At 72.0% G+C, this 55,989-nt stretch carries 52 protein-coding genes and 2 riboswitches; of the genes, 23 read left to right on the forward strand and 29 right to left on the reverse strand.

What is annotated here, in order from left to right:
- The 7 genes from AOK22_RS07580 to AOK22_RS07610 all read right to left on the reverse strand — a co-directional run.
- Positions 1-548, reverse strand: a 548-nt coding sequence (locus AOK22_RS07580) for an amidase (protein ID WP_244164713.1), incomplete at its 3' end; no start/stop codon positions are given.
- On the reverse strand, positions 548-844 hold the full coding sequence (gatC, locus tag AOK22_RS07585) for an Asp-tRNA(Asn)/Glu-tRNA(Gln) amidotransferase subunit GatC (RefSeq protein WP_010984178.1): 297 nt from the start codon (positions 842-844) through the stop codon (positions 548-550). The genes AOK22_RS07580 and gatC, both read right to left, overlap by 1 nt.
- Positions 845-1,021: 177 nt before the next feature.
- Complete coding sequence (locus AOK22_RS07590) at positions 1,022-3,352, reverse strand: putative bifunctional diguanylate cyclase/phosphodiesterase (protein WP_055697810.1); 2,331 nt, start codon at positions 3,350-3,352, stop codon at positions 1,022-1,024.
- A 314-nt stretch (positions 3,353-3,666) separates the two neighbouring features.
- On the reverse strand, positions 3,667-5,850 hold the full coding sequence (gene ligA, locus AOK22_RS07595) for an NAD-dependent DNA ligase LigA (RefSeq protein ID WP_055697811.1): 2,184 nt from the start codon (positions 5,848-5,850) through the stop codon (positions 3,667-3,669).
- Between the two features lie 30 nt (positions 5,851-5,880).
- Positions 5,881-6,891, reverse strand: coding sequence for a methionine synthase (locus AOK22_RS07600; RefSeq protein ID WP_055697812.1), 1,011 nt, complete (start codon positions 6,889-6,891; stop codon positions 5,881-5,883).
- Complete coding sequence (locus tag AOK22_RS07605; RefSeq protein WP_055697813.1) at positions 6,888-7,586, reverse strand: SDR family oxidoreductase; 699 nt, start codon at positions 7,584-7,586, stop codon at positions 6,888-6,890. Before AOK22_RS07605 ends, AOK22_RS07600 begins: the two co-directional genes overlap by 4 nt.
- 7 nt (positions 7,587-7,593) lie before the next feature.
- Complete coding sequence (locus AOK22_RS07610; RefSeq protein ID WP_055697814.1) at positions 7,594-8,139, reverse strand: LOG family protein; 546 nt, start codon at positions 8,137-8,139, stop codon at positions 7,594-7,596.
- A gap of 50 nt (positions 8,140-8,189) precedes the next feature.
- On the opposite strand from AOK22_RS07610, the gene AOK22_RS07615 reads away from it, so the two are divergent.
- Positions 8,190-8,519 carry a DUF427 domain-containing protein gene (locus tag AOK22_RS07615; RefSeq protein WP_055697815.1) on the forward strand — a complete coding sequence of 110 codons (330 nt, stop codon included), beginning with the start codon at positions 8,190-8,192 and terminating at the stop codon, positions 8,517-8,519.
- 66 nt (positions 8,520-8,585) lie between these two features.
- Here AOK22_RS07615 and AOK22_RS07620 read toward each other — a convergent pair whose 3' ends face one another.
- On the reverse strand, positions 8,586-9,566 hold the full coding sequence (locus AOK22_RS07620; RefSeq protein WP_055697816.1) for a GlxA family transcriptional regulator: 981 nt from the start codon (positions 9,564-9,566) through the stop codon (positions 8,586-8,588).
- A 121-nt stretch (positions 9,567-9,687) separates the two neighbouring features.
- Between AOK22_RS07620 and AOK22_RS07625 the strand changes: the two genes are divergently transcribed.
- Positions 9,688-10,629: an NADP-dependent oxidoreductase gene (locus tag AOK22_RS07625; protein ID WP_055697859.1), complete on the forward strand. Its 942-nt coding sequence runs from the start codon at positions 9,688-9,690 to the stop codon at positions 10,627-10,629.
- Positions 10,630-10,716: 87 nt separating this feature from the next.
- On the opposite strand, the gene mnmA is transcribed toward AOK22_RS07625, so the two are convergent.
- The gene (gene mnmA, locus AOK22_RS07630; RefSeq protein ID WP_055697817.1) at positions 10,717-11,847 is read right to left on the reverse strand and encodes a tRNA 2-thiouridine(34) synthase MnmA; all 1,131 of its coding nucleotides are present in this window, start codon (positions 11,845-11,847) and stop codon (positions 10,717-10,719) included.
- Positions 11,848-11,914: 67 nt separating this feature from the next.
- On the opposite strand from mnmA, the gene AOK22_RS07635 reads away from it, so the two are divergent.
- Positions 11,915-12,640, forward strand: a complete 726-nt coding sequence (locus tag AOK22_RS07635) for an N-acetylmuramoyl-L-alanine amidase (RefSeq protein WP_055697818.1) — start codon at positions 11,915-11,917, stop codon at positions 12,638-12,640.
- Positions 12,641-12,673: 33 nt separating this feature from the next.
- On the opposite strand, the gene AOK22_RS07640 is transcribed toward AOK22_RS07635, so the two are convergent.
- The 3 genes from AOK22_RS07640 to AOK22_RS41835 all read right to left on the reverse strand — a co-directional run bounded on the left by AOK22_RS07640 (position 12,674) and on the right by AOK22_RS41835 (position 14,455).
- Complete coding sequence (locus tag AOK22_RS07640; protein ID WP_055697819.1) at positions 12,674-13,843, reverse strand: cysteine desulfurase family protein; 1,170 nt, start codon at positions 13,841-13,843, stop codon at positions 12,674-12,676.
- A 48-nt stretch (positions 13,844-13,891) separates the two neighbouring features.
- Positions 13,892-14,158 (reverse strand): hypothetical protein, encoded by a 267-nt coding sequence (locus tag AOK22_RS07645; protein ID WP_055697820.1) that lies wholly within the window; start codon positions 14,156-14,158, stop codon positions 13,892-13,894.
- 144 nt (positions 14,159-14,302) lie between these two features.
- Positions 14,303-14,455, reverse strand: coding sequence for a hypothetical protein (locus AOK22_RS41835; RefSeq protein WP_167357837.1), 153 nt, complete (start codon positions 14,453-14,455; stop codon positions 14,303-14,305).
- A gap of 128 nt (positions 14,456-14,583) precedes the next feature.
- On the opposite strand from AOK22_RS41835, the gene AOK22_RS07650 reads away from it, so the two are divergent.
- Both AOK22_RS07650 and AOK22_RS07655 read left to right on the forward strand, forming a co-directional pair.
- Positions 14,584-15,294: a TetR family transcriptional regulator gene (locus tag AOK22_RS07650; protein WP_079036412.1), complete on the forward strand. Its 711-nt coding sequence runs from the start codon at positions 14,584-14,586 to the stop codon at positions 15,292-15,294.
- 22 nt (positions 15,295-15,316) lie between these two features.
- Positions 15,317-16,195 (forward strand): alpha/beta fold hydrolase, encoded by an 879-nt coding sequence (locus AOK22_RS07655; protein WP_055697821.1) that lies wholly within the window; start codon positions 15,317-15,319, stop codon positions 16,193-16,195.
- Here the strand turns inward: AOK22_RS07655 and AOK22_RS07660 are convergent.
- From AOK22_RS07660 to AOK22_RS07670, 3 genes are all read right to left on the reverse strand, one after another.
- Positions 16,152-17,153: a helix-turn-helix transcriptional regulator gene (locus AOK22_RS07660; RefSeq protein ID WP_055697822.1), complete on the reverse strand. Its 1,002-nt coding sequence runs from the start codon at positions 17,151-17,153 to the stop codon at positions 16,152-16,154. The genes AOK22_RS07655 and AOK22_RS07660 overlap by 44 nt on opposite strands.
- 112 nt (positions 17,154-17,265) lie before the next feature.
- Positions 17,266-18,144 carry a thioesterase family protein gene (locus AOK22_RS07665; protein WP_055697823.1) on the reverse strand — a complete coding sequence of 293 codons (879 nt, stop codon included), beginning with the start codon at positions 18,142-18,144 and terminating at the stop codon, positions 17,266-17,268.
- A gap of 67 nt (positions 18,145-18,211) precedes the next feature.
- A complete protein-coding gene (locus AOK22_RS07670; RefSeq protein ID WP_055697824.1) occupies positions 18,212-18,886 on the reverse strand; it encodes a trimeric intracellular cation channel family protein in 675 nt (224 codons plus the stop codon).
- A gap of 174 nt (positions 18,887-19,060) precedes the next feature.
- Here AOK22_RS07670 and AOK22_RS07675 point away from each other — a divergent pair, with 174 nt between their 5' ends.
- Positions 19,061-19,285 (forward strand): hypothetical protein, encoded by a 225-nt coding sequence (locus tag AOK22_RS07675; protein WP_055697825.1) that lies wholly within the window; start codon positions 19,061-19,063, stop codon positions 19,283-19,285.
- On the opposite strand, the gene AOK22_RS07680 is transcribed toward AOK22_RS07675, so the two are convergent.
- The 9 genes from AOK22_RS07680 to AOK22_RS07720 form a co-directional block, all read right to left on the reverse strand.
- Positions 19,236-20,648, reverse strand: coding sequence for a M1 family metallopeptidase (locus AOK22_RS07680; RefSeq protein ID WP_055697826.1), 1,413 nt, complete (start codon positions 20,646-20,648; stop codon positions 19,236-19,238). The two genes, AOK22_RS07675 and AOK22_RS07680, sit on opposite strands and share 50 nt — an antisense overlap.
- Before the next feature lie 123 nt (positions 20,649-20,771).
- Complete coding sequence (locus AOK22_RS07685) at positions 20,772-21,980, reverse strand: ABC transporter ATP-binding protein (RefSeq protein WP_055697860.1); 1,209 nt, start codon at positions 21,978-21,980, stop codon at positions 20,772-20,774.
- 23 nt (positions 21,981-22,003) lie between these two features.
- Positions 22,004-23,101 (reverse strand): ABC transporter ATP-binding protein, encoded by a 1,098-nt coding sequence (locus tag AOK22_RS07690; protein WP_055697827.1) that lies wholly within the window; start codon positions 23,099-23,101, stop codon positions 22,004-22,006.
- The gene (locus tag AOK22_RS07695) at positions 23,098-24,099 is read right to left on the reverse strand and encodes an ABC transporter permease (RefSeq protein WP_055697861.1); all 1,002 of its coding nucleotides are present in this window, start codon (positions 24,097-24,099) and stop codon (positions 23,098-23,100) included. Before AOK22_RS07695 ends, AOK22_RS07690 begins: the two co-directional genes overlap by 4 nt.
- Positions 24,100-24,232: 133 nt before the next feature.
- On the reverse strand, positions 24,233-25,987 hold the full coding sequence (locus AOK22_RS07700; protein WP_055697828.1) for an ABC transporter substrate-binding protein: 1,755 nt from the start codon (positions 25,985-25,987) through the stop codon (positions 24,233-24,235).
- Positions 25,988-26,087: 100 nt separating this feature from the next.
- Positions 26,088-27,092 carry an ABC transporter permease gene (locus AOK22_RS07705; RefSeq protein WP_055697829.1) on the reverse strand — a complete coding sequence of 335 codons (1,005 nt, stop codon included), beginning with the start codon at positions 27,090-27,092 and terminating at the stop codon, positions 26,088-26,090.
- Between the two features lie 422 nt (positions 27,093-27,514).
- Positions 27,515-28,288, reverse strand: coding sequence for an enhanced serine sensitivity protein SseB C-terminal domain-containing protein (locus AOK22_RS07710; RefSeq protein WP_055697830.1), 774 nt, complete (start codon positions 28,286-28,288; stop codon positions 27,515-27,517).
- Between the two features lie 173 nt (positions 28,289-28,461).
- Positions 28,462-29,241 carry an enhanced serine sensitivity protein SseB gene (locus tag AOK22_RS07715; protein ID WP_055697831.1) on the reverse strand — a complete coding sequence of 260 codons (780 nt, stop codon included), beginning with the start codon at positions 29,239-29,241 and terminating at the stop codon, positions 28,462-28,464.
- Between the two features lie 118 nt (positions 29,242-29,359).
- The gene (locus AOK22_RS07720) at positions 29,360-30,049 is read right to left on the reverse strand and encodes an AAA family ATPase (RefSeq protein ID WP_208606378.1); all 690 of its coding nucleotides are present in this window, start codon (positions 30,047-30,049) and stop codon (positions 29,360-29,362) included.
- Between the two features lie 149 nt (positions 30,050-30,198).
- Positions 30,199-30,307: riboswitch (glycine riboswitch) on the forward strand.
- Positions 30,308-30,423: riboswitch (glycine riboswitch) on the forward strand. It begins immediately after the preceding riboswitch.
- Positions 30,424-30,458: 35 nt separating this feature from the next.
- Between AOK22_RS07720 and gcvT the strand changes: the two genes are divergently transcribed.
- From gcvT to AOK22_RS07740, 4 genes are all read left to right on the forward strand, one after another.
- Positions 30,459-31,583: a glycine cleavage system aminomethyltransferase GcvT gene (gcvT, locus tag AOK22_RS07725; protein ID WP_055697832.1), complete on the forward strand. Its 1,125-nt coding sequence runs from the start codon at positions 30,459-30,461 to the stop codon at positions 31,581-31,583.
- A gap of 122 nt (positions 31,584-31,705) precedes the next feature.
- Positions 31,706-32,083: a glycine cleavage system protein GcvH gene (gene gcvH / locus AOK22_RS07730; RefSeq protein ID WP_055697833.1), complete on the forward strand. Its 378-nt coding sequence runs from the start codon at positions 31,706-31,708 to the stop codon at positions 32,081-32,083.
- Between the two features lie 23 nt (positions 32,084-32,106).
- Positions 32,107-33,369 (forward strand): serine hydroxymethyltransferase, encoded by a 1,263-nt coding sequence (gene glyA / locus AOK22_RS07735; RefSeq protein WP_055697834.1) that lies wholly within the window; start codon positions 32,107-32,109, stop codon positions 33,367-33,369.
- Between the two features lie 181 nt (positions 33,370-33,550).
- Positions 33,551-34,921: an L-serine ammonia-lyase gene (locus AOK22_RS07740; RefSeq protein WP_055697835.1), complete on the forward strand. Its 1,371-nt coding sequence runs from the start codon at positions 33,551-33,553 to the stop codon at positions 34,919-34,921.
- Positions 34,922-34,944: 23 nt separating this feature from the next.
- Here AOK22_RS07740 and AOK22_RS07745 read toward each other — a convergent pair whose 3' ends face one another.
- A complete protein-coding gene (locus AOK22_RS07745; protein ID WP_079036414.1) occupies positions 34,945-35,868 on the reverse strand; it encodes a macrolide 2'-phosphotransferase in 924 nt (307 codons plus the stop codon).
- A gap of 137 nt (positions 35,869-36,005) precedes the next feature.
- Between AOK22_RS07745 and vioD the strand changes: the two genes are divergently transcribed.
- From vioD to AOK22_RS07795, 10 genes are all read left to right on the forward strand, one after another.
- Positions 36,006-37,193, forward strand: a complete 1,188-nt coding sequence (gene vioD / locus AOK22_RS07750; RefSeq protein ID WP_244164711.1) for a capreomycidine synthase — start codon at positions 36,006-36,008, stop codon at positions 37,191-37,193.
- Positions 37,190-39,037 carry a non-ribosomal peptide synthetase gene (locus tag AOK22_RS07755; RefSeq protein WP_055697837.1) on the forward strand — a complete coding sequence of 616 codons (1,848 nt, stop codon included), beginning with the start codon at positions 37,190-37,192 and terminating at the stop codon, positions 39,035-39,037. Before vioD ends, AOK22_RS07755 begins: the two co-directional genes overlap by 4 nt.
- A 58-nt stretch (positions 39,038-39,095) precedes the next feature.
- Positions 39,096-40,124: an arginine beta-hydroxylase, Fe(II)/alpha-ketoglutarate-dependent gene (gene vioC, locus AOK22_RS07760; protein WP_079036415.1), complete on the forward strand. Its 1,029-nt coding sequence runs from the start codon at positions 39,096-39,098 to the stop codon at positions 40,122-40,124.
- Between the two features lie 40 nt (positions 40,125-40,164).
- On the forward strand, positions 40,165-40,887 hold the full coding sequence (locus tag AOK22_RS07765; protein WP_107101883.1) for a hypothetical protein: 723 nt from the start codon (positions 40,165-40,167) through the stop codon (positions 40,885-40,887).
- 69 nt (positions 40,888-40,956) lie between these two features.
- Complete coding sequence (locus AOK22_RS07770; protein WP_055697839.1) at positions 40,957-42,009, forward strand: Gfo/Idh/MocA family protein; 1,053 nt, start codon at positions 40,957-40,959, stop codon at positions 42,007-42,009.
- Positions 42,010-42,014: 5 nt separating this feature from the next.
- Positions 42,015-43,013 (forward strand): NAD-dependent epimerase/dehydratase family protein, encoded by a 999-nt coding sequence (locus tag AOK22_RS07775; RefSeq protein ID WP_055697840.1) that lies wholly within the window; start codon positions 42,015-42,017, stop codon positions 43,011-43,013.
- Positions 43,010-43,681 carry a PIG-L deacetylase family protein gene (locus AOK22_RS07780; protein ID WP_055697841.1) on the forward strand — a complete coding sequence of 224 codons (672 nt, stop codon included), beginning with the start codon at positions 43,010-43,012 and terminating at the stop codon, positions 43,679-43,681. Before AOK22_RS07775 ends, AOK22_RS07780 begins: the two co-directional genes overlap by 4 nt.
- A 19-nt stretch (positions 43,682-43,700) precedes the next feature.
- Positions 43,701-44,942 carry an ATP-grasp domain-containing protein gene (locus AOK22_RS07785; RefSeq protein WP_055697842.1) on the forward strand — a complete coding sequence of 414 codons (1,242 nt, stop codon included), beginning with the start codon at positions 43,701-43,703 and terminating at the stop codon, positions 44,940-44,942.
- 67 nt (positions 44,943-45,009) lie between these two features.
- Complete coding sequence (locus AOK22_RS07790) at positions 45,010-45,729, forward strand: class I SAM-dependent methyltransferase (RefSeq protein WP_055697843.1); 720 nt, start codon at positions 45,010-45,012, stop codon at positions 45,727-45,729.
- 46 nt (positions 45,730-45,775) lie between these two features.
- Positions 45,776-46,846, forward strand: coding sequence for a glycosyltransferase family 2 protein (locus AOK22_RS07795; RefSeq protein WP_079036417.1), 1,071 nt, complete (start codon positions 45,776-45,778; stop codon positions 46,844-46,846).
- Here AOK22_RS07795 and AOK22_RS07800 read toward each other — a convergent pair.
- Entirely contained in the window at positions 46,821-47,744 is a 924-nt protein-coding gene (locus AOK22_RS07800; RefSeq protein WP_055697844.1) for a GNAT family N-acetyltransferase, read from the reverse strand. The genes AOK22_RS07795 and AOK22_RS07800 overlap by 26 nt on opposite strands.
- Before the next feature lie 216 nt (positions 47,745-47,960).
- Between AOK22_RS07800 and AOK22_RS07805 the strand changes: the two genes are divergently transcribed.
- Positions 47,961-49,664, forward strand: coding sequence for a carbamoyltransferase family protein (locus tag AOK22_RS07805; protein ID WP_055697845.1), 1,704 nt, complete (start codon positions 47,961-47,963; stop codon positions 49,662-49,664).
- 92 nt (positions 49,665-49,756) lie between these two features.
- On the opposite strand, the gene AOK22_RS07810 is transcribed toward AOK22_RS07805, so the two are convergent.
- Positions 49,757-50,668: an MmyB family transcriptional regulator gene (locus AOK22_RS07810; protein WP_279617076.1), complete on the reverse strand. Its 912-nt coding sequence runs from the start codon at positions 50,666-50,668 to the stop codon at positions 49,757-49,759.
- Positions 50,669-50,980: 312 nt separating this feature from the next.
- Here AOK22_RS07810 and AOK22_RS41840 point away from each other — a divergent pair, with 312 nt between their 5' ends.
- The gene (locus AOK22_RS41840) at positions 50,981-51,781 is read left to right on the forward strand and encodes a helix-turn-helix domain-containing protein (protein WP_079036419.1); all 801 of its coding nucleotides are present in this window, start codon (positions 50,981-50,983) and stop codon (positions 51,779-51,781) included.
- A complete protein-coding gene (locus AOK22_RS07820) occupies positions 51,771-52,490 on the forward strand; it encodes a nucleoside 2-deoxyribosyltransferase domain-containing protein (protein ID WP_055697848.1) in 720 nt (239 codons plus the stop codon). Before AOK22_RS41840 ends, AOK22_RS07820 begins: the two co-directional genes overlap by 11 nt.
- 70 nt (positions 52,491-52,560) lie before the next feature.
- Here the strand turns inward: AOK22_RS07820 and AOK22_RS07825 are convergent, their stop codons facing one another.
- A complete protein-coding gene (locus tag AOK22_RS07825) occupies positions 52,561-53,877 on the reverse strand; it encodes a methyltransferase (protein ID WP_055697849.1) in 1,317 nt (438 codons plus the stop codon).
- 58 nt (positions 53,878-53,935) lie between these two features.
- Entirely contained in the window at positions 53,936-55,666 is a 1,731-nt protein-coding gene (locus AOK22_RS07830; RefSeq protein ID WP_244164712.1) for a CocE/NonD family hydrolase, read from the reverse strand.
- Between the last annotated feature and the right edge of the window lie 323 nt (positions 55,667-55,989).

The following is a 55,989-nucleotide window of genomic DNA, read 5'->3' on the forward strand; positions in this document are numbered from 1 at the left end:
GAGCCGCCGGTGTCGGTGCCGATGGCGAGGGGGGCCTCGTAGGAGGCGAGGGCGGCGCTGGAGCCGCCGCCGGAGCCACCGGGGATGCGGGTGAGGTCCCAGGGGTTGCCCGTGGGGCCGTACGCGCTGTTCTCGGTGGAGGACCCCATGGCGAACTCGTCCATGTTGGTCTTGCCGAGGATGACGACGTCGGCGGCCTTGAGGCGCTTGGTGACCGTGGCGTCGTACGGCGGGATCCAGCCCTCGAGAATCTTCGAGCCGACCGTGGTCGGCACGCCCTCGGTGGTGAAGATGTCCTTCAGCGCGAGCGGCACGCCGGCCAGCGGGCCGAGCTGCTCTCCCCGGGCGCGCTTCTCGTCGACGGCGCGGGCCTGCGCGAGGGCGCCCTCGCGGTCGACGTGCAGGAAGGCGTGCACCTTCTCGTCGACGGCGTCGATGCGGGCGAGGTGGGCCTCGGTGACCTCGACGGCCGTGAGCTCGCCGGACGCGACCTTCGACGCGATCTCGGCGGCGGTGAGCTTGATGATGTTGCTGTCCGTCATGGTGATTAGTCCTCCCCCAGGATCTGCGGCACCTTGAAACGCTGCTGCTCCTGGGCCGGGGCGCCGGAGAGCGCCTGCTCGGGGGTGAGCGACGGACGGACCTCGTCCGCGCGCATGACGTTCGTCAGCGGCAGCGGGTGCGAGGTCGGCGGTACGTCTTGGTCGGCGACCTCCGAGACGCGGGCGACCGCGCCGATGATGTCGTCGAGCTGTCCGGCGAAGTGGTCGAGCTCCTCGGCCTTCAGCTCCAGACGTGCAAGGCGGGCGAGGTGGGCGACCTCCTCGCGCGTGATGCCAGGCATGCGGCGATCCTCAGGGGTGAGTGTGTGGGTTGTGACCCCAATCCTATGGGTCGAGCCACCGTGCCCGTTAAACGGTTTCGTCCCCGGGGCCCCTCGGGCCCTCCGCGCGGGGCTCCGGGCCGCTCCGCGCGGGCTCCGTCACCACTTCCGTCCGGGGCCCGGACGGAAGCCCCGCCGCTACTGGACCACGTGTCCTGACGACTGCCCCACGTCCGAGCCCTCGGCGGCGGACTTCGCCTCGGCCGCCACGTCCGCCGGGCGGCGCCAGCCGCGCGAGCCGCGGGCCCGCAGCCACGCCGTCGTCTCCTCGGCCGGCATCGCCGCGGCGACGAGCCAGCCCTGCACCGCGTCGCAGCCGAGGTCCCGCAGCCGCTCCCAGGTCTCGTCGTCCTCGACGCCCTCGGCGACGACGAGCAGGCCGAGCGAGTGCGCGAGGTCCACGGTGCAGCGGACGATCTCCGCGTCCTCGTTGTCGACGGCGAGGCGGGCGACGAAGGAGCGGTCGATCTTCAGCTCGCTCACCGGGAGCCGGCGCAGGTGGACCAGCGAGGAGTACCCCGTGCCGAAGTCGTCGAGCGACATCTTGACGCCGTGGCCGGTGAGTCCGGCCAGCGTGTCCGCGGCGCGCTGCGGGTCCTCCAGGAGGACGTGCTCGGTTATCTCCAGCTGGAGGGCGCCGGCGGGGACTCCGTGCCGGGCCAGACGCGCCGCGACGGCGCCGGCGAAGCCGGGCGTGTGGACGTCGCGCGGCGACACGTTGACCGCGACGGGGACCTTCAGGCCCTGTGCCTGCCACTTGGCGACCTGGCCGAGGGCGGTCTCCAGGACGTACTCCGTCAGGTGCGGCATGAGACCGGACGACTCGGCGATGGCGATGAACTCGTCCGGCGGCACCTTCCCGCGCTCGGGGTGCACCCACCGCACCAGCGCCTCCAGGCCCGCGACCTTGCCGTCGAAGCGGACCTTGGGCTGGTAGTGCAGCTCGACGTCACCGGCGTCCAGGGCCCGGCGCAGATCGCCCAACAGGCCCAGCCGGTCGGGGGTGTTGGAGTCGCGCTTGGACTCGTACACCTCGACGCCCGTGCGGTCCCGCTTGGCCTGGTACATCGCGACGTCCGCCCGCCGCAGCAGCCCCTCCGCGTCGAGCGCGTGGTCGGGGAAGACGGCGAGGCCCGCGCTGGCCTCCAGGACGAGGGTCAGCCCGTCGAGGTCGAGCGGGGAGCCGAGCGCGGCGACCAGCTGGCGGGCCACGCGCGTGGCCGAGGTCGTGGAGTCGGCGACGGGGAGCAGCACGGCGAACTCGTCGCCGCCGAGCCGTGCCGCCTCCGCGCCGCGCGGCAGCGCGATCCGCAGCCGGTCCGCTATCTGGAGCAGTAACCGGTCACCGGCGAGGTGACCGAGGGTGTCGTTCACCGACCGGAAGCGGTCCATGTCGATCAGCATCAGGGCGGACCGCGCCCCGATCCGCTCGGCGTCGTCCAGGGCCGTCCAGGTCCGCTCCAGGAGCCACTGCCGGTTGGGCAGTCCGGTGAGCGGGTCCCGCAGCTGCTCCTCCGCCCTGGCGCGGGCGATCCACAGGGTGGAGTCCAGCGCGACCAGCGGGATCGCGAAGAGCGGCAGCAGGATCGGCAGGGAGATGGCCACGACGCAGATCAGCGGGGCGATGCCGAGCAGCGCGACGCCGAGGAGACCCTGCCTGACCAGGGCCGTGCGGGTGACCGTCGGCAGGGCGCCGGTGTGCGGCGAGTGGACGTACCAGAGCAGGACGCGGGTGACGGCGAGGTAGGCGACGGCGACCAGGGCGACCTCGGGCGCGGTGTAGAGGTCCCAGGTCTCGGGCAGCCAGGGCGATTCGGCGCTGGGCGCCGTGCCGAAGGCCGCGAGGGTGAGGGCTCCCGCGCCGATGCCGAGGATGTCGACCGCGCCGTGCAGCACGCCCTGGCGCCAGCGGTGCCGGCGCGCGACGCCGACCAGGACGACGGTGGTGAGGCTGACCATGCCGGCGGGCACCCAGCCGTAGAGCAGCAGGACGGCGACGGTCAGCGCGCCGCCGGAGCCGGTGCCGCCCCACCAGCGGTCGCGGCCGAGCGCGACCAGATGGCCGACGATGAGGCCGGTGAGGACGGCGAGGGACCAGCCGGCCGTGCCGGCGGGGAACAGTGCGTGCCGGCCGGTGAAGGCCTGGTGGAAGCCCGTGCCGAGCAGGACGGCGGCCGCGGCGACGACCACGAACGGCAGCAGCTGCCAGGGCGTGCGGCCGTCCTGCGGGGCGGCGCCGCCCGCGCCCGGCAGGGCCGCTGGTCCGTCCGGTCCTGACGGAGTGCTCCAGGCCCGCTCGCGGGGTTCGACGGCGGTGCTCAGCGTGCCCGCGCCCGGGGCCGCGCTGAGGGGGCAGCTGCCCGGTTCGGTGGACGTCGCTGTCCGGCGGCCGCGCAGCCAGGCGCTCGGCGCGCGCCACAGGCGGCCGCGCAGCCGTGAGTCCGGGGCGGCGCTCTCGGTCGGTTCCATTCCCGTCCCTCTCACAGCCGGCGGTGCCCACGCCACGCGGACTCGACCCGGAGTCGGCCGCGTCCCACAATCCGTCCCCGTGCTCTCCACGAGCAAGGGGACGTCGTACTCCCGAACTCGTGCCGAACAGGGATGCTCCCTTTCCAGGCTCTTGATGAGCAGGAGATACCCCGTTCGCAGCGGGGCACGGCAGGCGCACACCTCAACAGTAGGCCGCAGAAGGCTTCCACGGGCAGCGGTCGACTACGGTTGCCCGAATGCGACCCGGCCACCCGTATGCATCTGGTATGCGCTGAACGGGTGGCCTTCAACCGCTACTCCTCGGTCGGAAGCGCGACTTCCTTCGCCGCGTCCGGTCCTTGTTCGAGCAGGACAGCGAAGCCTTCCTCGTTGAGAACCGGAACCTTCAACTGCATGGCCTTGTCGTACTTGGATCCGGGGTTGTCCCCCACAACCACGAACGCGGTCTTCTTCGAAACGGAACCGGTCACCTTCGCGCCCCGGCTCTGCAGTGCCTCTTTCGCGCCATCCCGGGTGTGGTGCTCCAGCGTCCCGGTGACGACGACCGTGAGGCCTTCGAGCGGACGGGGGCCTTCGTCCTCGCCGCTCGCCTCTTCCTCCATGCGTACCCCGGCAGCCCGCCACTTGCGCAGGATCTCCCGGTGCCACTCCTCGGCGAACCACTGTTTGAGGGAGGCCGCGATGGTCGGGCCGACGCCCTCCACCACGGCCAGCTCCTCCTCGGTGGCCTGCTCGATGCGGTCGATGGAGCGGAACTCGCGGGCCAGGGCCTCGGCCGCGACCGGGCCGACGTGGCGGATGGAGAGGCCGTTGATGACGCGGGCCAGGGGGCGGTCCTTGGCCGCCGCGATGTTCTCCAGCATGGCGAGGGCGTTCTTCTTCGGCTCGCCCTTCTGGTTGGCGAAGACCGTGACGACCTTGTCCTCACCGGTCTTGGGGTCCCGCTTGGGCAGTCCGCTGTCCTGGTCGAGGACGTACGCCTTGATGGGCAGGAGCGTCTCGATGTCGAGGTCGAAGAAGTCGCCCTCGTCGGTCAGCGCGGGCTTCGCCGGCTCCAGCGGCTTGACCAGGGCCGCGGCGGCGACCTCGCCGAAGTTCTCGATGTCCAGGCACTGGCGCCCGCCGAGGTAGAACAGGCGCTCGCGCAACTGGGCGGGGCACGTGCGGGCGTTGGGGCAGCGGAGGTCGATGTCGCCCTCCTTCATGGCGCGCAGCTCCGTGCCGCACTCGGGGCACTCGGCGGGCATCACGAACTCCCGCTCGCTGCCGTCCCGCAGGTCCACGACCGGGCCGAGGATCTCCGGGATCACGTCGCCCGCCTTGCGGATGACGACGGTGTCGCCGATGAAGACACCCTTCTTCTTCACGATGTCCTGGTTGTGCAGGGTCGCGAACTCGACCTCGGAGCCGGCGACCGTGACGGGCTCCACCTGGGCGTACGGCGTGACGCGGCCCGTGCGTCCCACGCCCACGCGGATGTTGACCAGCTTGGTGTTGACCTCTTCGGGCGGGAACTTCCACGCGATGGCCCAGCGCGGCGCGCGCGCCGTGGAGCCGAGGCGGCCCTGCAACGGGATCTCGTCGAGCTTGACGACGACGCCGTCGATCTCGTGTTCCACGGAGTGACGGTTCTCCCCGAAGTACGCGATGAAGTCGCGCACTCCCTGGAGGTCGTCGACCACCTTGTTGTGCTGCGCGGTGGGCAGGCCCCATTCGTGCAGCAGTTCGTAGGCGTGGCTGAGGCAGTCGATGTCGAAGCCCTCACGGGCGCCGATGCCGTGCACGACCATGTGCAGCGGGCGGGTGGCGGTGACGCGCGGGTCCTTCTGGCGCAGCGAACCCGCCGCCGCGTTGCGCGGGTTGGCGAAGGGCTTGTCGCCCGCCTCCACCAGGCGGGCGTTCAGCTCCTCGAACTTCTCCATCGGGAAGAAGACCTCGCCGCGGACCTCGACGAGGGCGGGGACGCGGTCGCCCTTGAGGCGCTCGGGGATGTCGGTGATCGTGCGCACGTTCGGCGTGATGTCCTCGCCGGTGCGGCCGTCGCCGCGGGTGGCCGCGCGGGTGAGCTTGCCGTCCTCGTACGTGAGGTTGACCGCGAGGCCGTCGACCTTCAGCTCGCACAGGAAGTGGAAGTCCGGCGAGCCGACGTCCTTGGCGACGCGGTCGGCCCAGGCGGCCAGCTCCTCGTCGTCGAACGCGTTGTCCAGGGAGAGCATGCGCTCGCGGTGCTCGACGGCCGTGAACTCCGTCTCGTACGACCCCGCGACCTTCTGGGTCGGCGAGTCCGGCGTCCTGAGCTCGGAGTACTGCTCCTCCAGCGCTTCCAGGGAACGCAGGAGCTTGTCGAACTCGGCGTCGCTGACGACCGGTTGGTCCTTCACGTAGTACCGGAAGCGGTGCTCCTCGATCTGCTCGGCCAGCTGGGCGTGCTGATCCCGTGCCTCGGCGGGCACAGAGCCTTGCTGTTCGACAGCCACCGTTTCGTCCTCCCGTTACGTCATACCCAATTACTCAGGGTTGTCTGCGAGCGATCTCGCCGCCCGGACGCAGTGGGCGAGCACCTCGCGCGCATACGCGGGAGACGCTCCCGCGAGTCCGCACGACGGAGTGACCACGACCGACTCCGCGAGTGATCCCGGATTCAGCCCCAGCCTGCGCCACAGCGACCTGACACCCATGACGCTACCGGCAGGGTCTGACAATCGGCCGTCCACGCCGGGCACGACACCGGCGAAGAGCTTCGTGCCGCCCTCGACGGCCTCACCGATCACCTCGTCGTCACGCTCGGTGAGCAGGGCGAAGTCGAACGAGACCGCGTCGGCGCCGGCGCGGCGCAGCAGCGCGAACGGCACGTCGGGCGCGCACGAATGGACGACGCAGGGCCCGTCCCCGCGCACGGCCAGGACGTCCCGCAGCGTGCTCTCCACGACCTGGCGGTCCACGGCGCGGTGCGTGCGGTACTCGCTGGCCGTCTTGACCTGCCCGCGCAGCACGGCGATGAGCGAGGGCTCGTCGAGCTGCAGGACCACCTGGGCCCCGGGCACCCTGCGGCGCACGTCCGCGAGGTGCGCGCGCAGCCCTTCGGCGAGGGATCCCGCCAGGTCGCGGCAGGCGCCGGGGTCGGAGAGCGCCGCCTCGCCGTTCCTGAGCTCCAGGGCGGCGGCGAGGGTCCAGGGGCCGACGGCCTGGACCTTGAGCGGGCCCTCGTACCCCTGGGTGAACTCCTCCAGGGCGTCGAGGTCCTCGCCGAGCCAGGCCTTCGCGCGCCGGGTGTCGCGGCCCGGACGGTCGCCGACGCGCCAGCCGCTGGGCTCCACGCGCGCGTACAGGTCGACGAGGAGCCCCGCGGTGCGGCCGATCATGTCGGCGCCGGGGCCGCGGGCGGGCAGCTCCGCGAGGTACGGGATGCCCTGCTCCGGCCCCTCGAAGCTGCCCGTGACGGTCTTGGCGGCCTCGCGGGCGTCACCGCCGGGCATGGACCCGACGCCGGTCGCCGGGCCCCAACGGAAGTCGCTCATCGCCCCGGCCGCACCGTCAGGTCGTTGACCTCCGCGTCGCGCGGCAGGTCCAGGGCCATGACGATCGTCGTGGCGACCGACTCGGGGTCGATCCAGCGGGCGGGGTCGTACTCCTTGCCCTCCTGCTGGTGGACCTTGACCTGCATGGCGCTGGCCGTGCGGCCCGGGTAGACGGAGGTGACGCGGACGCCGTTGCCGTGCTCCTCGTGGCGCAGCGCGTCGGCGAGCGCCTTCAGGCCGTGCTTGGAGGCGGCGTACGCGGACCACTCGGGGCTCGCCTTGAGGCCGGCGCCGGAGTTGACGAAGACCACGTGCCCCTGGGCGAGCCGCAGTTGGGGCAGGAAGTGGCGGGTCAGCTCGGCGGGGGCGATCAGGTTGACGTTGAGCTGGTGACGCCAGGTCTTGGGGGTGAGCTCGCCGACCGGGCCGAGGTCGACGACGCCCGCGATGTGCAGGAGGGAGTCCACGCGCGCGGGCAGCGACTGGTGCCCGAAGGCCCAGGACAGCTTGTCGGGGTCGGAGAGGTCGCCGACGAGGGTGCTCGCGCCGGGGAACTCGGCGGCGAGCTCCTTGGCGCGGCCCGCGTCGCGCGCGTGCAGGACGAGCTCGTCGCCGCGTGCGTGGAGGCGGCGGGCGACGGCCGCGCCGATGCCGGAGCCCGCCCCGGTGATCACATGTGTTGCCATACCCGCCATGCTCGCATCACTGGGTGCCCTGCGATTCCTCCAGGTACGCCAGGGCGCCCACCGGCTCCTCGGCGAAGAAGACGAGGTCGGTCAGGGGGACGGGCAGGAAGCCCTCGTCCTCCATGCGGCGGAACTGCTCCTTGAGGCCGTCGTAGAACCCCTCGGAGTTCAGCAGGACGACCGGCTTGGTGTGCTTGCCGTGCTTCTTCAGCTCCAGGATCTCGGTGGCCTCGTCGAGCGTGCCGGTGCCGCCCACCATGATCACGACGGCGTCGGACTTCTCCAGGAGCAGCGCCTTGCGCTCGGCGAGGTCGCGGGCGATCACCATCTCGTCGGGCGCGGTGACCTGCCTGGCCCTGTCCGCGAGGAAGTCGACGGAGACGCCGACGAGCCGGCCGCCCGCCTCCTGCACGCCGTCGGCCACGACCTTCATCAGACCGCTCTCGGAGCCGCCCCACACCAGGGTGTGGCCGCCCTTGCCGAGCAGTTCGGCGAATTCCCGGGCGGGGCGGGTGTAGCGGTCGTCGAGGTCGGCGGCGGAGAGGAAGACGCAGATGTTCATGCGCCCACGGTACGTTCCGCCTCTGACAGCACTCATCGAGGAGGGCAGCCGTGAGCCAAGGACATCGGATCACCATCGAGCAGGGCACGGACCACGTGCGCGTGGTGCGCGACGGGCAGGTCGTGGCGGAGAGCCGCCGCCCCCTGCTGCTGCGCGAGACGGGCTACCCCGTCCGGCACTACCTGCCTCCGGAGGACGTGCGCACCGATCTGCTGACGCCGTCGGCCACGACGACGTACTGCCCGTTCAAGGGAACGGCCTCCTACTGGTCGCTGCCGGGCGCGGACGACCTGGTGTGGGCGTACCCGGAGCCGAAGCCCGGCGTGGCCGGGATCAAGGACCACTTCTGCTTCTTCGAGGCGGAGGTCCTTGAGGACTAGGTCCTCAGGGCCCAGGTCACCGCACGGCGCACGTCACCGCGGGCACACGTCACCGCGCGGCACACCTCACCGGGACGCCGCGAACGTCTTGCGGTAGGCGTTCGGCGAGACCCCGAGGATCGAACGCACGTGCTGGCGCAGGGAGTTGCCGGTGCCGAACCCCGCCCGGTGGGCCACGACGTCCACCGGCAGGTCGCTCGACTCCAGGAGCTGGCGGGCCAGTTCGATGCGCTGGGCGGTGAGCCAGCGCCCGGGAGGCATGCCGACCTCCTCCTGGAAGCGGCGCGTGAAGGTCCGCAGGCTCATGCGCGCGTGGGCGGCCAACTCGCCCAGCGGAAGCGGCTCCTGGAGCCGTTCCAGCGCCCACGCGCGCGTGGCTGCCGTCGTCGCGAGCGTGGGCTCCGGGACGGGCCGTTCGATGTACTGGGCCTGCCCGCCCTCGCGCCAGGGCGGCACCACGCAGAAGCGGGCGACGTGGTGGGCGACGGCGCTGCCGTGGTCGCGGCGCAGCAGATGCAGACACAGGTCGACGCCCGCGCCGACGCCGGCCGCGGTCAGGATGTCGCCGTCGTCCACGAAGAGGACGTCCTCGTCGACCGCGACCCGGGGGAAGGTCCGCCGGAAGTGGTCGGCCTCCTTCCAGTGCGTGGTCGCCGGGCGCCCGTCCAGCAGCCCCGCGGCGGCCAGGACGTACGAGCCGGTGCACAGGGACACCCAGCGCGTGCCCGGCCGCACCCGGGCGAGGGCGGCGGCGAGGCCGTCGGGCAGGACGCCGTCCAGCGTGCCGCCGCACAGGCGGCTCGTGGGCGGGATCACCACGGTGTCCGCCCGTGCGAGCGCCTCGGGGCCGTGCTCCACCGCCATCTCGAAGCCGGCGTCGGTCCGCACCGGCCGCCCGTCCACCGTGCAGACGACGACGTCGTAGAGCGGACGCCCTTCGGCGTCCTCGGCCGCGCCGAAGACCCGCGGCGCGATGCCCGTCTCGAACACGTACGCGCCGTCCAGCGCGAGGACCGCCACACGGTGCCGGCTGTCTGAGGAGGTCATGGCCGAATCCTGTCACATCATGGCCAAACTGCCAGCACCGTGATCGATCGTCGCGACGCACGCTGGTGCGACCGGCCGCCGGGCGGCGGCCGGTCCGTCCCGAAAGAGGAAGACCATGAAGATGCGTGCCGTCAGCCCCCGTACCTGGGGCGCCCCCGAGGTCCTCGTCCCGGTGGAGGTGGACCGCCCCGAGCCCGGCCTCACCGAGATCCTGGTCCGCGTGCACGCCGCGGGCGTCAACCCGGTCGACTGGAAGACCCGCGCCGAGGGCGCCTTCGGCAGCTGGGGCGACACCCCGATCCTGGGCTACGACGTCTCGGGCGTCGTCGAGGAGGTCGGCCCCGGGGTGACCCTGTTCCGGCCGGGCGACGAGGTGTTCGGCATGCCCCGCTTCCCCGAGCAGGCGGGCGGCTACGCCGAGTTCGTCGCGGCGCCCGCCCGGCGCTTCGTCCACAAGCCGGCCGGCATCGGCCACGTCCAGGCCGCCGCGCTGCCGCTGGCGGCGCTCACGGCCTGGCAGGGGCTGGTCGAGACGGCCGGGCTGCGCGCCGGACAGCGGGTGCTGATCCACGCGGCGGCCGGCGGTGTGGGCCACCTCGCCGTGCAGATCGCCAAGGCGCGGGGCGCGTACGTGATCGGGACCGCACGCCAGGAGAAGCACGCTTTCCTGCGCGGGCTCGGCGCGGACGAAGTCGTCGACTACGCGCGCGTGGACTTCGCCGAGGCGGTGCGCGACGTGGACGTCGTCCTCGACGGGGTCGGCGGCGAGTACGGCGACCGCTCCCTGCCCGTCCTGCGCCGCGGCGGCCACCTGGTGACCCTCCCGGACCCGGGCGGCCTGCCGGACCCCGCGCGGGCCGCGGAGCTCGGCGTGCACGCCGGGTGGACCGTCGTCGAGCCGGACCGCCTCGGCCTGCTGGAGATCGCGCGCCTGGTCGACGAGGGCAGGCTCCGCGCCGAGATCGACACGGTGCTGCCCCTCGCGGACGCCGCGAAGGCCCACGCGTACGGCGAACAGGGCCGCACCCAGGGCAAGATCGTCCTCCGCGTCACGGAGGACTGACCGGACGGTCGACGGAGGCGGCGCGGAAGACCGCGCACCGAACGGACGAAGGCCCGCGCGCCGAACGGGCGAGCGTCCGCGCGGAGCCTAGGCCGCCGCCGTCGCCCGCCGCGTCGTCGCGATCGTCGCCGAGCCGACCACGCGCGTGTCGTCGTAGAGCACGATCGCCTGGCCGGGCGCGACGCCGCGCACCGGCTCGGTGAAGGAGACGTTCAGGGTGCCGTCGACCAGCTCGGCGGTCACCTCCGTCTCACCGCCGTGGGCGCGCAGCTGCGCGGTGTACGTGCCGGGCCCGGTGGGGGCCGCGCCGCACCAGCGGGGCCTGATGGCGGTCAGGCCGGTCACGTCCAGGGCGTCGGCCGGGCCGACCGTCACGGTGTTGTTCACCGGGGAGATGTCCAGGACGTACCGCGGCTTGCCGTCGGGCGCCGGGGTGCCGATCCGCAGCCCCTTGCGCTGGCCGATGGTGTAGCCGTACGCCCCTTCGTGCGTGCCGAGCTTGTTGCCCTCGGCGTCCACGATGTCGCCCTCCGCCTTGCCGAGGCGGGCGGCGAGGAAGCCCTGGGTGTCGCCGTCGGCGATGAAGCAGATGTCGTGGCTGTCGGGCTTCTTGGCGACGGCGAGCCCGCGGCGCTCGGCCTCGGCGCGGATCTCCTCCTTGGTGGTGACCGTGTCGCCCAGGGGGAACATCGCGTGGGCGAGCTGGCGCTCGTCCAGGACCCCGAGGACGTAGCTCTGGTCCTTGGCCATGTCGGAGGCGCGGTGCAGCTCGCGCGAGCCGTCCTCGTGGACGATCACCTTGGCGTAGTGGCCGGTGACGACCGCGTCGAAGCCGAGGGCGAGGGCCTTGTCGAGGAGCGCGGCGAACTTGATCTTCTCGTTGCAGCGCAGGCACGGGTTGGGCGTGCGGCCCGCCTCGTACTCGGCGACGAAGTCCTCGACCACGTCCTCGCGGAAGCGCTCGGCGAGGTCCCACACGTAGAACGGGATGCCGATGACGTCCGCGGCGCGGCGGGCGTCGCGCGAGTCCTCGATGGTGCAACAGCCCCGCGCGCCCGTGCGGAACGACTGCGGGTTCGCCGAGAGCGCGAGGTGCACTCCCGTCACGTCGTGCCCCGCCTCGGCGGCACGGGCGGCGGCGACGGCGGAGTCCACGCCTCCGGACATCGCGGCCAGGACACGGAGGGGGCGCTGGGGGCGCTGCGGGGTCTCGGTCAAAGTCATAGCCCTCACAGGGTACGGGGCGACGGGAACCGTACGCCCGTGAGTAAGCGTTGACGATCACATGGGGGAAGAGACCACCGGGCCCGGCGGTGCGGGCGAGCAGGGCGCGGAGCCGAAGCGCCGTCGTGGCATCGACCGGCGCACGCTGCTGATCGGCGGTACCGCCGCGGCCTTCGGCACCGCCGTGCTGGCCAGGGACGAGCTGGGCCGGCTGTGGTGGCGGATGCCGGGGGTGGTGAAGAAGCGCAAGGAGGGCGAGGTCGACACCCCGGGCGCGCAGTGGATCGCCGCGTCCGACTACAACTGGCGGCGCGCGGACCGCCCCGACGACTACGACATCGACCGCGTGGTCATCCACGTCGTCCAGGGCGGGTACCAGACGGCACTGCGGGTCTTCAAGGACCCCGGGCACGGCGCCGCCGCGCACTACGTGGTCCGCAAGGACGGCCACATCGCGCAGATGATCCGCGAGCTGGACGTGGCGTTCCACGCGGGCAACAAGAGGTACAACGAACGCAGCATCGGCATCGAGCACGAGGGCTTCGTCGACAAGAAGGCGTCGTTCACCGACGCGATGTACGCGGCGTCGGCGCGGCTCACCGCCGGGATCTGCCGCAGGTACGACATCCCGGTGGACCGCGAGCACATCGTCGGGCACGTCGAGGTGCCGGGCACGGACCACACGGACCCGGGCCCGTACTGGGACTGGGACCGCTACCTGCGCCTGGTGCGGGCCGCCCGGGACGCGCCGGAGAAGCCCGCGAAGTCCTCGGAGCCCAAGAAGTAGTCCGCCTGGCCCGGGCCCGTGAGCCCCGCCCGGCTAGCTCAGGCCCGCCGACCGCGCCCGCTCGACCGCGGGGCCGATCGCCGCGGCCACCGCGTCGACGTCCGCCTTCGTCGAGGTGTGGCCGAGGGAGAAGCGCAGGGTGCCGCGGGCCAGGTCGGGGTCGGTGCCGGTGGCGAGCAGGACGTGGCTGGGCTGGGCGACGCCCGCGGTGCAGGCCGAGCCGGTGGAGCACTCGATGCCCTGGGCGTCGAGCAGCAGCAGGAGGGAGTCGCCCTCGCAGCCCGGGAAGGTGAAGTGCGCGTTGGCGGGCAGCCGGCCCTCCGGGGCCGGGTCGCCGCCGAGGATCGCCTCGGGGACCGCGGCGCGGACGGCGGCCACCAGCTCGTCGCGGAGCGCGCCGACCTCGGCGGCGAACCGCTCGCGGTGCGCGGCGGCGTGCTCCCCGGCGACGGCGAACGCCGCGATGGCGGGCACGTCGAGCGTCCCGGAGCGCACATGCCGCTCCTGGCCGCCGCCGTGCAGCACGGGCACGGGGCTGTACTCGCGGCCGAGCAGCAGCGCGCCGATGCCGTAGGGCCCGCCGATCTTGTGGCCGGAGACGGTCATCGCGGCGAGCCCGGAGGCGCCGAAGTCGACGGGGACCTGGCCGTAGGCCTGCACCGCGTCGGCGTGCAGCGGGACGCCGAACTCCTGGGCGACGTCGGCGAGTTCGCGGACCGGCTGGATCGTGCCGATCTCGTTGTTGGCCCACATGACGGTGGCGAGGGCGACGTCGTCGGGGTTCCGCTCCATGGCCTCGCGCAGCGCGTCGGGGTGCACGCGGCCGTACGCGTCGACCGGGAGGTACTCGACGGTGGCGCCCTCGTGCTCGCCGAGCCAGTCGACGGCGTCGAGGACGGCGTGGTGTTCGACGGGGCTGGCGAGGACCCGGGTGCGGGCCGGGTCGGCGTCGCGCCGCGCCCAGTAGAGCCCCTTGACGGCGAGGTTGTCCGCCTCGGTGCCGCCGGAGGTGAAGACGGTCTCGCTGGGGCGCGCGCCGAGCGACTCGGCGAGGTTCTCGCGGGCCTCCTCGACGGTGCGTCGCGCACGGCGTCCCGCCGCGTGCAGCGAGGAGGCGTTGCCGGTGACGGCGATCTGCGCGGTCATCGCCGCGATCGCCTCCGGGAGCATCGGAGTGGTCGCTGCGTGGTCGAGGTAGGCCATGGTGGGCACGATTCTACGAGCCGTGCGGTGCCGGACGCCCCGGCGGTATCAGCCTGCGAGACCCCAGGACACGGTGTTGTCCGCCGAGACGAGCACGGCGAGCACGACGAGGTCGGCCACGCCGAGCCCGAGGCCGAGCAGCGCGCGGCCCTTGCGGGCGGTGCCGCGCCACAGGGCGAGGCCCGCGAGGACGATCGCGACGGGCCCGAGGAAGAGGTTGAGGACGAGCAGTCCGAGCAGGCCGAGGACGAACGAGGCGACGGCCATGCCGTCGGCGTCCCGCCGCGCTGCGGGCCTGGTGGCGGTGAGTTCCATGGTGCGACTCCTGGCAGGTGGAGGTGTCGTACGGGTGGATCGGGGCGGCGCCGGATCGGATCGGCGCCGGGGCGTACCGGCGGGTCCGCGCCGGGGCGTACCGGCGGGTCCGCGCCGGGGCGTGCCGCGGGTCGCGCCGGAGGGTCAGCGCTGGTGCGCGCGGCGCTCGCGGACGGCGAAGACCACGAGCCAGACGCCGATGACGGCGGCGGCGACGGCGGTGACGGGCAGCGGGGCGTGGGCCACGGTGCCCATCGCGACGCCGAGCAGGAGGAGGGCGGCGACGAGGAAAAGCATGGGACCCCTCTCGGTTGCGGTGACCTCTCGGTTCGGTGAACGCTTGTGGTAACAACTGTTCACTGACTGGAGAGTCTACTCCCCTTCCCCGCTTCCCAATCCCAGAGAACAGTTGTTAACTGCATGGCATGAGTCACACGCTCGGCGTCCGGCAGGCCCAGAAGCAGAAGACCCGGCAGGCCCTCCTCGACGCGGCCCTCGGGCTGCTGGAGGAGCAGAGCCTCAGCAGCCTGGGCCTGCGCGAGGTCACCCGTGCCGTGGGCGTCGCCCCCACCGCCTTCTACCGGCACTTCCGCGACACCGCCGACCTGGGCGTGACGCTGGTCGAGGAGGCGCTCGGCAGCCTGCACACGACGCTCGCCGCCCTGCTCACGACGGTCGGCGACGGCGAGGAACGCGTCGCGGCCGCCGTCGGGCTGATCGCCGCCTACGTCCGCGAGCACCCCGCGCACGTCCGCTTCATCGCCCGCGAGCGGCACGGCGGCGTCAAGGCGGTGCGCGCCGCGATCGGCGACCAGCTCGCCCTGTTCGCCGAGGAGGTGCGGGACCAGTTCGCCAGGGAGCCCGAGGCGAAGGGCTGGAGCGACGACGACCTGCTGATGCTCGCCGGGATGTACGTCGACCACATGGTGATGACGGCCTCGACGCTCCTGGAGGCGGAGACGCCCGAGGCCCAGCGGGCCGTGGCCGACACCGCGCGCCGGCAGCTGCGCCTGGTGAGCCTCGGGCGCCTGCACTGGCTCGACGGACAGGAGAGCGAGGACAGCCAGGGCCGCCCACGAGGCGCCCAGAGCCCCGAGGGGCCTCCGGCCCCCGTTGAGTCCTCGACTCTCCCGTAAGGGGCAACTAGCATCTACGGTCATGACGACCACCCGTGACACGACGAACGCCCGGGACGCCTGGACCCTCGACCGGACCTTCACCGGTTCGGCCGGGGCGATCCGCTGGGCCGCGCTCGGCCCCGACGACGCCCCGCCCGTCGTCCTGGTCCACGGCACGCCCTTCTCGTCGTACGTATGGCGGGGCGTCGCCCGCGCCCTCGCGCGCGAACACCGCGTGTACGTCTGGGACCTGGCCGGTTACGGCGCATCCGAGATGCGGGCGGGACAGGACGTGTCGCTGGCCGCGCAGGGCCGCGTGCTCACCGAACTGCTCGACCACTGGGGCCTGGACCGGCCCGCCGTCGTCGCCCACGACTTCGGGGGCTGCGTCGCGCTGCGCGCCCGTCTGCTGCACGGCGCGGCCTACGAACGCCTCGCGCTCGTCGACCCGGTGGCCCTCGCCCCTTGGGGCTCCCCCACCTACCGGCTGCTCGGCGCCCACGCCGAGGTGTTCGGACAGCTGCCGCCCGAGCTGCACCGGGCCCTCGTGCGGGAGTACGTCTCCTCGGCCAGCCACCGGGGCCTGCACCCCGCCGTCCTCGACCGGCTCGTGGCGCCCTGGTGCACCGACGAGGGCAGGCCCGCCTTCTACCGGCAGATCGGGCAGAACGACCAGCGCTTCACCGACGAGATCCAGGACCGGTACGGGGAGCTGGACCTGCCCGTCCTGGTCTGCTGGGGCACCGACGACACCTGGATCCCGGTGGCGCGCGGCCAGGAGCTGGCCAAGGCGATCCCCGGTGCCGAGCTGCGCCTGATCGAGGGCGCCGGACACCTCGTACAGGAGGACGCGCCCGCCGAACTCACCGGCGAGCTCAGCCGTTTCCTGCGCCGGGACCCGCTCCGTACAGCTCGGTGACCGCGGCGGCGGCGCGCGCCAGCTCCGCGCGGACCTCGGGCGGCGAGAGCACCTCCAGGTCGCCGCCGAAGGGAAGCAGCGAGCGGGCCTCGCCGATGACCCCGAAGCCCAGGCTCACGGTGAGCCACTCGCTCGCGCCGTCGTCCTCGGGCGGCCCGCCGAGCCGGTGCCCGTGGAGCCGCAGGAACAGCTCGTAGCGGCGGCGCGCCACGCGCGCCGTCACCTCGACGCCGACCGGCCGCTCCTCGACCTGGCGCTTCAGCACGCCCCAGACGTCGGCGAGTTCGACTCCTTCTCGCCGCCTGACGGGCGCCTCCGTCACGGTCGCCGACCGCACCCGGTCGGCGCGGAAGAGCCGTGGGGCGCCGCGCCGGTCCGCGACCAGGTACCAGACGCCGGCCTTGGCGACGAGGCCATAGGGGTCCACGGTGCAGGTGCTCGGCCCGGCGTCCCCGCTGTGCCGGTAGCGCAGGCGCAGGCGGCGGTCGGCGAAGACGGCGTCCCGCAGGACGTCGAAGTCGACGATGGCCGCGGCGGCCGGGTCCGGCCCGCGGGCCCCCGGCATCCAGCGCGCCGAGTCGACGAGGACGCGGCGGCTCATCAACTCGGCGGCGGGGCGGTGGGGTTCGGGCAGCGCCGCCATGACCTTGCGCAGCGCGGAGCCGAGCGCGTCGTCCAGGCCGAGCGCGGCGTGCGCGCCCTGCGCGGCGAGGATGAACAGGGCCCGCGACTCGTCCGCGGTCAGCCCGGTCACATCGGTGCGGAACCCGGCGAGCAGTTCGATGCCGCCGTGCCGGCCGCGCTCGGCGTAGACCGGGACGCCGGAGGCGGACAGGGCCTCGATGTCCCGGTAGATCGTGCGGACCGAGACCTCGAGGCGCTCGGCGAGCTCGTGCGCGGGGACCCGCCCGCGGGTCTGGAGCAGCAGCAGGATCGAGAGCAGCCGGTCGGATTTCACCCGCTCAGGATTCCACCCGCCCGGCACCGCCCACGGAATGCCCTACGGAACATCCGCCACCGACTGCCCTGCGGAACGCCCCGCGGACCCGCGCCGCACGGCGCTTGGAGCGTCAGCTCAGCCGCGCCCGCGCCAGCTGCCGCGACTGCGCCACCAGCCGGTCCTCGCTGTCCCAGACCTCCGCGTCCTCCTCCAGGAAGCCGCCCGCGAGGTTGCGCGTGGTGATCGAGACGCGGAGCGGGCCCGGGGCCGGGCGGTGGCGGACGTGGACCGTCAGCTCCACGGTCGGGACCCAGCCGCTCAGGCCCATCTCGAAGGCGGTCGGCGGCAGCGCGTCGACGGCGAGGAGCAGCGAGAGCGGGTCCGCGTCGCGGCCGTCCGCGAGGCCGAACCAGGCCCGCATCTCCCCCTTGCCGGACGGCTGCCCGAGCGCCCAGCCGAGGGTGGCGGGGTCGAGCTTGAGGAAGAGGCGGTCGGCGATGGCCGAACTGCCGGGCACGGGCCGGTGGTCGGGGGCGTCCTGCGCGCCGAAGCACTGGTCGAGCGGCGGGATGACGGGCGGCACGGCCGTGGTGCGCACGTCGTCGGGGAGCGCGTCGAGGTCCCCGTACGAGGCGACCACGCGGATCCGCTCGACCTCGTGGCCGTCCTCGTCGTACTGGAAGAGCGAGGCCTGCCCGGTGGACAGGGACCGTCCGGCGCGCACCAGCTCGGTGCGGATCACGGCGGGGCCGGGGTTCGACGCGGTGAGGTAGTGCGCGGAGACGGTGAACGGGTCGGCGTGCGGCAGGGCGTCGGCGAGCGCGCGGCCGAGGACGGCGAGGAGGTAGCCGCCGTTGACGGCGCTGATGATCGTCCACCCGGCCGAGAGCTCGGTGTCGTAGACGCCGGGCTCCCGCCGGATCACCGCGGTGTCGCGGTCGAACTCGCTGTCGCCGATGCGGGCGGGTATCGATGCGGTTATCGATGCTTGCGATGCTGCCGTTGCCATGCCAGCAACGTACAACAGGAAACTACTGAGCGGTAGCTTTTTCTGTCGCCCCGGCCCTCCACGGCCTCTACGGCGTCTCCTCCACCTCGGCCTCCACCGCCGTCGACCGCCGGTTCCAGGCCCGCGGCGCGCGCCAGTGGTAGCGCATCGCGAGCAGCCGCAGTACGAAGGCCGTCACGATGGCGAGCCCGATGGTGAACCCCGTCAGCTGCTCGTAGTGGATGCACAGGGCGACCATCGTGGCGCCCACGATGGCGGGCACCGCGTACAGGTCGCGGTCCCAGCGGACCAGCGAGGGCACCTCGTTGGCGACGATGTCGCGCAGCACACCGCCGCCGACCGCCGTGGCGAGGCCGAGGGCCACCGACTGCGTGAGGCCGAGGCCGTAGTCGTACGCCTTGGTCGTGCCCGTGACGCAGAACAGGCCGAGGCCCGCCGCGTCGAAGACGTTCACCGCGAGCTGGGTGCGCTCCACCTCCGGGTGCAGGAAGAAGACCAGGAGGGCCGCGAACAGCGGGGTGACGAAGTAGCCGAGGTCCGTGAAGGCGGCCGGCGGGACCGCCCCGATGACCAGGTCGCGGAAGAGTCCCCCGCCCAGCGCGGTCACCTCGGCGAGGACGGCGATGCCGAAGACGTCGAAGTTCTTGCGCACGGCGAGCAGCGCGCCGGAGATCGCGAAGACGAAGATGCCCACGATGTCGAGCGCGTGCTGGACGGAGGGCGTGAACAGATCCTGGAGCACGGCGCCATTCTTACCCGCGCGCGCCCCGGGCCCGGCGCTGCTCCCACCCCGACTTGGGACTTTTCCGTATCGAGCCCCCGTATAGCAGGGCTCTGCCACGGGAAAGTCCCAAGAAGGACTTCAATGAGAAAGTCGAAGGAAGGGATGTCACCGGCTTCGGAAGGGGTGCACCACATGAGGTTCGTGCTGGAGGTCGACATGGGCGAGGACGCGTTCGCGGGGAAGGCGGCCGACGAGCTGGGCCGGATCCTGCGCTACTGGGGCGGGAACCTGCGGCACTACGCGCTGGAGCCGGGCGACGGCGAGGCCGTGTACGACTCCGGGTTCCGCGAGGTCGGCGGCTGGCGGATCACGGCCGGGGCCCAGGGCGCTGCGGAAGCGCCGGCTTCCCCTTCGTGAACAGCCAGGTGTCGAAGAGCGCGTCGAGCCGCTCGCCGGAGACCTTCTCGGCGAGCCGCACGAAGTCGGCGGTGCTCACGTTGCCGTAGCGGTTCTGCTTCACCCAGGCCCGCAGGAGCGTGAAGAAGTCCTTGTCGCCGATGCGTTCGCGCAGCACCTGGAGCGTCATCGCGCCGCGCTGGTAGACGGCGGAGGAGAACATCGTGTCCCGCTGCGGGTCACCGACGACGATCTGCCAGAACGGGGAGTCGGCGGGCCGCGCCTGGTACGCGGCGAGGAAGGAGTCGTGCGCCGAGGCACGCCCCTTCTGCTCGTTCCAGAGCCAGGGCGCGTACGTCGCGAAGCCCTCGTTGAGCCAGATGTCGCTCCAGTCGTCGACCGTGACGGAGTCGCCGAACCACTGGTGGGCCAGCTCGTGGACGATCGTGTTCTCGGAGCGCACGGCCGAGTAGATGGGCTTGGTCTGGGTCTCCAGGGAGTAGCCGGCCTGCGGGAAGTCGTCGACGATCGCGCCGGTCTCCTCGAAGGGGTAGGGCCCGAAGACCTTCGACCAGTGGTCGGTGACCTCGGCCGTCACGTCGTACACGTCGACGTCGCCCTGCGGCACCTTGGGGTCGATCGCGACGTAGAGGGGCGTGCCGGCCGGGGTCTTCCCGGTCCGCACGTCGAACTTCCCGATCGTTGCGGTCGCGAGGTACGTCGCCATCGGCTTGGACACCCGCCAGTGGGCGACGGTCTGCCCGCCCTTGTCGTACGTCCCCACGAGGCGGCCGTTGGAGACGGAGGTCAGCCCCTTGGGCGCCTTGACGCGGATGTCGAAGGCCGCCTTGTCGGAGGGGTGGTCGCTGGCGGGGAACCAGGTGGAGGCGGCGTTGGGCTCGCAGGCGACGAAGACGCCGTCCTCGGTCTTCATCCAGCCGTACTCGGAGCCGAAGACGATGGGGCCGCCGAGGGGTTCGGGCACGCCGCCGTAGTCGACGCTCACCTCGAAGGTCTTGTTCCTGCCCAGGGCGTGGCGCGGGGTGATGCGCAGTTCGTCGCCCTCGCGCGTGAAGGCGGCGCGTCTGCCGTTCACCTCGACGCGGGTGACCGTCAGCTTCTGCAGGTCCAGGTCGAAGGACGACAGGTCCTGGGTGGCGCGCGCGGTGACGGTGGCGCGGCCGTCGAGCCGGTCGGTGTCCGGGTCGTAGGCGAGGTCGAGGGCGTAGTGGCGCACGTCGAAGCCGCCGTTGCCGAGCTGCGGGAAGTAGGGGTCGCCGACGCCGTCGGAGCCGGGGGTCGGGGCGGGTGCGGCGGCGATCAGACAGAACGAGGCGGCCGCGAGGGTGAGTGCCGCCAGACGTGCCGAACGGGAGAGTGCCATGAGTCTTCCCTTCGAACGCGTTCCGATGGGGTGTGTCCGCAGGGACGGACACGCAGACTCTGCACTCTCCCGCTAGGGCATGTACATGACCCGGGGCGCGTACTTTGCCCGGGTCAACTTGCCTTATGCCTCAGTCGACTTCTGACCCTTTTCCTTCGAGACCGCGGGCTCGGCGTCCTCGGAGGCCGCGGGCTCGGCGGCCTGTGCCTCCGCCTCCGCCTCCTCCGCGGCGGCCGTCTCGTCCGCCTTGGTCGCCACCGACACCACCTCGATGGCCTCCTTGGCCACCGAGAGCAGCTTGGTGTCCTCGGGCGCCTGGTCCTCGGCGTTCTCCGGGTGGTGGCAGGCCACCTGGTGCCCCGTGGCGAGCGCGAGGAGCGGCGGCTCCTTCGTCTTGCAGATCTCCGTCGCCTTCCAGCACCGCGTGTGGAAGCGGCAGCCGGTGGGCGGGTCGATCGGCGAGGGCACGTCGCCGCGCAGCAGGATGCGCTCGCTCTTGGCGCCGCGCCGCTTGGGGTCGGGCACCGGCACCGCGGAGAGCAGCGCCTTGGTGTACGGGTGCATCGGCGTCGCGTAGAGGTCCTTGCGGTCCGCCAGCTCCACGATCTTGCCCAGGTACATCACCGCGATGCGGTCCGAGACGTGCCGGATGACCGACAGGTCGTGCGCGATGATCACGTACGTGAGACCGAGCTCTTCCTGGAGGTCGTCCAGGAGGTTGACCACCTGGGCCTGGATGGAGACGTCCAGGGCCGAGACCGGCTCGTCCGCCACGACCAGCTTGGGCCGCAGGGCGAGCGCTCGCGCGATGCCGATGCGCTGGCGCTGGCCGCCGGAGAACTCGTGCGGATAGCGGTTGTAGTGCTCGGGGTTGAGCCCGACGCGCTCCAGCATCTCCTGCACGGTCTTCTTGACGCCGCCCTCGGGCTTGACGCCCTGCAGCTTGAAGGGCGCGCCGACGATCGCGCCGATGGTGTGGCGCGGGTTCAGTGAGGAGTACGGGTCCTGGAAGATCATCTGCACGTCGCGGCGCAGCGGACGCATCCCGGCCGTGTTCAGGTGCGTGATGTCCGTGCCCTCGAACTCGACGCGGCCACCGGTGGGTTCGAGCAGCCGCGTGATCAGCCGGCCCATCGTCGACTTGCCGCAGCCGGACTCGCCGACCACGCCGAGCGTCTCGCCGGGGCGCACGTCGAAGCTCAGCCCGTCGACCGCCTGCACCGCCGCCACCTGGCGCTGGAGCAGCCCCTTCTTGATGGGGAAGTGCTTCACCAGGCCGTCGACCTTGAGCAGCGGCTCGGTGGAGCCCTTCGTCTGCGCCGGGATCGTCATCTCCTGGCCCTTCACGTCATCGTTCACAGCTTCGGCGCAATCTCTTCGGTCCAGATCCGGGTGCGCTCCTCCTGCGACATGTGGCAGGCGGAGAAGTGACCGGAGGCCACCTCACGCAGTTCGGGGCGCTCGCGACGGGTGATCTGATCCTTGGGGATGTCCGCGTAGGGGCAGCGCGGGTTGAAGGCGCAGCCGCTCGGCAGGTTGATCAGGCTGGGCGGGGAGCCCTTGACCGGGATGAGCCGGTCGGTCTCCTCGCGGTCGATGCGCGGCATCGAGCCCAGCAGGCCCCAGGTGTAGGGGTGCTGGGGCTCGTAGAAGACCTTCTCGGCGGTGCCGCGCTCGACGCACCGGCCGCCGTACATGACCAGGAGCTCGTCCGCCATCTCGGCGACCACGCCCAGGTCGTGCGTGATCATGATGACGGCGGAGCCGAACTCCTTCTGCAGGTCCCGGATGAGGTCGAGGATCTGCGCCTGGACGGTCACGTCGAGGGCGGTGGTCGGCTCGTCCGCGATGAGCAGCTCGGGGTTGTTGACCAGCGCCATCGCGATCATCGCGCGCTGGCGCATGCCGCCGGAGAACTCGTGCGGGTAGCTGTCGACGCGCTTGTCCGGCTGGGGGATCCCGACCCGGTCGAGCATCTCGATGGCGCGCTTGCGCGCGGTCTTCTTGTCGACGTCGTTGTGGACCCGGTAGGCCTCGATGATCTGCTTGCCGATGGAGTAGTACGGGTGCAGCGCGGAGAGCGGGTCCTGGAAGATCATCGCCATCTCGCGGCCGCGCAGCTTGCGGACCTCGTCCGGGTCGCCGCCGAGCAGCTCCTTGCCGTCGAGCCAGATCTCGCCGGAGATCTTCGCCCGCCGGGCACCGTACTGGCCTGCGGTGTGCAGGCCGAGGATGCCCAGCGAGGTGACGGACTTGCCGGAGCCGGACTCGCCCACGATGCCGAGGGTCTTGCCCTTCTCCAGCTGGAAGCTGAGGCCGTCGACGGACTTGACCAGGCCGTCGTCGGTCGGGAAGTGCACCTTGAGGTCGCGCACCTCGAGGAAGGCGGAGGGAGCGGAGGACCCGGCGACGGGCTCGCCCACCGCGGCCCCGCTCTTGGACAGTTCGGTCATCCCAGCCTCACTCGCGGGTCGATGACGGCGTACAGAAGGTCGACGACGAGGTTGGCGACGGCGATCGCGAGCGCCGCACACAGGGTGACGCCGAGAATGACGGGCAGGTCCTTGCTGCTGATGGCCTTGACCGCCTCGAGGCCGAGCCCCGGAAGGTTGAACGTGGACTCGGTGAGCACCGCGCCGCCCATCAGGACGCCGAGGTCGAGTCCGAAGACGGTGAGGATCGGCGTCATCGCGGAGCGCAGCGCGTGCTTGCGGATGACGACGCCCTCGCCGAGGCCCTTGGCGCGCGCGGTGCGGATGTAGTCCTCGCCGAGGACCTCCAGCATCGTGGCGCGGGTCAGCCGGGCGTACATGGCGGCGTTGAGGAACGCCAGGACGATCCACGGCAGGATCAGCGTCTCGAACCAGACGTTGATCGGATCCTCGGTACTGAGGCTGTCGGCGATCTTCACCCAGCCGAGGCTGTGCACGAAGATGCCCATCGCGATCATGCCGGTGAAGAAGACGGGCAGCGAGACACCGGCGAGCGCGGTGGTCATGGCGGCGCGGTCCCAGATGGTGCCCCGGCGCAGCGCGGAGATCACGCCGGTGATGACACCGCCGGCGAGCCACAGCACACAGGCGCCCGCGGCGAGCGCGGCGGTGACGGGCAGGGCGTCCTTGAGGGTCTCCCAGACCGGCGCCTCGGTACGGAACGAGTAGCCGAAGCAGGGGGCCGGGCAGTGGGTGACGTCGGTGCCGTTGACGTAGTCACGGCCCATCGGGATGCCCTTGATGAAGTCCCAGAACTGGACGAGCAGCGGGTCGTTCAGTCCCAGCTTGACGCGGATGCCCTCGAGCTGCTCGGCACCCGATGCCTTGCCGGCGAAGAGGACGGCGATGTCCTGTCCCGCCCACTTGGGCAGCATGAAGAAGATGGTGAAGGTCGCGAGCAGTACGACCAGCACCATGATGATGACGGCGATCAGGCGCCGGATGAGATAAGCAAGCACTGTGCGCGGCCCGGCGGTGACCGGGACCCCCTTGTGAGGGGTCCCGGCCATCGCCCGGGGCCATCACCTGCCCTTCGGACTGGCGGGATTCGGCGGCGGTGTGACGGTCAACTACGGGTCGGGCGTGGGTCGGTTACTTGACGACGCCGAGCGAGACGTAGTCGTACCGGCCGTTGTAGGCGTCGGACATGTAGGCGTTGGTCAGCCGCGATCCGCGCCAGGTGATGTTCTTCTCGTAGAGGAAGGGCATCCAGTCGGCCTGGTCGAGGATCCGCTTGTCGAGCTCCTTGTAGATCTCGCCGGCCTTCGTCGCGTCGGTCTCGGCGATCGCCTTGTCGAACAGGGCGTCGATCTTCTTGTCCTTGATCTGCGACTCGTTGTAGTTGCCGTTGTCGATCAGGTAGCGGCTGTCGAACAGCGGCTGCGCGTAGCCCTGGCCGGACGGGAAGTCCGGGCCCCAGCCGCTCATCTGCATGCTGTAGCCGCGCTTCTTCACGACGGACGGCGAACCGGTGATGCTGGCGGAGTCGGCGCCGTCGAGGGACTCGACGCTGACGTCGATGCCGACCTTCTCGAGCTGGGCCTGGAGCGCCTCGGCGGCGTCGACCTCACCCGGGTTGTTGTTGCGCGCGGTCAGCTTGGCCTTGAAGCCGCCCGGCTTGCCGCACTGCTTGAGCTCGTCCTTGGCCTTGGCCACGTCCGGCTTGCCCTTGCGCTTCAGGACGCCGTACGGGTCGTAGTCGCTGTGCCCCGGGATCGCCACCGGGAAGGTGGAGTTGGCGATGTCACCGGCCGCGACCGCGCCACCGCGGGTCTGCTGGAGGCTCGCGAAGTCGGTGCCGTAGAAGACGGCCTTGCGGCAGTGCACGTTGTTGAACGGCTCGGCCGTGTGGATCAGCGCGACGTAGCGCACGAAGGACGTGTGCATGTTGTCGACGTTGGCCTTGTGGTCCGAGACGGCGGTGACGCGACCGGACTGGGTCATGCCCGTGCCGTTGAGGTCGACGTCGTAGTCGCCCTCCATCAGCTTCTTGTCGTTCTCCTCCAGGTTGGCGGAGATCGTCACGTCGATCTTGTCGGGCAGCGCCGCGCGGATCGGGTCCGAGGACTTCTTCCAGGCGGTGTTGCGGACCAGCACGATCTTCTTGCCGGACTTGTACGACTCGAACTTGTACGGGCCAGCGGAGAAGGGCCGCGCGGTGTACTTCGCCTTGGTGTCCTTGGACTCCTTCACCGGGGAGCCGGACGGCATGGCGAGGAACTGCTCGAAGTCACCGTTGCGCTTGGGCAGCTTGAAGATGATGGTCTGGTCGTCGGGCGTCTCGATGGCGTCCAGGCCGCCCTTGTCCTTGTACGGACCCTTGTACTTCTTGTCGGGGTCAAGGGCCTGGCGGATGTAGCCCGGACCACCGGTGATGGTGTCCGTCGCCCAGGAGCGCTCGATGCCGTACTTGACGTCCTTGGAGGTCAGCTTGGAGCCGTCCTCCCAGGTGACGCCGTCACGCAGCTTGTACGTGTAGGTCTTGCCGTCGTCCGAGATCTTCGCCGTGGAGGTGGCGAGGTCGGGCACCAGCTTGGTGCCCTCCTTGCCCGGCTTCGGGTTGTAGGAGACCAGCTGGCGCGTGTAGAAGCGCATGAAGTCCCACGACATGCCGTAGTAGGCACGCTGGGGGTCCGCCGAGTCGAGGTCCTGCTTGCCGACCATCTTGAGCGTCCCCCCCTTCTTCGTGGACGGGTTCGCGACCTTGTTGAGCGCGGCGTTGTAGCCGGCACCCTTCGAGTCGCCGCCATCACCGTCACCGCCGCCGCACGCCGTGGTGGTCACCAGCGCCGCGACGACGAGGGCCGCACCAGCGGTGAGCCGTCGTTTCGAGGAAACTGTGGGCATTTTCTCGTAACCTCCGAGATTCGCGGTCCCTGGCCTTGAGCTGCCGGAGAACCATGGGTAGAGCCACCTGACATGCGGCAGGGGCAAGCCGGTTGGGGTTCTAGCGCGTCCCCTTCGGGTCGAGCGCGTCACGCAGCCCGTCGCCGAAGAGGTTGAAGGCCAGGACGGTGATGAAGATCGTCACGCCGGGGAAGACCATGAACATCGGGTCGTGCTCGTACGTCTCGAGCGCGTCGCGCAGCATGCCGCCCCAGGACGCCGTCGGCGGCTTCACGCCGGCGCCGAGGAAGCTCAGGGCCGCTTCCGTGAGGATGTTGGTCGGGATCATCAGCGTCGCGTAGACGGTGATCGGGGCGACCAGGTTGGGCAGCAGCTCGCGGAAGAGGATGTGGCGCCGGCCGCCGCCGAGGCTGCGGGCCGCCTCCACGTACTCGCGTTCGCGCAGCGAGAGCGTCTGGCCTCTGACGATGCGGCCGACGTAGGGCCAGCCGAAGAAGCCGATGACCATCACGAGGATCGCGACGCGCACGCTGCTGCCGGTCAGGCCCAGCAGGTCGTCGGGGAGCACCGAGACCAGCGAGATGATGAAGAGCAGCTGCGGGAAGGAGAGCAGCACGTCCATCACGCGGCTGATCAGCGCGTCGACCCAGCCGCCGAAGTAGCCGGCGATGATCCCGAAGAGGGTGCCGAGCGCGACGGCGACGATGGCCGCGAGGAAGGCGACGAGGAGCGAGATCCGCGCGCCGTAGACGATGCGGCTGAAGACGTCGCGGCCCTTGTTGGGCTCCACCCCGAAGAGGAAGTCGCTGCTCATGCCGCCGAGCGCGCCCTTGGGCAGGTTGGTCAGCTCGTCCAGCTCGTCCTGGTGGAAGTCGTTGGGCGGATGCCCCAACAGGCTCACGATCAGGGGTGCGAAGACCGCGACGAGGACCAGGAAGAGCACCGTGAAGCCGCCGAAGAGCGCGACCTTGTCCCGCTTGAGGCGGTTCCAGGCGATCTGCTTGAGGGACCGACCCTCGACCTTCTTCACCCCTGCATCAACTGCGGGAGCGACGTCCTCGGTCGGGTCCACATCCGCAGGTGTGTCATGCAATGGTGCCGTCATCGTGGCAGGGACCCCTCTCAACCGGTGGTGACCGGCCCGCACTTGCCGCTGTAGCGACGTGATCAGTCCGTCGTACACAGGGGCGAAGGCCCCTTGGAGCGGGAGTCTTCATCCACGTCGCGATCTGTTACCAGCCTTGACGGGGAAAGGATGCGCAACCGTGATGCTGATCGGGGTGTTCCGTTATCCGGACGCGTGTGAACGAGGGGCGAACACGGGGCAGTTGGGGCGCAAGGAGTCACCGGACCCCATAGGGCCCCACCCACATCACAACGGACATCACGTCCATCGGCGCTGCTCAGTACCGTGCGGAGCGACGCTGTCGATCACTTTTGGTCAGCGCCGCGCGAGTTGGCCGTAACCCGTCCGTCGGTCACGGCCAGTATGTGGTCAGTACGGCATGCGGTCGGCGCCGCGCGCGGTCAGTACTGCGCGGGGTAGCCGTAGCCGCCGGCCGGGGCGGGGGCCGCCTGGGCCTCGCGGTCGTAGAACGGCCGGGTGTTGGCGCGCAGCCACAGCGCGACCGGGTCGTAGTCGTCGGACATGGCGACGGTCGAGACGGGCAGCCCGTCCGGGACGGCGGCGATGGACTGCTGCATCATCGTGCGCACCGCGTCGACCGACGGCGGGGACGTGTCGTACACGTCGAGGCCGATGGCCAGGTAGGGCGCCCCGAGCGCGGGCTGCACCCAGGCCCTGCGCAGCGAGCGGACCGCGGGCGTGCGGTGCGCGTTCTGCGCCAGCATGGCGTAGAACTGCGGGATCTCGATGCTCGGTTCGGAGAGCCTGAGCGGCCCCGCGGGCAGCGCGTCGAGGCCCATGGCGATGCGCCGCAGGTCCAGCCAGGGGATGCCGACGCCGCCGCCCGGCGCGTGCGGGTTGAGCCAGAGGCCGTAGAGGTCGGGGTAGAGGGCGCGGGCGACGTCGACGCCGCGCACCACCTCGTGGCTGCGGTTCCAGCCGCTGGCGGAGAGCTCCTGGGCGGAGGTCACACAGGGGGCGTAGCCGAGGCCGTCGACCTCCATGTTCCCGTACTGCGCGTCGGGGGATCCGGCCCGGCCGTGCCAGAGCAGCATCCACACCTGGTCGGCGGCGAGCGCGCGCAGCAGTGCCTCGTACGCGTCGTAACGCCCCGGCGTCACCTGGCGCAGCATCTGCTCGATCCGCCCGGCCGCGGCCGTGCCCGACGCACTCACCCGTAACCGCCCCTTCGCTTCGAACCCCAGAACCCGAGAACCCGGCCGCCCGGCACGGCATGCGCCCGGCCGGGTCATGGAACCAGCTTAAGCGGCGATCCCCGCGCGGACTTGACGTACGCCGCCCCGGAACCCACGGGCCGTGTCCCCGGGGCCGTGCGGGCGCGCCGCGCTCAGGCCCCGCGCTGGTAGAACGGCCGCACCCGCGCGCGCAGCCAGTCGCCCACCGGGTCCTGCGCCACGTCGAGCAGCACGAGGTTCACCGGCCACGGGGAAGGGACCTGGCCGAGGGCGCGGCCGAGGGCCTCCATGGGCAGGTCGCGGGCGTTGCCCTCCCAGGTGGACAGCTCGACGCCGACGAAGAGGGTCGGGTCGTCGGTCTCGACGCTCGCCAGGCACCGGCGCGCGGTGAGCACGACGCCCGTCGCCTCGAACTCGCGCCCGGCGGCGGCCAGCAGGTCGACCGGGTCCTCCTGCCAGTCCGGCTCGAACAGACGTACGCGACCGCCGGTGGCGGGCCCGTCGAGTTCGGTGCGGCCCGCCCGGCAGAGCTCGGCGACGGCGGCCGGCGGCAGCGGGACGCCGACGGTGCCGTCCGGGTTCAGCGCGATGCCCAGCTGCGGGGGCAGGCCGCGGGCGAACTCGACGGCGGGCGCCACGGTGCACCCCATGCGGTCCGCCGCCTCGCCGAGCGCCTGGCGGAACTGCTGCTCGGAGCTGAAGACGGGGACGTAGGCCTGGCCCTCGATCTCCAGGGTGGGCAGGTCGAGGGTGCCGCTGTCGGGGCCGCCGCCGTTCGGCAGCGGGATCCACAGCTGGCTGCGGCCGAGGACCTCCACGATCCGGGCGCCCGCCGACTCGGGGCCGCCGAGGGAGGCCGCGAGGACCTCCTCTAGTTCGTTGCCCGGCCATCCGCCGTACGGATGGGCGTGTGCCTGCGCCGGAAAGTCCATCTGTCCAACCCCTGATCGCGACCGCTCTGCCTGCGGCTCGAACCCTAACGCCGGGCGGCGCGGGACCGGACACCGAAGGCCCGCCTCGGACCGGGCGCGCGGGCCCGCCGGAGGCCCGCTACTGGTCGAACGCGATGCCCCGCAGCACGCGCGCCGCCGCGCGGTCCAGGAGCAGCACCGAGCCGCAGCCGCGCGGCAGGTCGCCGCGCTCGGTGGCGGCGACCAGCCGGCCGACCGTTCTGCGGTGGCGGGCGAAGGCGTACCGCGAGACGCCCCGGCCGCGCTCGCGCTGGCCCCGCAGCGCCGTGTCCGGCGGGACGTCGAGCAGGAGCAGATGCAGCGTCGTGCCGCGCCGCGCGGCCTCGCGGGCGAGCCAGCGCCGCACCCACGCCTGGGTGCCGCAGTCGTGCACGACGACGCTCTGGCCCGAGCGCAGGACCCGGCGCAGGCCCGCGTAGTGCGCGAGGCGGACCAGGGGGCGGTAGACCGCGTACGGGAGCAGGCGGGGCATGCGGTGGGTCCAGCGGTCGCGGGTGTCCTGGGAGTCGACGCGCGGGCCCGTGACGGCCTGGCGCATCAGCGTGGACTTTCCGCCGCCCGGCAGCCCGGAGACGACGACGAGGTCGCCCCGGGTGAAGGAGAGGCGGTGGGGGCTGTGGCCGCCCCGGTGCCGCAGGTCGCGGACGACGGCCGTGGGAAGCGCGCCACAGCTCTCCTCTGCGGGGGCCGCGGCCTGTCCGGGCAGCGCCACCCCCGTGGTCGTGGCATGGACACTGATCCTGCTGTGCACCGTGATCGGCCTCCCCATAGCGGTCACGTACTGCCTCCCCAGCAAGTGTAAAGAGAAGGTAATGCGGCACAAGAGCATTCCGGTGCCGCCGGATCCGTGACCGGGCACGGGTCCCCCTGGACAGAGTCGCGTGCAATGATGTGCGCGCCAACTCCATACCGGCCGTTTGAATCCGCGCGGGAGAGTCCCCGAGCCGGCACGTGTGCCGTGCGCCAGGGGCGCCGAAGGAGCAAGTTCCTCCCTTGAATCTCTCAGGCCCCGTACCGCGCGGGCGAGGCACATCTGAAAAGCGGGCCGCCGTCGGCGGTCCCACCCAAGGTGCAAGCCGGACGCCCCGACGCTTCGGGTCGCCGCCGGCGAACCTCTCAGGTTCCGATGACAGATGGGGAGGATCGACCTCGCCCGTCATGCCCTGGGAGTTCCCTTCATGAGCACTGCCCCCCGACTGACCGCCCTCGATGCCGTGCATCGCGCGCTCGGCGCGACGATGACCGACTTCGCGGGCTGGGACATGCCGCTGCGCTACGCCAGCGAGCGCGACGAGCACAACGCCGTGCGTACCAAGGCCGGTCTCTTCGACCTGTCGCACATGGGCGAGATCGCCGTCACCGGCCCGGCTGCCGCGGACTTCCTGAACTACGCGCTGGTCGGCAACATCGGCTCCGTCGGCCTCGGCCGCGCCCGCTACACCATGATCGTCGCCGCGGACGGCGGCATCCTGGACGACCTGATCGTCTACCGCCTGGGCGAGACCGACTACATGGTCGTCGCCAACGCCTCCAACGCGCAGACCGTCCTGGACGAGCTGAGCGCCCGCGTCGAGGGCTTCGACGCCGAGGTCCGCGACGACCGCGACGCGTACGCGCTGCTCGCCGTCCAGGGCCCCGAGTCCCCCGGCATCCTGAAGTCGCTGACCGACGCCGACCTGGACGGCCTGAAGTACTACGCGGGCCTGCCCGGCACCGTCGCGGGCGTGCCCGCGCTCATCGCCCGGACGGGCTACACCGGCGAGGACGGCTTCGAGCTGTTCGTCTCCCCCGGTGACGCGGAGAAGCTGTGGAACGCGCTCCTGGAGGCCGGCGCGCCGGTCGGCCTGGTGCCCGCCGGGCTCTCCTGCCGCGACACGCTGCGCCTGGAGGCGGGCATGCCGCTCTACGGGCACGAGCTGACCGCCGCGCTGACGCCGTTCGACGCGGGCCTCGGCCGGGTCGTGAAGTTCGAGAAGACGTCGCAGTCGGAGACGTTCGTGGGGCGCGAGGCCCTCGCGGCCGCCGCCGCGCGCGCCGAGACCGCTCCCCCGCGCAAGCTGGTCGGCCTGATCGCCGAGGGCCGCCGCGTCCCGCGCGCGGGCTTCTCGGTGGTCGCGGACGGCAGGGTGATCGGCGAGGTCACCTCCGGCGCCCCGTCGCCGACCCTCGGCAAGCCGATCGCGATCGCGTACGTCGACGCGGCGCACGCGGCCCCCGGCACCGAGGGCGTCGGCGTGGACATCCGCGGCACCCACGAGCCGTACGAGGTCGTGGCGCTGCCGTTCTACAAGCGCCAGAAGTGACGGCCCGAGCCCGTCGGGCGTGAAGGTCACGCGCCGGAGCCCGCACCGGGCGTCCCGGAAGTGACCCCACGCACATCTTTCTCGTTCCGCAGCACCCACCCGCGTACAGGAGAATTCAGGTCATGAGCAACCCCCAGCAGCTGCGTTACAGCAAGGAGCACGAGTGGCTGTCGGCCACTGAGGACGGCGTGGCGACGGTCGGCATCACCGAGCACGCGGCCAACGCGCTCGGCGACGTCGTCTTCGCCCAGCTCCCGGAGGTCGGTGACACGGTCACCGCGGGCGAGTCCTGCGGCGAGCTGGAGTCGACCAAGTCGGTCAGCGACCTCTACGCCCCGGTCACCGGCGAGGTCGTCGCCGCCAACCAGGACGTCGTCGACGACCCCTCGCTGGTCAACTCCGCCCCGTTCGAGGGCGGTTGGCTGTTCAAGGTGCGCATCACGGACGAGCCGGACACCCTGCTCTCCGCCGATGAGTACACCGCCTTCACCGCCGGCTGACCCATACCGATAGGGATCGTGTGATGTCGCTTCTCAACACCCCTCTCCACGAACTGGACCCGGACGTCGCCGCCGCCGTCGACGCCGAGCTCCACCGCCAGCAGTCCACCCTGGAAATGATCGCCTCGGAGAACTTCGCTCCGGTCGCCGTCATGGAGGCCCAGGGAACGGTCCTCACCAACAAGTACGCCGAGGGCTACCCCGGCCGCCGCTACTACGGCGGCTGCGAGCACGTCGACGTCGCCGAGCAGATCGCGATCGACCGGATCAAGGAGCTGTTCGGCGCCGAGTACGCCAACGTCCAGCCCCACTCCGGCGCCTCCGCCAACCAGGCCGCCCTCTTCGCGATCGCCCAGCCCGGCGACACGATCCTCGGCCTGGACCTGGCGCACGGCGGCCACCTCACCCACGGCATGCGCCTGAACTTCTCCGGCAAGCAGTTCAACGTGGTCCCGTACCACGTGGACGAGGCCGGCCTGGTCGACATGGCCGAGGTCGAGCGCCTGGCCAAGGAGAACAGCCCCAAGGTGATCATCGCGGGCTGGTCCGCCTACCCGCGTCAGCTGGACTTCGCCGAGTTCCGCCGCATCGCCGACGAGGTCGGCGCGTACCTGTGGGTCGACATGGCGCACTTCGCGGGCCTGGTCGCCGCCGGTCTGCACCCGAACCCGGTGCCGTTCGCGGACGTGGTCACCTCCACCACGCACAAGACGCTCGGCGGCCCGCGCGGCGGCGTCATCCTGGCCCGCAACAAGGACTTCGCGAAGAAGCTGAACTCCGCGGTCTTCCCCGGCTTCCAGGGCGGCCCGCTGGAGCACGTGATCGCGGCCAAGGCCGTCTCCTTCAAGGTCGCGGCCTCCGAGGAGTTCAAGGAGCGCCAGCAGCGCACCCTGGACGGCGCCCGCATCCTGGCCGAGCGCCTGGTGCAGGAGGACGCGAAAGCCGTCGGCGTCGACGTCCTGTCCGGCGGCACGGACGTGCACCTGGTCCTGGTGGACCTGCGCAACTCCGAGCTCGACGGCCAGCAGGCCGAGGACCGCCTCCACGAGGTCGGCATCACGGTCAACCGCAACGCCGTCCCGAACGACCCGCGCCCCCCGATGGTCACCTCGGGCCTGCGGATCGGCACCCCGGCGCTCGCCACGCGCGGCTTCCAGGCGGAGGACTTCCGTGAGGTCGCCGACATCATCGCCGAGGCCCTCAAGCCGGGCTTCGACGCCCAGGCCCTCAAGGCCCGCGTGACCGCTCTGGCCGACAAGCACCCGCTGTACCCCGGCCTGAAGTAGTTTCGTACGCTTTTGTTCGTACGTACGAAACGTCGGGGCACCCCGCACACTGGAGAGTGAGCGAGGTGCCCCGCACCACGTGCCCGTCCGTACCGCATGTGTTCGTAGTTCCTGCACCGCCTTGTTCTTCTGCACCACCCCGGCAGACAACGGCGTCTACCAACCACCCTTGGAGTGTCCCGTGGCCATCTCGGTCTTCGACCTGTTCTCGATCGGCATCGGCCCGTCCAGCTCCCACACGGTCGGCCCGATGCGCGCAGCCCGTATGTTCGCGAGCCGCCTGAAGAACGAGGGCCTGATGGCCCACACCACGGCGATACGGGCGGAGCTGTACGGCTCGCTCGGCGCGACCGGCCACGGCCACGGCACCCCCAAGGCCGTCCTGCTCGGCCTGGAGGGCGAGTCGCCGCGCACGGTGGACGTGGAGAGCGCCGACGACCGCGTCGAGCAGATCAGGCGGACCGGCCGGATCAACCTCCTCGGCATGCACGAGATCGCCTTCGACTTCGACGAGGACCTGGTCCTGCACCGCCGCAAGGCCCTGCCGTACCACGCCAACGGCATGACGATCTTCGCGTACGACCACGAGGGCGCCCTCGTCCTGGAGAAGACGTACTACTCGGTGGGCGGCGGCTTCGTCGTCGACGAGGACGCGGTCGCGGGCGAGAACCCGATCGTCCCCGACGACACGGTCCTCAAGCACCCCTTCCGCACCGGCGACGAGCTGCTCCGCCTCGCCGACGAGACCGGGCTCTCGATCTCGGCGCTGATGCTGGAGAACGAGAAGGCCTGGCGCACGGAGGACGAGATCCGCGCGGGCCTCCTCGACATCTGGGGCGTCATGCAGTCCTGCGTGTCGCGCGGCATGTCCCGCGAGGGCATCCTGCCGGGCGGCCTGAAGGTCCGCCGCCGCGCGGCCAACTCGGCCCGCCAGCTGCGCGCCGAGGGCGACCCGCAGTCCCGCGCCATGGAGTGGATCACCCTCTACGCGATGGCGGTGAACGAGGAGAACGCCGCGGGCGGCCGCGTGGTCACCGCCCCGACCAACGGCGCCGCGGGCATCATCCCGGCCGTCCTGCACTACTACATGAACTTCGTGCCCGGCGCCGACGAGGACGGCGTGGTCCGCTTCCTCCTCGCGGCCGGCGCGATCGGCATGCTCTTCAAGGAGAACGCCTCGATCTCCGGCGCCGAGGTCGGCTGCCAGGGCGAGGTCGGCTCCGCCTGCTCGATGGCGGCGGGCGCCCTGGCCGAGGTCATGGGCGGCTCCCCCTCCCAGGTGGAGAACGCCGCCGAGATCGGCATGGAGCACAACCTCGGCCTGACCTGCGACCCGGTCGGCGGCCTCGTCCAGATCCCCTGCATCGAGCGCAACGGCATGGCGGCGGTCAAGGCCGTCACCGCCGCGAAGATGGCGATGCGCGGCGACGGCTCCCACAAGGTGTCCCTGGACAAGGTCATCAAGACGATGAAGGACACGGGCGCGGACATGTCCGTCAAGTACAAGGAGACCGCCCGGGGCGGGCTCGCGGTGAACATCATCGAGTGCTGAGGAACAGTCCCTGACCAGCGCGCTCAGCCGGTGCTCCGCAGACGGCCGACAGCCGTCCGCGTCAGGTGCGGGCGACCGGTGCGCAGGCCCAGCAGGGACACGTGCACCCAGAGGAAACCGGCACGAGCCACGATGTGCTCGCGCATCCGGGGGCGCACCCGGCCGCCGTGCCGTCGGTAGGCGTCCAGGAGCGCGTCCAGGACGGCCGGTCCCCCGGCGTAGTACTGATCGACGAAGTCGAGGGCGGGGTCGTCGACCCGGGCATTGGTCCAGTCGAGCAGCCCGGTGAGGCGTCCGCCGCCGTCCGCTGACCGGGCCACCAGGGTGTGCCCGGGGTGCACGTCCCCGTGCACGAGCACCGGGTCGGCGTGCCACGCGTCGTCGTCCGCCAGCCACCGCCGCCAGTCCCGGCAGCGTGCCGCCGGAAGGCCGAACGCGGCGCGCGCGTCGTCCAGTTGGCGGGCCGCGTGCTCCCGCGAGCGGGCCGCCGGGACGTGTCGCACGCCTGCCGCCGTCGCCACCTGCGGGGGCACCGCGTGCAAGGCGGCCAGCACGCGGGCGAGGGCGTCGGGGTAATCGGCCCCGCCCGCGCACGGGTCGATCGCCCACGTGTAGCGCAGCGTCCGCTCGTCCTCGGTCCCGGCAGGGGAACCCGGCAGCCTCGGGTAGGCGATGAACTCCGGCTCGTGGACGTGCCAGTGCGGCAGCCGGGTGGGCAGCCGCGCGCGCAGCAGGCGCAGCAGCCGGGCTTCGACCGCCGCGGGACCGACCACCTCGGCGCGACGCGGACTGCGCAGGATCCACCGCCGGCCCCGGGTGTCCGTGCCGTGCACGACCCGGAAGTCCCAGCCCGTCTCGTCCACGGCCGCCGTATCGCCGCGTATCACGATGCCGTGCGCGGCGGCGCGGTCCAGCATCCGCGGAACGCTCAGTGGTATCCCGTCCATGGCTGCGAAAGTGCCCGCACGGAAACGTGTCCGAACCAAGTTTCCATCCGGTGAAATGTCGACTCCCTTTCACCCGGGCATGCTTGCGGACCGCCACACCGCTGGGGTTCGCTTCAGTAGCGCAACCACTGCCCGCTTTGCCGCCACCCATCATGGAGCTGAATTTGTCGCGCGTAATCAACGACGGCGCAGTGATCAGTTCGCCGGGCCCACCCATACTGGAGGAGTGGTACCGGCGGAACCTCGACAAAGCCAAATTCGACATCAGTTCCAGCGGCGTCCAGCCCTATTCATTTTCCGAATTACGCCGCATAGCCGGCATCGAGCTGGCGGAGCTGGACGGCGTCGTCATGGACGACAGCACCTCGCAGGGCTCCCCTGAGCTGCGGCAGGCGATCGCCGACCGGTACGCGGCCGGGCGCGCCGACCACGTCATGGTGACCCACGGGTCGAGCGAGGCCATCGCGCTCACTCTGGGCAGCCTGCTGGCCCCCGGCGACCGCGTGGTACTGCCCGACTCCATCTACCATTCGCTGGGTCATTTCGCCCGGGAAAAGGGATGCGAGATACGGACGCTGCCCCTGGCCCGGCTGTCCGAAGGCGCCTTCCCCGACGACGTGCTGCGCTCGGTCATCACCCCTGGCACCAAAGCCGTCGTGGTGAATTTTCCGCACAACCCCACGGGCTGCACGCTTTCCCCCGCCGGGTACGCGCAATTCGTGGACCGGGTGGCCGAGACCGGCGCGTTACTGGTGTGGGACGCGGCCTTCGCGGAAATCACGCACGGCACGGAAGTGCTGCCCGATCCCGCGCTGAGCCATCCGCACTCCCTCTCCTACGGCACGTTCTCCAAGGCGTTCGGACTGCCCGGACTCCGCTTCGGCTGGTGCATCGCCGACCCTGCTCTGATCGCGCGCACGTTCCCGCTGCGCGACCGCACGACCCTGTTCCTGTCGCCCCTCGTCGAGCGCATCGCCCTGCACGCGATGCGGGCCGCGCCCCGGCTGATCGGGCCCCGGGCCCAGCAGGCGGCCCGCAACCTGGCGCTCCTCGACGCGTGGGCCGCCCGGCACGCCGACGCGGTGACCTGGCAGCGCCCCCAGGGCGGCGTGTGCGGACTGCTGGGCCTGCCCGGCGTCGACGACACCGAGCGCTTCTGCCTCGACCTGCTGGACCAGTACGGGACGCTGCTGGTGCCCGGCACCGCCTTCGACCGCCCCGACGGCGTGCGGCTGGGCTTCGGCGGTGCCGAGGACGAGTTCCGCCAGGGCCTGGACAGGCTCTCCCAGTTCCTGGGCACCCGGGGCCGACGGAGCGGACGATGAACCGCGCGTCCGCGGGCCTCCCGCCCGCCGCGGACTTCCTGGACCGCTGGGACCACCACGTCCGGCTGCGCCCCGGCGCCCCCGCCCTGCTGGAGGGCGAGGACGCCTGGACGTACCGCACCGCCGACGCCCGCGCCGAGGCCCTCGCCGCGCGCCTCGCGGCAGCCGGGGCGGGCCCCGGAGCCGTCGTGGGCCTGGCCCTCGACCGGCCCCGCGACGCCGTTCTGGGCATGCTGGCCGCGCTCAAGGCCGGCGCGGCGTTCACCGTCCTGGAGGACGGGCTGCCGCCCGGGCTGCGCGAGGATCTCGTCCGTCGCGCCGGCGCGACGGTCTGGCTGCACCGGGCCGGTGGTGCCGGGGCACCGCTGCCCGACGGCACCCCCCGGCTGGAGGTGGCAGGCCCCGACCCGGCGCCGCCCGCCGCCCGGCCCCGCGCAGGCGTGCGCGACGCCGGCCGGCTCGCGTACATCCTGTTCACCTCCGGCTCCACCGGCCGCCCCAAGGGCACCCTCATCGAGCGCGGCGCCTTGGCGGGCTTCGCCGACGCCCTCCGCGAGCGCCTGGCCCTCACCCCGTCCGACCGCTGGTTCCAGGTCGCCTCCCTCGGCTTCGACGTGGTGATCGAGGAGGTCTTCCCGGTGCTCGCCGCGGGCGGGTCCGTCGTGTGCCGCCCGCACACCCGGCCCCTGGAACCGGAGGACCTGCACCGGGCCCTGCACGACAGCGCGGCCACCGTGGTGGAGCTGTCCACCCAGTACTGGCGCGAGTACGCCCGCTGGCTGGACGCGACCAGCCGCACGACGCCCCCCGCGCTGCGCGCGGTGCTCGTCGGCGGCGAGCGCATGGACCCCGCCGCCTACCGCGCCTGGCAACAGCGCCGGCCGGCCGCGCTCGTCCACGTGTACGGACTGACCGAGTGCACCGTGACCTCCACGCTCTACACCGGCCGGCTGCCCGAGGACGCCGACGAGGTGCCCATCGGAACCCCCCTGGCCAACGCCACGGTCACCGTGCGCCGCGACGGTCGGGTGCTGCCCTGGGGCGAGACCGGTGAGATCCATGTCGCCGGCCCGTCGCTGGCGCGGGGCTACCTGGACGACGACGAGCAGACCGCCCGGCGCTTCCGCGCCGACCCGCACGACCGCGCGCCCGGCGCCCGTACGTACGCGACCGGGGACCTCGGGCGCTTCCTGCCCGACGGCAACCTCGTGTTCCTGGGCCGCGACGACGCCCAGCTCAAGGTGCGCGGGCACCGGCTGGAGGCCCCGGCCGTGGAACGCGCCCTGGCCGACGGCGCGGACGTCGACCAGGCGGTGGTCCTGCTCGACCCCGTGGACGGCAGCTCCCTGACGGCCTGCCTGGTCCCGGCCGACCCCGCGCGGCGCCCCGCGCCCGGCACCGTCCGCCCGCTGACCGGAGAGCAGCGGCGGCGCGCCGTGCGCCCGGTCGCCGCGGCCCTGCCGGAGTGGGCCGTCCCCACCCGGACGTACTGGGTCGCCGCGCTTCCCAAGAACCCGCACGGGAAGATCGACACGGCGGCGCTCGCCGCGCTCTGCGCCACCGCCGGCGAGCGGGCGGCGCCCGCGGCCGTGTCCGCCCCGTCCGCGCAGGACACCAACGGCGCACTGACCACCGTGCTGGACCGGTTCCGCACCGTGCTCCAGGCACCCGCGCTGGGCCCCGACGACGACTTCTTCGCCCACGGCGGACAGTCGATCCTGGCCATGCGCCTGGTCAGCGAACTACGCACGGATCTGCCCGCGGCCGCCGCACTGCGCGTCAGCGCGCTCTTCGACCGCCCCACTCCCCGACAGCTCGCCGAGCACCTCTCCGGCCACCGCTGACGCACCGACGCCGTCCCGGCGGACACGCCCGGGACCCCCCGCGAAAGGACCCAGAGCCGTGCACACCGCAACCCGCAACGTCCTGAAGCTGACGGCGAGGGAAGCAGAGATCTCCGCTGAGCTGGCGATCGAGCTGTCCCATCAGTACACCTCGCCGGAGGATCCGCAGCTGATGTTCGACCTGCCCTTCCTGGCCGCCCGGTTGCCCGAGCGGACCCGCAGGTTCCTGCGCAGCTTCGTGCTGGAGGAGGCCGGGGGCTATTGCGTGCTCAGCGGTCACCGCATCGACATCGAGCGGATCGGCACCACTCCTCGGCACTGGCGCGACCGGGAGCGCCCCGGGCCGGAGTTCCCCGAAGAGATCCTGCTCCTGTTGTACGGGGCCGTCGTCGGCGAGCCGTTCGGCTGGACCACCCAGCAGGACGGGCGGCTCGTCCACGACGTCTTCCCGATCAAGGGCCACGACCACGAGCAACTCGGCACGGGCAGCTCCGAGTTGCTCACCTGGCACATCGAGGACGCCTTTCATCCGTACCGTGGCGACTACCTGCTGCTGTCCGCCCTGCGCAACCCGGACGACGTCGCGACGACCGTCGGCGAGCTGGACCTGTCCGCCCTCCCGCCCGAGCACGTCGACACGCTCTTCGACAAGCGCTTCTACATCGCTCCCGACGAGTCCCACCTCCCCAAGAACAACTCGACGTCCGACGACGCCGAGGCCGCCGAGCGGTTCGCCAGCATCGAGCGGCTGATCAGCAACCGGGAGCGCGTCGCCGTGCTGTACGGCTCGCGCCGCGCCCCCTACCTCCGGCTCGACCCGTACTTCATGGAGGTCCCGGACGACGACCCGCACGCCCGGGACGCGCTCCAGGCCGTCACGGAGGTGGTGGACCGGGCGCTCGGCAACGTCGTCCTGGGCCAAGGAGACGTGCTGTGCGTCAACAACCACCTGGCCGTGCACGGTCGCGTGCCCTTCCAGGCGCGCTACGACGGCAGCGACCGCTGGCTCAAGCGCATCAACGTCACCAGCGACCTGCGCAAGTCCCGCGAGATGCGGGCCTCGGCCGACTCCCGGCTGATCGGCTAGGGCCACCGTGGGCACACCTCCGCAACCGCCTGAGCCGACCGTGGTGCCGCTCTCCGAAAGGCCCGGACTCCGGGACGCGGTCGACCGGTTGATCGCCGACAACATGCCGCCCTTCATGGCGTGGGAGTCGCCCGGAAACTGGCGCTGGCACCACCTGTACGAGCGGTTCGCGGCGCACCAGCTGTGTGTCGTCGACGCCGACGGAGCCCTCCTCGCGGCGGCGAACGGCCTGCCGGTGCGCTGGAACGGCACCGTGGCAGACCTGCCCGGCGGCTCCGACGACGTCCTGGTGCGGGCCGTCGACGACGACCTCGCCGCACGGCCCACCGCCCTGTGCCTGCTCTCCGTGTCCGTGGCCCGCGAGCAGCGCGGCGCGGGGCTGCCGCGGCTGCTGCTCGGCCGGGCGCGGCGGGCGGCGGCCGACGCGGGCTGGCGTGGCGTCATCATCCCCGTACGGCCCACGGACAAGGCACGCTACCCGCTCGTCCCGCTGGCCGAGTACGCCCGCTGGCGCACCCCCGACGGTGCGCCCTTCGACCCCTGGCTGCGCACCCATCTGCGCCTCGGGGCCGAGCACCTGGCCATCGCCGAGCGGTCTTTGACGGTGCGCCAGCCCGTCAAGCGCTGGGAGCAGGTGCTCGGCTCCCCCATGCCGGGACCCGGCCCGTACGTCGTTCCCGGTGCCCTGGCCCCGGTGCGCGCGGACGCGGACGGCACGGCCACGTACGTCGAACCCAACGTGTGGGTCGTCCACCGGACGTGACCCCCCGGCGGCGAGACCCCCTTCCCGTCCCTCTCCTCCTCCCCTTTCCGAACCTCGAACGGAGTGCTGATGACTTCACTGCGCCTGGCCGTGATCGGCTGCGGCGCGGCGGCGCGGGCCTGCCACCTGCCCGCCCTGCCGCACGTACCCGGGGCCCGGCTCACCGCACTGGTGGACCCCGACCTCGGCCACGCCGAGGACGCGCTGACGGTGTACCGGGAACACGGCGGAACGGAATCCCCGCGTCTGGCCGCCACCTGGCACGAGGCGCGCGACATGTTCGACGCCGCTGTCGTCGCCGTGCCCCACACCGCGCACGCCCGGCTGACCGCCGACCTCCTGGAGAACGGCAAGCACGTCCTCCTGGAGAAGCCCATGACGACCACCCCCGCCGATGCCGAGCGCCTCCTCAAGACGGCCGCCGACCACCCGGACACCCTGCTCGCCATGGCACACCCCCGGCGGCTGTTCCCCGCGTACGCCTGGGTGCGCCGGCTGATCCGCAGCGGAGCGCTGGGCACCGTCCGGCGCGTGCGCTGGACCGAGGGCCACCCCTACAGCTGGGAGCCGGTCACGTGGTCGATGTTCGACCGGCGGCTCGCCAGTGGCGGGGTGCTCACCGACACCGGCTCGCACGTCTTCGACACGCTCTTCTGGTGGCTGGGCGACGACATGACGCTGCTGGACCACCAGGACGACTCGCTGGGCGGCGTGGAGAGCGAGAGCCGCACGTGGCTGCGGTTCGGCGGCGTCGACGTGATCGTCGAACTCAGCCGGCTGCGCCCGCTCGGCACCGCCTGCGTCATCACCGGCAGTGAGGCCGAGGTGCGGATCGGCACCGACTTCCCGGCGGGCGAGTGCACCCTGACCACCCATGCCGGGGAGGAGCTGCACCGCGGCGACGTCGACGCGGTCGCCCCGGCCCAGAACGAATGGGAGGCCCTGTTCGTGGAACAGCTCGCCAACTTCGCGGAGGCCGGCCGGACGCCCGGAGTGGCGCCCTACTCGCCCGCCGAGGACGGCAAGCGCGTGGTCGACCTGATCGACGCCTGCTACCACGGCCCGGCGCGTCGTGCCATGCCGCAGCCCTGGACCACCCACCGCACGACGAGCGGAGCCTGAGCGACATGACCGATACCGAGGAGCTGACCGGAACCCGCGTCGCCGTCACCGGCGCGAGCGGATTCATCGGCGGACGGGTCGTCGAGCGGCTCGTCCTGAGCACCGGGGCCGAGGCACGGGCCGTGGTCCGCGGCTTCGGCCGGGCGGCGCGGCTGTCCACGCTGCCCCAGGACCGGTTGGACTTCCGCACCGCCGACCTGGCCGACTCGGCCGCGCTCCGGCAGGCGCTGGAGGGCTGTGACGTGGTGGTGCACTGCGCGTTCGGCAGCGGCGGCGACGTGACGGAGCGGTGGGCGGCCACCGTCGACGGCACGGCGAACCTCCTCGCCGCCGCCCGCGCCGCCGGGGTGCGCCGCGTGGTGCACCTCAGCACCGTCGACGTGTACGCCTCCGCCGAAGGCCCCTTCGACGAGCAGGCCCCCAACCGGCCCGCCGACCCGACCGACCACGAGTACGAGCAGCAGAAGCTCGCCGCCGAGGAACTGGCCCTGGAGGCGAACGGCCCGGACCTGGAGGTCGTCGTCCTGCAGCCCGGCGTCGTCTTCGGCCCCTGGGGCGACCAGTGGACCGGCGCCCAGCTGCGCCGCCCGGCCGCCGACTACGCCGTGCTGCCCAGCGGTGCCGACGGCGGCGTGTGCAACGCCGTGTACGTGGACGATGTGGCGGACGCCGTGCTCCGGGCCTGCGCACGGCCCGGTGTGGCGGGCGGCCGGTTCCTGCTGGCGGCCGACGAGACCACCACCTGGGGCCGGTTCTTCGACCATTTCCGTACGATCCGGGGGCTCACGCCCGGGTCGTACGACGCGGCCGCGGCGGACGTTCCGGACTGGGAGGCGGAGCTGTACCGGGCCACCGCGCGCGTCGCCTCCGACCGGGCGGCCCGGCAGCTGGGCGTGCCCTGTGCCACCACGCTCGACGAGGGCATGGCCCTGGTCGCCACGTGGGCGCACTGGTTCGGGCTGGGCGCCGACTCCCCCGTGCCGGACGCCGGGGCCGCCCTGTGACCAACGTCCTGGTCGTCGCCCCCCATCCCGACGACGACGTCATCGGCTGCGGTGCCTCGATGGCCAAGCACGCCAGCGAGGGCGCCGAGGTGACGGTCGCCGTCGTCATCGGCCGCGAGCGCAGCCTGTACGACACCGAGCGCACCGACGCGGACTTCGCCGACGAGACGCGCAAGGCCAACGCGGCGCTGGGCGTGCACCGGTGCGTCGTGCTCGACGAGCCGTCGCGGGACTTCCAGCTCACCCGCAGGGTGCACCTGGACCTGGTCCGGCTCATCCGCGAGACCCGGCCCGACCTCGTCTACGTACCGCACCGTCACGACGGCGACGTCGAGCACCGCATGGTGCACCAACTGGCCATGGAATCCCTGTGGATGGCGACGTCCGCCTTCTTCGGCGAGACCGGGGAGCCCGCCCCCGCGCCCCGGCTGGTGCTCGGCTACGAGGTGTGGGCTCCCCTGCCCGAGTACCAGTACGCCGAGGACGTCACCGGATTCGTGGACCGCAAGGTCGAGGCCATGCGCGCCTACGCCTCCCAGCTCCGGCACGCCGCCTGGGACGACGCGGTCGTCGCCCTGGCGCGCTACCGGGGCGCGGTCGCCACGGGCACCGATCACGCCGAGGTGTTCGAGGTGCTCAGCCTGGGCGCCGTACCGCCGGCGCCGTGACCGCAACCGGAGGAGGACCATGACCGAGAGACTGCTGGTGTGCGGTATCGGCTCCGGCATGGACAGGTCGCTGACGGCACTCAAGGACATGGGCCTCGACCTGGTGGTGCTCACCGACCGTCCCACCGCACGCGTGCGCCGCTCCGCCGACCGGGTGGTGGTGGCCGACCCCGGCCACTCCCCCGCGGTGGAGCGCGCCGTCGCCGAGGCCGGGCTGCGGGACGTGCACGGAGTCCTGTCGCTCGGCTACGACAACCCCCCGGTGGTCGCGCGGCTGGCCCGCCGGTTCGGCTGCCCGGGCGTCGACGAACAGGTCGCGCTGGACTGCACGCTCAAGGACCGGCGGCTCGCCGTCCTCGAGCGCGCGGGCCTGTGCGTGCCGCGTCACGAGGCCGCGGACGATCTGGAGAGTGCCCTGGCGGCCCTGGCACGGATCGGACTGCCCGCGGTCGTCAAGCCGCGTGATCTGTCCGGCTCCGCCGGGGTCGCCAAGCTCGACGCACCGGACACCGCGCCGGACCGGATCCGCGAGGCGCTCCGGCTCAGCGCCTCGGGCCGGGTCGTCGTGGAGGAGTTCCTGGAGGGCACCGAGCACACCGTCGCCGGGCTCGTGGCCGACGGGACCTTCCACGTCACCGGGTTCGCCGACCGCGAGTACGGGCGCAAAGAGGAGTTCGCCCCGCACTTCTTCGAGGGCGGCGACACCCTGCCGACCGCACTGGACGACCGGGCGGCCGGGGACGTGGTGACCGTGGTCCGGGCGGGCGCCCGCGCGCTCGGCCTGCACGACGCCGTGGTCAACACCGATGTGCTGCGCACCCATGACGGCAGGGTCTTCCTGCTGGAGATCACCTGTCGGCTGACCGGCGCCAGGATCGCCACCGAGGTGATGCCGCTGGGCACCGGCGTCGACCCGCTGCCCAACGCCGTGCGGCTGGCCCTGGGCAGGCCCGTCGTGCCCGGGGAACTGGTGCCCCGGGCCCGGAGGGCCGTGGTGCAGAGGTTTCTGCCCGCCGACGGCGGCACCGTCGTCCGGGCCGGGGACCTCGACGCGCTGCCCCGGCCGCCGGAGGTCTACGACCTGTTCTGGGGCATGGAGCTGCGGCCGGGCATGCGGCTGCCCCGGTACAGCGGCGGCGCCGAGCCGCTGGCCGGGGTGATCGCCACCGGGCCCGACGTCGCGGCGGCCGAGGCCGTGGCCGACGAGGCCCTGGCCCGACTCCCGCTGGAGCTGCGCCACCGCGCCGCCGTGCCCCGCTGACCCCTGTGCCGCGGCGCCTGCCGCACAGACCGACTCCGTACACCCGCTCACACCTGGAGGAATCCGTATGCCGATCGCGTACGCCCAATGGGCCGGCACCTACGAGCTGTTCGAAGGCGAGACCGCACGCGAGACCTGGCGGCTGGGCATCGCCGCCGAGCTGGCGAAACTCGTGGAGGGGCCGGCCCGGGTGCTGGACCTCGGCGCGGGCACCGGCGTCGGCGCCCGCGTCCTGGGCGAGCTGCTGCCCCAGCTCGACGTGACCTCGCTGGACCGGTCCGCGGAGATGCTCGACCGGGGCGAGGTGCCCAAGGACCGCCAGGTCGTCGCCGACATGGCCGGCTTCCGCGCCGGGGAGGGCTACGACTTCGTCGTCTCCGGCTTCGACGCGCTGAACTACCTGCCGCCGTCCGACCTGGCGAGCTGCCTGTCCTGCGCGGCCGACGCCCTGCGGCCCGGCGGTCACATGGTGTTCGACTACTCGTCGCGCAAGGTCCTGAAGTCCGACTGGGGAGCGCTGGAGTACGAGAACGAGAAGGACGGCCACACGCTGCACCGCAGGCACCACTGGGAGTCGGCCTTCGACCGGAGCCGCACGGTCCTGACCCTGCGCCGGGGCGCCGAGACGCTGTGGCACGAGACGCATCTCCAGTACGTGATGGACCCGTTCACCTTGGAGGAGACCGCACGCGGGCACGGGCTGCGGACCGTCTCGGTACGCGACATCGACGGTGACGCCTACTCCCCCGCTCACACCACGCACGTCTACGTCCTGTGCAAGGACTGACCGGGAACGGGCCTGGCCGGGTGGCCGAGTGAGAAGAGAGGGAGACATGAACGACACCGAGGCGGCCCTCGCGGCCGGTCTCGCGCGGACCAGCATCGTCATCGCGCTCAAGGACGACGTGCGCATCGTCGACTGCATCGCGTCCGTCGACGAGGACGTGGAGATCGTCCTGGCGCTCAACGGCGCCTCCGACGAGATCCGCCGCATCATCGCCGAGCACCCCCGGCCGTTGGTCGTCACCGAGATCCCCGACGCGGGCAACCTCGGGGCGGCCTACAACGCCGGTGCCGAGGCGGCGAGCGGGGAGTACCTGCTCTACATGGATTCCGACTGCACGTTCGCGCCCGGCGTCGTGCGCATGATGGTCGAGGCCGTGCTGGACCACCCCGTGGTCAAGGGCCAGGTCGTGTACGGGGAGTCGGACGGCTTGCTGAGCCGGCTCACCGCACGGGTGCGGGAGTTCGACGAGGGCGACTACGTCAGCGCCCTCTCCCCGCCGCTCATCTACGACCGCCGCGTCGCCGACCACATCGGCGGCTATCACTACGACCCGCTCGTCCACTGGTGCGAGGACCGGGAGTTCGACTTCCGGCTCCAGCTCGCCGAGATCCCGGTCGTGCACCTGCCCGACGCGGTGATCCACCACGGAGCCCAACACGGCTTCCAGAACCTGCGCAGCTACTGGCGCTACGGCATCGGCGAGGCCATCGGCCAGCAGCTCGGCGTCTTCACCACGCCCGCGATACCGGTGCTGTGGCGGCTGTACGACTCCGCGCGGACGCTGGCCGGCTGCGTCCGGGTCAAGGGCCCCCTCGCGGCGGCCTTCTATGCGGTGATGCAGGCCACCTACCACACCGGAACCGTCTACCACCTGCTGCGCGACCCGTTCAAGGTGCGCGACCGTCTGCCCGCGCACGCGGGGCGCACCCGCATGCTGCGGGCCGTACCGGAACACTGCCCCAAGCTCACCCCTGCGCAGCGCGAACGGCTGCGCAGGGCGCATCGCAAGCGGGGGCGGAAGATCGAGCCGGTCAAGGACCTGTCGGTCTTCCGCACTCCCGCTCCGCCCGCCCGGACCCAGGCCGTACCCTTCAGCGGCAGTAGACCGGATAACTGAACTCCGTGCCCCCGAAACCGAGTTTGAAGCGGTTTATCAACCGGGTCTTCTCGCTCGTCTCGTCCCCGTCGATTCCGCTGAGATCCAAGTAACGCAGCCCCTGTGCGGCCGCCCACTTCATGGTCTGGAAGTGCACGAAATTCAAGGCCGCCTGCGTCCGGTATTCCGGGTTGGTTGCGACATAGCGCGCCTCGACCGAGTCGCCGTTCACCAGGCACACCGAACCGGCGGCCATTTCCGTTCCGTGCACGGCTCCGAAGAGGTGTACCCGCGGGAGTTCCAGCAGTTCCCGCAGGTACGCCTCCGGGGCGAAGTCGGGGGAATTCGCGTTGCGCATCGCATCCGCGTAGAAGGGGTGGAAACGAGGCAGCAGCCCGGGGTCGTCGGCGAAGTCGAACCCGAATCGCAGGGCCCGCCGCACCCGGCTCCTGGTGCTGGCGCGCATCCTGCCGAGAACGTCCTCGTCCTCCCCGGCCGCATCGACCAGCAGCGTGCGGAAGGTGCCGGCCGGGCGGAACCCGGCGGCGGCCAGGGCGTCGGGCAGCTCCCATTCAGGACGCAGTACCAGCGTGACCTGCGGCAACCCGGCACAGTGCGCGAGCAGCCGGCGCAGCACCTCGGAATCGGGTGGCCCGGTGGGTCCCTTCCACATGAACCACGCGCCGTCGCTCTCCTCCAGGAGCATCGCGGCGCGCGGCCCGACCTCGTCCCACACCTCGGGGAAGCGCACGGCGACCCCCTGCCGCTGGAGGAAGGACAGCCTCTCCCGGGTCTGGTGGAAATCCTCGGCCGCTTCCGCCTCTTCACCCATGGCGCGAATTTCGGCCCCTTCCAGGCCCATGCGTACGTGCAACATTCGGGAAACCTCCCGGTCGTCGATGTCGACATGGAATGTCATGCAAGGTGCACACGGAAATCCGGGCGAGCCGAAGAAGCTCCTCTTGACAGGGAGCCAGAGCTCACCCCAGAGTGAGTAATCAAATCCCCAAAGGGAAACAAGGAAAAGTCCTCCGCAGAATGACATTCCGCAGGGGAGGCGCTTTCCCAAGTGTGAGCTCCAGGGTTAGCGACTGTCAATGGCTATGTCCACGGACACTAATTGGAGGGGAAATACATGCGCATTCTCGGTGTGAATGGCTGGCCCGGGGCGAGTCACGACGCGTCGGCGTGCCTGCTGGTCGACGGCGAGGTCGTGGCCTTCGCGGAGGAAGAACGGTTCACCCGCGACAAGCACGCGTACGGCCAGGCACCCCACCACGCCGTCGCCCACTGCCTGGCCGAGGCGGGGCTGGGCATCGAGGACATCGACATCGTGGCGCACGGCTGGGAGATGCCCGCGCTGCTCGAACAGCGCGGCCTGGAGTGGTTTCCCTCCGACGCGGAGGCGCTGGACTTCCTGCTCCCGCGCAGTCTGTTCCCCCGCGGCAAGGACCCCCGGCTGCTGTTCGTCGAGCACCACATGGCGCACGCCGCGAGTGCCTACTACTTCTCGGGCCACGACAGCGGCGCGGTGCTGATCCTCGACGGGCAGGGGGAGACCGAGAGCGCCACCCTGGCGGTGGGCAGCGGCGGCGACCTCAAGGTCCTGCGGACGGTGTCGCCCGGCTGGTCGCTGGGCTACTTCTACGCGGCGGTGTGCGAGTACGCCGGCCTGGGTGCCGACGCCGCGGGCAAGCTCATGGGCCTGGCGCCGTACGGCACGGTGGGCGACACCACGTTCGGCGGCGCGCTGCTCGTCGAAGGGGACGGGTACCGCGTGGACGCCGTGCCCGAGGACCTGCTCTCGCGCGGGCGCACCGACGAGGAGGACGACACCATACGGCTGTGGCTGGCCCGGCTGGAGAAGACGCTCGACGTGCCGCCCAACGCGGTCACGCGTGGCTGGGACCCGGCGCTCGGCCGCTACACCCGCCGTACCGCCCGGGACCCCTTCGCGTACCGGGACCTGGCGGCCACCGCGCAGGCCGCGCTGGAGCACAGTGTGCTGGCCATGGTGCGCGGGCTGCTGCGCGACACCGGTGAGTCGACGCTGCTGGTCGCCGGCGGGGTGGGGTTCAACGCCACCCTGAACGGCAAGCTGATGCGGCTGCCCCAGGTCGAGGACCTGTTCGTGCAGCCGCTCGCCGGTGACCAAGGGGTGAGTCTGGGGGCCGCCGGGTGGGTGGCCGCGCAGGCCGGGGAGCGGATCAGCCCGATGACGGGCACCGTCGCCTGGGGCCCGCAGTGGGGGCCGGACGCGATCCGGCACGTCCTGGGCGCCACCGGCACGCGCTACACCGAGCCCGACGACATCGCCGCCGAGACGGCGCGACTGCTGGCCCGGGGCGAGATCGTGGGCTGGCACCAGGGGCGCAGCGAGGGCGGTCCCCGCGCCCTCGGCCAGCGCAGCATCCTGGCGGCGCCGTCCCCGGCCGAGCAGCAGCACCGGATCAACCTGACCATCAAGGACCGCGAGGCGTGGCGACCGTTCGCACCGAGCCTGCAGGAGGAAGCCGCAGCCGAACTGCTGGACCTGCACACGGGGCTGCCCTACATGATCGTGACGGTGCCGGTCCCCGAGCGCAGCCGCGCACGGCTGGCCGCGGCCACCCATGTGGACGGCACCACTCGGCCGCAGACCGTGTCGGCCGACGTCAATCCTCTGTACCACCGGCTGCTGGGAGAAGTGGAGACGCACACGGGCAGCGCCGTCGTGCTGAACACCTCCTTCAACGGCAACGCCGAGCCGGTGGTGTGCTCACCACGAGACGCGCTGGCCACCTTCGCCAGGTCGCCACTCGACGCCCTGGCGCTGGGGCCCTTCCTCGTCCACCGCTGAGGGGCCGGGGCCGGGTCGGTCCGGCGGCGGTGCGCCGAGCCGACCGAAAAGAATCTCCGACTCAGGTCACCGGGACGACAGCTGACCGACCGTCACCATGGCCGGACGCTCCTCGATTCGGCGTCCGCGCACGGGCCGCTCTGCCGGTGTCGTGTCGCAGCGACCGGCTGCTGCGACACGGCACGCGTGCCCGGGGCCCGGCGGACCGGGCCGGCGTCCACCATCATCAGAGTGACGAAGCGCAGGTCCCTGGCCTGCATCGGGTTCGCCGCGAGGACGGTGAACTCGACGTGGCCGCGCTGGGGGTGGCGGACCGCCTGAGTGACCCCGTCAGGGTGTATGCGCAGCGGGATGGAGCTGCGGTCCCACAGCGTCCTGACCACCGGATCGACGAGCACGCTGCGCAGCAGCGCCGTGAGCTCCCGGTCGTCGGGCGTGGCGGCGAGCGCGGCGCGCAACTCGCTGAGCATCGGCAGGGCCCAGCTGTCCTGCCAATCGGCAAGGGCGCCGCAGCGGTTCGTCGGGTCCAGCAGCACGAAGCGCAGGATGTTGCGGTCGGCGAGCCCGGCCACACCGCCCTGCACGTCGCCGTACAGCAGGTCCAGGTACTGCGTGTTGGCGACGACCAGGTCCCAGGAGCGGGTGTAGATGCACGCGGGCTGGACCTGCTGTTGCACGAAGGAGTCCCAGTCCGGGTGCGGAGACAGGGAAGGCGGTTCTTCGAGGGCCGGGGGCAGCCGTCCCGATGCGTACAGGAAGAGCGCTTGACGCTCCTGGTCGGTCATCCGCAGCACGAACGCCACACTGTCCAGAAATTCCCGGGTGGGATTCTCCATGCGGCCCGACTCCAGCGTCGCGTACCACCGCGTCGAACAGCCCAGCAGGGCCGCGGTGTTCTCCTGAGAAATACCCGGACGGCGACGGTCGCGACCGTGGGGCACCGTTGCCTTCGCGTCAACCCGTGCACGGCATTCCCGCAATAAGTCCCGCAGGTGTTTTTTCACTTCCTGCGTGCGTGAGCGCTCTGACGCCAAGGTTCCCCCAAGTGCGCGCGATGGACATGAATGTCCTGGTACAAAAGGATCTTGGCAGGCAAAGACCCCTGTCAAGGATGCGATCCCGCCAGAGGCCGGACATGTACGCCCCGATTACCCCCCGACGAAGCGCCGGACCCTGGCAATTTAAGCCGGAACGATCCCTTCTGGAAGTAAAGGTTCTGGAAAGAGCTATTCGTTGCGGTACTCACGTGCGGGTACGAAGAATGGCCTCAACGCGTATTTCACCTCCTGCTGATCACGAGGCCGCCGGGAGAACAGTTGAAGATTGCACAGCCGTCATCGGACCAATCCCCTCAGACTGCCGCCGACCGAGCGTTTCGATTACTCAGGGCACTCCATGAACTCGGCCCCGGCGCCCATGCCCTCGACACACTGACCCGGCTCACCGGCCTGGCGCGCTCCACCACCCATCGCATCCTCCAGTCAGCCGTGCGCGAAGGCGCCGTGCTGCAGTGCGGCTACGGCCGTTACCGGCTCGCCCGGCATGCCGCCCCGCCGTCCGGCCAACTCCCCCACCTGCCCGTATCGCTGGAGATCGTCGGAGCGGAACTGGCCGCGCTGTGCCACCGGGCGGGCCGGGCGGCTTTCCTGCACGTGCCCGTCATGCTCCGGCCGCCGTTGCGGGTCAGCCTGTGGTGCAGCCACGCCCCCGGCGCGGACCCCGTGCCCGCGCCGACCGATGGAGACCGCGCCGGCCTGCTCTTCCGCGCACCGCTGCACACCGACGCGGCGGGGCTCGTCCTGCTCGCGAACCTGCCCGGGGCGGCACCGGAGCAGGCCGGGCTGGAGCGCATCCGCGCCCTCGGGCACGCCCGCACCCCTTCCCCCCTCCCCGGCTGGGACCTGGTCTCCGCCCCCGTACGGCGCGGTGCGGCCACCGTGGCCTCGGTCAGCCTGCTCATCCGGCGCTCGGAGACGAAGCAGTCCCACAAGCTCGAAGCCGCGGTCGTCATGGAGACGGCCGCCCGGCTGAGCCGCACGTCCCGCACCCCCGTGCCGGGCGGGACCGCCCCGCCCGGCGGCGCCCTGAACGCCTTGGGAGCCCACCATGCCCGCTGAGATCACCGTCGTCCGCGCCGGGCATCCCCTCCCCGGCACCTGGTCCGCCTCCCTCTACCTGTGCGGCCCCACCTCGCTCGACCCCGACGTGCCGTCGTGGCGCGACGAGGCGGTGCGATGGATCACCGAGCAGTGGGACGGCGACGGCACCCTGGCCGTCTTCCTGCCCGAGCCCGAGGAGGGCGCGTCGCTCTCCTACGCCGACCAGATCGCCTGGGAGGAGGAGGCGATGGCCATGAGCGACGTCATCCTCTTCTACGTCCCGCGCGCCATGCCCTCCCTGCCCGGTCTCGTCACCAACGTCAAGTGGGGCGCCTGGCACCGCTCCGGCCGGGTCGTGCTGGGCTCGCCCGCCGGTGCCGAGCGCAACGCCTACCTGCTGCACTTCGCCCACGCCCTCGAGGTGCCGGTGAGTGAATCGCTGGACGCGACCGTGCGCGCGGCCCTGGACAGGCTGGCGGCGGGTGCCGAGCGCACCGGCGGCGCCCGCTGGATCCCGCTCCAGCTGTGGACCACCCCCGCGTTCCGGCAGTGGTACGCCGAACAGCGCGCCGCCGGACGGGAGTTGCGGTCCGCGGCGGTGCTCTGGGCCGAGGGACACCCGGCACGGCGCTGGGCGATGCGGGCCGAGCTGGCCGACCCCGCCGCGCCCGGCGAGGCGGCCACCACGCTCGTCGTGCGCGGGGAGCCCTGCGACCACCACGGCTGACACCCGCCGCCGGCCGGGTGGCCCCCAAGGCCCGTACGCCTGGGGGCCACCCGGCCGGCCCGTGGAGTCGCTACGCGATCCCCGGCAGCCCGCTCAGCAGGGCGTGCAGGCTACGGCTGTGCACGGGGTCCCGCTCGACCGCGTCGCCGAACACCTCGGCCACCACCGCGTCCAGCGCCCCCTGGCGGCGCGCGGCCGCCGCCGCGTCGTCCCAGCGCTCGCGCACCAGCCGCAGATGCGGCTGCCAGTCCAGCCCGGTGACCCCCGGCGGCAGCTGCGAGACGTCGCCGTTCGGCGGCTCCGGGCGGGCGGACGCGGGGCCCGCGGTCCTCCGCCGCCCGGTCAGGTCGTGCACCTCGCGCCGGGCGCGCCCGTCCCTGCGGAGCAGCATGAAGGACGTGTAGAAGGACTCCGCGCCCAGTGCGTCGGTGTGCGCGTCGAGGCGGCGCAGCAGCTCGGCCGGGGACAGTTCGGGGTTGTGCGCGGCGGCGCGCAGCGCGGTGAGCCCGCTGCGGGTGCGCATCGGCAGCCGGGACTGCACGGTGACGAACACCGAGCTGCCACCGGCCTGTTCGAAGATCTCCTCAAGGATGCGGGGACCCCGCGCATCTCCCGGGGACTCGAAGCGCATCAGCAGCGTGCCTCCGTCGCGGAGCATGCGCGGAGCGCCACCGGTGACCGCGCGCACCACCGCGAGCCCGTCCGGGCCGCCGTTCCCGCCCGGGCCGTAGTCCAGGGTCTCCGGCACCACGACGCCGGGCGGGTTGGACGCGATGAAGTCGTAGCGCTCGCCGCCGCCCAGCGTCTTGGTGGCGTCGGCCTGAGCCGTCTCGACGCGCTGCGCGAGCCCGTTCAGCGCGGCGGTCGCCGCGGTCGCGGCCACACAGTCCGCACTGATGTCCAGGGCGGTGGTGTGCAGTCCGCGTGCGGCCAGGGCGCTGGTGGTCAGTCCGGAGCCGGAGCCGATGTCCAGGGCCGTACCGTGCGCGTGCGCGCTCAGCAGGCGGTCGGTGAACGCCAGCCCGTCCTCACCGAGGTAGACGCCGCTGCGCGCGGGGCGGCCGTGGTGGTCGGCCACCGTGACCAGGCCGCGGAACGCCGTGAAGTAGTGGCCCGCGGTCCGGTGCCCGCGCTCCGAGGCGCCGTAGAGGCCCAACTGCGCAAGTGCCGCCGCCAGTTCGGGGGGCGGGGCGGCCTGGCTCTCGCCCAGGTGCAGCAGGTGGTACAGCGGGTCGTCGGCGGCCTCCGCGGGCAGCCACGGCTGGTGCGGGGCGCCCGCGGCGTGCCGGTAGGACTCCGTGCGCAACGCCCAGTCGAGGTCGCGCATCACCTGGCCGAGCCGGGCCCAGTGGGCGGAGGTCGTGTTCTGGTCGTGTCGCTCGGTCACAGTGACTCCTCGGGGATCGGGAAGGTACGGGACAGGGCGGTCGAAGGGCGTGGTCACCTCAGCTGTCCGCGAGGACCGGCAGGAGCAGCCGGGACGGACAGGCGCTCCCGTGGTGCACCGACACCACCTGCGGCTCGTACGGCTGGTCCCGCAGCGCCGTCGAGCAGCCGCCGGTGCCGGGGTTGACGTCGAAGCGCGGGAAATTGCTGCCGGCCACCTCCAGCCGGATCCGGTGCCCGGTGCGGAACACATGGCCCACCGCGCCCAGCCGCACCGTCAGCTCGACGGTCCGGCCCGGCGTCAGCGGCCGGGGATCGTCCGGCGCGGCGTGGTACCGGGCCCGGACGATGCCGTCGCACAGGTTCTCGGCGCGGCCGTCGGGGGCCACGTCCACCAACTTGGCCGTCAGATCGGTGTCGTGGCCGGAGGTGGAGGCGTAGGCGACCAGGACCACCTCGCCGACCACCGTCAGCGGCGCCGTCAGCACGTCGCCCGTGTAGCAGAGCACGTCCGGCCGGGCCTCGACCGCGCGCTGGTCCTGCGGTCCGCAGTCGGAGCCGACGAACAGGCCCGTCATCAGCGTCGGGCCGCCCGTGGTGGGCACCGGGTCGGCGGGGTCGTGCCGGAACCGGTCGGCGGCGGCGTCCACGGGCGGCCCGGCAAGCAGCCGCCCGTCCCCAGCCGCGGTGTTGGCGTGGCGTGCGCCGCTGGTCAGGTGGAGGGCCACGGTACGGGTGCCGGGCACCGGCCAGTCCTCGTACGCCACCCAGCGGTCGGCTCCCGTGAGGAAGAGCCGTACGCGCTCGTGCGCGCCGCTCGCGGTGCCCTTGAGGGCGCGGTCGAAGTGGGCGACATGCAGCGCGGTGACGTCCAGGACCTGCTCGTCCGCCCGTGTCCCGTAGCGTCGTTGCGGGAAGATCCCCCCGGCGACGCGGTGCGACCACGGCCCCACCACCAGCGTGGACAGCTCGCGGGCCGCCGCCGAGCCGGCCCGCGTCCGCATCCCCGTGAAGTTCTCCAGCGTTCCGCCGAGGAAGATGTCGTACCAGCCGCCGATGTGCAGCCCGGGCGCCCGCATCGCTTCGTACCCTTCGTTGGGCGCGGCCCGTTGCCAGTACTTTCCCGGGACCGGGTGCTCCAGCCACTCCCGGTAGTAGGGGGCCAGCCGGTCCAGCAGCGCGGGCGCGCGCCAGGGTGTCCGGTACAGCTCCTCGATGCCGTCGAGCGCCGCGACCACCCGGGCGGTGTCGGGATGCGCCCCGTCCACGCCCGGTGGCGGCAACTGAGGCAGGACCAGGTCGATCAGGGTCCAGTGCAGACAGAACCCCAGCTGGAATGCGCCCCCTTGGTAGCACCAGCCCTCGTGGAGACCAGATCCGGCCATGTGCGGGGTGACCGCGCCCAGCGCGTCGGGCGCATCGGCCGCGGCCAGCAGCGCGGCGGTCCCCTCGTAGGAGCGGCCCAGCATGCCCACCGCGCCGTCGCAGTACGGCTGCGCCGCCGCCCACGCCACGGTGTCGGCACCGTCCTGCCCCTCGTACCGGAAGGGCTCGAAGCCGCCCTGCGACCCGCCCCGCCCCCGGACGTCCTGAACGAGCAGGACGTACCCGGCGTTCACCAGCCGCAGCGCGTCCAGCGAGGCCCCCGCGGGCGGGCCGCCGCGACCGTAGGGAGTGCGCCGGACGAGCAGGGGAAACCGGCCAGGCGCATACGGCCGATAAACGTCGGCCCGCAATACGGTGCCGTCTCTCATGGGAACGTCGACATTTTGTTCCACGACGATGCGCACAACCAGATCCTTACGTCGGGGGCCATGAGGGCACCCTGCTCAGGAACGGAGAAACCAGATGGTGACCGGCTCAGCGGGCGGCATTCGCCCGGATTCCCGGCTGAGTCGACGGCGCCTCCGGCCGGCCCGCAGTACGAGACGTTCCCTGCTGGAGGAGGACTTGCGCACGCCGTGGCCGCAAGCTTTCCGTCTGGGGGAATCCTTCTTGACACCGGATTCGACCGGCCTGAATGATCGCCTTCGGTTCCCCACGCTTTTCCGGCCGTCACAGCCCGAGCACCCCAGGTCTTCGGTGCGTTCGGGCCCACGCACACTCTTGGAGA

The sequence above is a fragment of the Streptomyces silaceus genome, from assembly GCF_001419745.1.
Taxonomy (GTDB): Bacteria; Actinomycetota; Actinomycetes; order Streptomycetales; family Streptomycetaceae; genus Streptomyces; species Streptomyces silaceus.

What these genes read in the sequence shown, in the direction of transcription:
- AOK22_RS07775 (WP_055697840.1), top strand. Translation starts at nt 42,015, where the DNA reads ATGACCGATACCGAGGAGCTGACCGGAACCCGCGTCGCCGTCACCGGC.
- gcvH (WP_055697833.1), top strand. Translation starts at nt 31,706, where the DNA reads ATGAGCAACCCCCAGCAGCTGCGTTACAGCAAGGAGCACGAGTGGCTG.
- AOK22_RS07635 (WP_055697818.1), top strand. Translation starts at nt 11,915, where the DNA reads ATGGGGGAAGAGACCACCGGGCCCGGCGGTGCGGGCGAGCAGGGCGCG.
- AOK22_RS07745 (WP_079036414.1), bottom strand. Translation starts at nt 35,868, where the DNA reads ATGGACGGGATACCACTGAGCGTTCCGCGGATGCTGGACCGCGCCGCC.
- AOK22_RS07720 (WP_208606378.1), bottom strand. Translation starts at nt 30,049, where the DNA reads ATGGGGAGGCCGATCACGGTGCACAGCAGGATCAGTGTCCATGCCACG.
- AOK22_RS07655 (WP_055697821.1), top strand. Translation starts at nt 15,317, where the DNA reads ATGACGACCACCCGTGACACGACGAACGCCCGGGACGCCTGGACCCTC.
- AOK22_RS07690 (WP_055697827.1), bottom strand. Translation starts at nt 23,101, where the DNA reads ATGACCGAACTGTCCAAGAGCGGGGCCGCGGTGGGCGAGCCCGTCGCC.
- AOK22_RS07600 (WP_055697812.1), bottom strand. Translation starts at nt 6,891, where the DNA reads ATGAGCGACTTCCGTTGGGGCCCGGCGACCGGCGTCGGGTCCATGCCC.
- glyA (WP_055697834.1), top strand. Translation starts at nt 32,107, where the DNA reads ATGTCGCTTCTCAACACCCCTCTCCACGAACTGGACCCGGACGTCGCC.
- AOK22_RS07700 (WP_055697828.1), bottom strand. Translation starts at nt 25,987, where the DNA reads ATGCCCACAGTTTCCTCGAAACGACGGCTCACCGCTGGTGCGGCCCTC.
- AOK22_RS07645 (WP_055697820.1), bottom strand. Translation starts at nt 14,158, where the DNA reads ATGGAACTCACCGCCACCAGGCCCGCAGCGCGGCGGGACGCCGACGGC.
- AOK22_RS07770 (WP_055697839.1), top strand. Translation starts at nt 40,957, where the DNA reads ATGACTTCACTGCGCCTGGCCGTGATCGGCTGCGGCGCGGCGGCGCGG.
- AOK22_RS07790 (WP_055697843.1), top strand. Translation starts at nt 45,010, where the DNA reads ATGCCGATCGCGTACGCCCAATGGGCCGGCACCTACGAGCTGTTCGAA.
- AOK22_RS07685 (WP_055697860.1), bottom strand. Translation starts at nt 21,980, where the DNA reads ATGACGATCCCGGCGCAGACGAAGGGCTCCACCGAGCCGCTGCTCAAG.
- AOK22_RS07650 (WP_079036412.1), top strand. Translation starts at nt 14,584, where the DNA reads ATGAGTCACACGCTCGGCGTCCGGCAGGCCCAGAAGCAGAAGACCCGG.
- AOK22_RS07680 (WP_055697826.1), bottom strand. Translation starts at nt 20,648, where the DNA reads ATGGCACTCTCCCGTTCGGCACGTCTGGCGGCACTCACCCTCGCGGCC.
- AOK22_RS07665 (WP_055697823.1), bottom strand. Translation starts at nt 18,144, where the DNA reads ATGGCAACGGCAGCATCGCAAGCATCGATAACCGCATCGATACCCGCC.
- AOK22_RS07640 (WP_055697819.1), bottom strand. Translation starts at nt 13,843, where the DNA reads ATGGCCTACCTCGACCACGCAGCGACCACTCCGATGCTCCCGGAGGCG.
- AOK22_RS07705 (WP_055697829.1), bottom strand. Translation starts at nt 27,092, where the DNA reads ATGACGGCACCATTGCATGACACACCTGCGGATGTGGACCCGACCGAG.
- AOK22_RS07625 (WP_055697859.1), top strand. Translation starts at nt 9,688, where the DNA reads ATGCGTGCCGTCAGCCCCCGTACCTGGGGCGCCCCCGAGGTCCTCGTC.
- AOK22_RS07675 (WP_055697825.1), top strand. Translation starts at nt 19,061, where the DNA reads ATGAGGTTCGTGCTGGAGGTCGACATGGGCGAGGACGCGTTCGCGGGG.
- AOK22_RS07820 (WP_055697848.1), top strand. Translation starts at nt 51,771, where the DNA reads ATGCCCGCTGAGATCACCGTCGTCCGCGCCGGGCATCCCCTCCCCGGC.
- AOK22_RS07715 (WP_055697831.1), bottom strand. Translation starts at nt 29,241, where the DNA reads ATGGACTTTCCGGCGCAGGCACACGCCCATCCGTACGGCGGATGGCCG.
- AOK22_RS41835 (WP_167357837.1), bottom strand. Translation starts at nt 14,455, where the DNA reads ATGCTTTTCCTCGTCGCCGCCCTCCTCCTGCTCGGCGTCGCGATGGGC.
- AOK22_RS07610 (WP_055697814.1), bottom strand. Translation starts at nt 8,139, where the DNA reads ATGAACATCTGCGTCTTCCTCTCCGCCGCCGACCTCGACGACCGCTAC.
- AOK22_RS07805 (WP_055697845.1), top strand. Translation starts at nt 47,961, where the DNA reads ATGCGCATTCTCGGTGTGAATGGCTGGCCCGGGGCGAGTCACGACGCG.
- AOK22_RS07590 (WP_055697810.1), bottom strand. Translation starts at nt 3,352, where the DNA reads ATGGAACCGACCGAGAGCGCCGCCCCGGACTCACGGCTGCGCGGCCGC.
- AOK22_RS07795 (WP_079036417.1), top strand. Translation starts at nt 45,776, where the DNA reads ATGAACGACACCGAGGCGGCCCTCGCGGCCGGTCTCGCGCGGACCAGC.
- gcvT (WP_055697832.1), top strand. Translation starts at nt 30,459, where the DNA reads ATGAGCACTGCCCCCCGACTGACCGCCCTCGATGCCGTGCATCGCGCG.
- AOK22_RS07800 (WP_055697844.1), bottom strand. Translation starts at nt 47,744, where the DNA reads ATGACATTCCATGTCGACATCGACGACCGGGAGGTTTCCCGAATGTTG.
- AOK22_RS07755 (WP_055697837.1), top strand. Translation starts at nt 37,190, where the DNA reads ATGAACCGCGCGTCCGCGGGCCTCCCGCCCGCCGCGGACTTCCTGGAC.
- AOK22_RS07605 (WP_055697813.1), bottom strand. Translation starts at nt 7,586, where the DNA reads ATGGCGGGTATGGCAACACATGTGATCACCGGGGCGGGCTCCGGCATC.
- gatC (WP_010984178.1), bottom strand. Translation starts at nt 844, where the DNA reads ATGCCTGGCATCACGCGCGAGGAGGTCGCCCACCTCGCCCGCCTTGCA.
- AOK22_RS07785 (WP_055697842.1), top strand. Translation starts at nt 43,701, where the DNA reads ATGACCGAGAGACTGCTGGTGTGCGGTATCGGCTCCGGCATGGACAGG.
- AOK22_RS07620 (WP_055697816.1), bottom strand. Translation starts at nt 9,566, where the DNA reads ATGACCTCCTCAGACAGCCGGCACCGTGTGGCGGTCCTCGCGCTGGAC.